At 54.9% G+C, this 57,671-nt stretch carries 58 protein-coding genes, 1 tRNA gene and 1 pseudogene (2 of these 60 cut by a window edge); 32 read left to right on the top strand and 28 right to left on the bottom strand.

All coding sequences use genetic code 11. The features are described from left to right. The 4 genes from DBR37_RS13560 to DBR37_RS13575 form a co-directional block, all read right to left on the bottom strand. Positions 1-308: the 5' portion of a UbiX family flavin prenyltransferase gene (locus DBR37_RS13560; protein WP_199739122.1), read on the bottom strand. Its footprint begins 280 nt before the window's first position; the window shows 308 of its 588 coding nt (coding positions 1-308); the start codon lies at positions 306-308; the stop codon falls past the left edge of the window. Then, positions 305-1,330 carry an XdhC family protein gene (locus tag DBR37_RS13565; protein ID WP_124575026.1) on the bottom strand — a complete coding sequence of 342 codons (1,026 nt, stop codon included), beginning with the start codon at positions 1,328-1,330 and terminating at the stop codon, positions 305-307. The genes DBR37_RS13560 and DBR37_RS13565 overlap by 4 nt, the downstream gene beginning before the upstream one ends. Before the next feature lie 68 nt (positions 1,331-1,398). Then, positions 1,399-2,778: a nucleobase:cation symporter-2 family protein gene (locus DBR37_RS13570; protein WP_124575027.1), complete on the bottom strand. Its 1,380-nt coding sequence runs from the start codon at positions 2,776-2,778 to the stop codon at positions 1,399-1,401. Between the two features lie 499 nt (positions 2,779-3,277). After that, positions 3,278-3,354: transfer RNA gene (locus tag DBR37_RS13575), tRNA-Arg, on the bottom strand. 299 nt (positions 3,355-3,653) lie between these two features. Here DBR37_RS13575 and DBR37_RS13580 point away from each other — a divergent pair. The 11 genes and pseudogenes from DBR37_RS13580 (at position 3,654) to DBR37_RS13630 (ending at position 15,451) form a co-directional block, all read left to right on the top strand. Continuing rightward, positions 3,654-5,189, top strand: a complete 1,536-nt coding sequence (locus DBR37_RS13580) for a histidine kinase (RefSeq protein ID WP_233588385.1) — start codon at positions 3,654-3,656, stop codon at positions 5,187-5,189. Between the two features lie 106 nt (positions 5,190-5,295). Next, positions 5,296-5,943 (top strand): annotated as a pseudogene (locus tag DBR37_RS13585) (response regulator). A 249-nt stretch (positions 5,944-6,192) separates the two neighbouring features. Beyond that, positions 6,193-7,779 carry a GGDEF domain-containing protein gene (locus DBR37_RS13590; protein ID WP_124575028.1) on the top strand — a complete coding sequence of 529 codons (1,587 nt, stop codon included), beginning with the start codon at positions 6,193-6,195 and terminating at the stop codon, positions 7,777-7,779. Positions 7,780-8,239: 460 nt separating this feature from the next. Then, positions 8,240-9,763, top strand: a complete 1,524-nt coding sequence (locus DBR37_RS13595) for a flagellin (protein ID WP_124575029.1) — start codon at positions 8,240-8,242, stop codon at positions 9,761-9,763. Between the two features lie 83 nt (positions 9,764-9,846). Beyond that, entirely contained in the window at positions 9,847-10,224 is a 378-nt protein-coding gene (locus DBR37_RS13600; RefSeq protein WP_124575030.1) for a flagellar protein FlaG, read from the top strand. Between the two features lie 96 nt (positions 10,225-10,320). Next, complete coding sequence (gene fliD / locus DBR37_RS13605) at positions 10,321-12,342, top strand: flagellar filament capping protein FliD (RefSeq protein WP_124575031.1); 2,022 nt, start codon at positions 10,321-10,323, stop codon at positions 12,340-12,342. A 17-nt stretch (positions 12,343-12,359) separates the two neighbouring features. After that, entirely contained in the window at positions 12,360-12,848 is a 489-nt protein-coding gene (fliS, locus tag DBR37_RS13610) for a flagellar export chaperone FliS (protein ID WP_124575032.1), read from the top strand. A 3-nt stretch (positions 12,849-12,851) separates the two neighbouring features. Continuing rightward, positions 12,852-13,193: a flagellar protein FliT gene (locus DBR37_RS13615; RefSeq protein WP_124575033.1), complete on the top strand. Its 342-nt coding sequence runs from the start codon at positions 12,852-12,854 to the stop codon at positions 13,191-13,193. A 13-nt stretch (positions 13,194-13,206) separates the two neighbouring features. Next, entirely contained in the window at positions 13,207-14,346 is a 1,140-nt protein-coding gene (locus tag DBR37_RS13620) for a flagellar hook-length control protein FliK (protein ID WP_124575034.1), read from the top strand. Positions 14,347-14,351: 5 nt separating this feature from the next. Then, positions 14,352-14,639, top strand: a complete 288-nt coding sequence (locus DBR37_RS13625; RefSeq protein WP_124575035.1) for an EscU/YscU/HrcU family type III secretion system export apparatus switch protein — start codon at positions 14,352-14,354, stop codon at positions 14,637-14,639. A gap of 53 nt (positions 14,640-14,692) precedes the next feature. Next, positions 14,693-15,451: a flagellar brake protein gene (locus DBR37_RS13630; RefSeq protein ID WP_124575036.1), complete on the top strand. Its 759-nt coding sequence runs from the start codon at positions 14,693-14,695 to the stop codon at positions 15,449-15,451. A gap of 125 nt (positions 15,452-15,576) precedes the next feature. Here DBR37_RS13630 and fliE read toward each other — a convergent pair whose 3' ends face one another. Beyond that, on the bottom strand, positions 15,577-15,930 hold the full coding sequence (gene fliE, locus DBR37_RS13635) for a flagellar hook-basal body complex protein FliE (RefSeq protein ID WP_124575408.1): 354 nt from the start codon (positions 15,928-15,930) through the stop codon (positions 15,577-15,579). A 266-nt stretch (positions 15,931-16,196) separates the two neighbouring features. Here fliE and fliF point away from each other — a divergent pair, with 266 nt between their 5' ends. The 13 genes from fliF to fliR all read left to right on the top strand — a co-directional run bounded on the left by fliF (position 16,197) and on the right by fliR (position 27,300). Then, complete coding sequence (gene fliF, locus DBR37_RS13640) at positions 16,197-17,951, top strand: flagellar basal-body MS-ring/collar protein FliF (RefSeq protein ID WP_124575037.1); 1,755 nt, start codon at positions 16,197-16,199, stop codon at positions 17,949-17,951. Next, positions 17,944-18,939 (top strand): flagellar motor switch protein FliG, encoded by a 996-nt coding sequence (gene fliG, locus DBR37_RS13645; protein WP_124575038.1) that lies wholly within the window; start codon positions 17,944-17,946, stop codon positions 18,937-18,939. The genes fliF and fliG overlap by 8 nt, the downstream gene beginning before the upstream one ends. Then, a complete protein-coding gene (gene fliH, locus DBR37_RS13650) occupies positions 18,932-19,630 on the top strand; it encodes a flagellar assembly protein FliH (protein ID WP_124575039.1) in 699 nt (232 codons plus the stop codon). The genes fliG and fliH overlap by 8 nt, the downstream gene beginning before the upstream one ends. Then, positions 19,630-21,033: a flagellar protein export ATPase FliI gene (gene fliI, locus DBR37_RS13655; RefSeq protein ID WP_124575040.1), complete on the top strand. Its 1,404-nt coding sequence runs from the start codon at positions 19,630-19,632 to the stop codon at positions 21,031-21,033. Before fliH ends, fliI begins: the two co-directional genes overlap by 1 nt. A gap of 36 nt (positions 21,034-21,069) precedes the next feature. After that, positions 21,070-21,510 (top strand): flagellar export protein FliJ, encoded by a 441-nt coding sequence (gene fliJ, locus DBR37_RS13660; protein ID WP_124575041.1) that lies wholly within the window; start codon positions 21,070-21,072, stop codon positions 21,508-21,510. A gap of 23 nt (positions 21,511-21,533) precedes the next feature. Further along, positions 21,534-22,718, top strand: a complete 1,185-nt coding sequence (locus tag DBR37_RS13665; protein WP_124575042.1) for a flagellar hook-length control protein FliK — start codon at positions 21,534-21,536, stop codon at positions 22,716-22,718. Positions 22,719-23,082: 364 nt separating this feature from the next. After that, a complete protein-coding gene (gene fliL / locus DBR37_RS13670) occupies positions 23,083-23,592 on the top strand; it encodes a flagellar basal body-associated protein FliL (RefSeq protein WP_124575043.1) in 510 nt (169 codons plus the stop codon). A gap of 3 nt (positions 23,593-23,595) precedes the next feature. After that, on the top strand, positions 23,596-24,594 hold the full coding sequence (fliM, locus tag DBR37_RS13675; RefSeq protein ID WP_124575044.1) for a flagellar motor switch protein FliM: 999 nt from the start codon (positions 23,596-23,598) through the stop codon (positions 24,592-24,594). After that, on the top strand, positions 24,587-25,006 hold the full coding sequence (gene fliN, locus DBR37_RS13680) for a flagellar motor switch protein FliN (RefSeq protein WP_124575045.1): 420 nt from the start codon (positions 24,587-24,589) through the stop codon (positions 25,004-25,006). The genes fliM and fliN overlap by 8 nt, the downstream gene beginning before the upstream one ends. After that, entirely contained in the window at positions 25,003-25,455 is a 453-nt protein-coding gene (gene fliO, locus DBR37_RS13685) for a flagellar biosynthetic protein FliO (RefSeq protein WP_124575046.1), read from the top strand. The genes fliN and fliO overlap by 4 nt, the downstream gene beginning before the upstream one ends. Then, complete coding sequence (fliP, locus tag DBR37_RS13690) at positions 25,445-26,203, top strand: flagellar type III secretion system pore protein FliP (RefSeq protein ID WP_124575047.1); 759 nt, start codon at positions 25,445-25,447, stop codon at positions 26,201-26,203. Before fliO ends, fliP begins: the two co-directional genes overlap by 11 nt. Before the next feature lie 7 nt (positions 26,204-26,210). Beyond that, the gene (gene fliQ, locus DBR37_RS13695) at positions 26,211-26,480 is read left to right on the top strand and encodes a flagellar biosynthesis protein FliQ (protein WP_124575048.1); all 270 of its coding nucleotides are present in this window, start codon (positions 26,211-26,213) and stop codon (positions 26,478-26,480) included. Between the two features lie 28 nt (positions 26,481-26,508). Then, positions 26,509-27,300 carry a flagellar biosynthetic protein FliR gene (gene fliR / locus DBR37_RS13700; protein ID WP_124575049.1) on the top strand — a complete coding sequence of 264 codons (792 nt, stop codon included), beginning with the start codon at positions 26,509-26,511 and terminating at the stop codon, positions 27,298-27,300. 102 nt (positions 27,301-27,402) lie between these two features. Here fliR and flgL read toward each other — a convergent pair whose 3' ends face one another. The 11 genes from flgL to flgB all read right to left on the bottom strand — a co-directional run bounded on the left by flgL (position 27,403) and on the right by flgB (position 37,999). Then, entirely contained in the window at positions 27,403-28,617 is a 1,215-nt protein-coding gene (gene flgL / locus DBR37_RS13705) for a flagellar hook-associated protein FlgL (protein ID WP_124575050.1), read from the bottom strand. Positions 28,618-28,629: 12 nt separating this feature from the next. Further along, complete coding sequence (flgK, locus tag DBR37_RS13710) at positions 28,630-30,576, bottom strand: flagellar hook-associated protein FlgK (protein WP_199739123.1); 1,947 nt, start codon at positions 30,574-30,576, stop codon at positions 28,630-28,632. Between the two features lie 110 nt (positions 30,577-30,686). Next, entirely contained in the window at positions 30,687-31,655 is a 969-nt protein-coding gene (flgJ, locus tag DBR37_RS13715; RefSeq protein WP_124575052.1) for a flagellar assembly peptidoglycan hydrolase FlgJ, read from the bottom strand. Positions 31,656-31,662: 7 nt separating this feature from the next. Continuing rightward, complete coding sequence (locus DBR37_RS13720) at positions 31,663-32,790, bottom strand: flagellar basal body P-ring protein FlgI (protein WP_124575053.1); 1,128 nt, start codon at positions 32,788-32,790, stop codon at positions 31,663-31,665. Positions 32,791-32,813: 23 nt separating this feature from the next. Next, a complete protein-coding gene (locus DBR37_RS13725; RefSeq protein WP_124575409.1) occupies positions 32,814-33,497 on the bottom strand; it encodes a flagellar basal body L-ring protein FlgH in 684 nt (227 codons plus the stop codon). Between the two features lie 42 nt (positions 33,498-33,539). After that, a complete protein-coding gene (flgG, locus tag DBR37_RS13730; RefSeq protein WP_124575054.1) occupies positions 33,540-34,322 on the bottom strand; it encodes a flagellar basal-body rod protein FlgG in 783 nt (260 codons plus the stop codon). A gap of 66 nt (positions 34,323-34,388) precedes the next feature. Continuing rightward, a complete protein-coding gene (gene flgF / locus DBR37_RS13735) occupies positions 34,389-35,129 on the bottom strand; it encodes a flagellar basal-body rod protein FlgF (RefSeq protein ID WP_124575055.1) in 741 nt (246 codons plus the stop codon). A gap of 67 nt (positions 35,130-35,196) precedes the next feature. Continuing rightward, positions 35,197-36,447, bottom strand: a complete 1,251-nt coding sequence (flgE, locus tag DBR37_RS13740) for a flagellar hook protein FlgE (RefSeq protein WP_124575056.1) — start codon at positions 36,445-36,447, stop codon at positions 35,197-35,199. A gap of 30 nt (positions 36,448-36,477) precedes the next feature. Next, entirely contained in the window at positions 36,478-37,155 is a 678-nt protein-coding gene (flgD, locus tag DBR37_RS13745; protein ID WP_124575057.1) for a flagellar hook assembly protein FlgD, read from the bottom strand. Positions 37,156-37,172: 17 nt separating this feature from the next. Continuing rightward, the gene (flgC, locus tag DBR37_RS13750; protein ID WP_124575058.1) at positions 37,173-37,580 is read right to left on the bottom strand and encodes a flagellar basal body rod protein FlgC; all 408 of its coding nucleotides are present in this window, start codon (positions 37,578-37,580) and stop codon (positions 37,173-37,175) included. Between the two features lie 2 nt (positions 37,581-37,582). Then, entirely contained in the window at positions 37,583-37,999 is a 417-nt protein-coding gene (gene flgB, locus DBR37_RS13755; protein ID WP_124575059.1) for a flagellar basal body rod protein FlgB, read from the bottom strand. Between the two features lie 200 nt (positions 38,000-38,199). Between flgB and flgA the strand changes: the two genes are divergently transcribed. Genes flgA through DBR37_RS13770 form a run of 3 tightly spaced genes read left to right on the top strand, consistent with a single transcriptional unit; the run spans position 38,200 to position 39,819 of the window. After that, positions 38,200-38,916 carry a flagellar basal body P-ring formation chaperone FlgA gene (gene flgA / locus DBR37_RS13760; RefSeq protein WP_124575060.1) on the top strand — a complete coding sequence of 239 codons (717 nt, stop codon included), beginning with the start codon at positions 38,200-38,202 and terminating at the stop codon, positions 38,914-38,916. Between the two features lie 57 nt (positions 38,917-38,973). After that, complete coding sequence (flgM, locus tag DBR37_RS13765) at positions 38,974-39,333, top strand: flagellar biosynthesis anti-sigma factor FlgM (RefSeq protein ID WP_370454261.1); 360 nt, start codon at positions 38,974-38,976, stop codon at positions 39,331-39,333. Between the two features lie 6 nt (positions 39,334-39,339). After that, positions 39,340-39,819: a flagella synthesis protein FlgN gene (locus DBR37_RS13770; RefSeq protein WP_124575062.1), complete on the top strand. Its 480-nt coding sequence runs from the start codon at positions 39,340-39,342 to the stop codon at positions 39,817-39,819. An 88-nt stretch (positions 39,820-39,907) separates the two neighbouring features. On the opposite strand, the gene DBR37_RS13775 is transcribed toward DBR37_RS13770, so the two are convergent. Beyond that, entirely contained in the window at positions 39,908-40,123 is a 216-nt protein-coding gene (locus DBR37_RS13775; RefSeq protein WP_233588386.1) for a hypothetical protein, read from the bottom strand. A 293-nt stretch (positions 40,124-40,416) separates the two neighbouring features. On the opposite strand from DBR37_RS13775, the gene ompR reads away from it, so the two are divergent. Continuing rightward, positions 40,417-41,184 (top strand): two-component system response regulator OmpR, encoded by a 768-nt coding sequence (ompR, locus tag DBR37_RS13780; protein WP_041296449.1) that lies wholly within the window; start codon positions 40,417-40,419, stop codon positions 41,182-41,184. A gap of 23 nt (positions 41,185-41,207) precedes the next feature. Continuing rightward, entirely contained in the window at positions 41,208-42,575 is a 1,368-nt protein-coding gene (locus DBR37_RS13785) for a sensor histidine kinase (protein WP_124575063.1), read from the top strand. A gap of 95 nt (positions 42,576-42,670) precedes the next feature. Here DBR37_RS13785 and DBR37_RS13790 read toward each other — a convergent pair whose 3' ends face one another. From DBR37_RS13790 to ispD, 3 genes are all read right to left on the bottom strand, one after another. Further along, positions 42,671-42,979 (bottom strand): hypothetical protein, encoded by a 309-nt coding sequence (locus tag DBR37_RS13790; protein ID WP_124575064.1) that lies wholly within the window; start codon positions 42,977-42,979, stop codon positions 42,671-42,673. Between the two features lie 244 nt (positions 42,980-43,223). After that, on the bottom strand, positions 43,224-43,730 hold the full coding sequence (gene ispF / locus DBR37_RS13795) for a 2-C-methyl-D-erythritol 2,4-cyclodiphosphate synthase (protein ID WP_124575065.1): 507 nt from the start codon (positions 43,728-43,730) through the stop codon (positions 43,224-43,226). Beyond that, the gene (ispD, locus tag DBR37_RS13800) at positions 43,727-44,422 is read right to left on the bottom strand and encodes a 2-C-methyl-D-erythritol 4-phosphate cytidylyltransferase (protein WP_124575066.1); all 696 of its coding nucleotides are present in this window, start codon (positions 44,420-44,422) and stop codon (positions 43,727-43,729) included. The genes ispF and ispD overlap by 4 nt, the downstream gene beginning before the upstream one ends. 192 nt (positions 44,423-44,614) lie before the next feature. On the opposite strand from ispD, the gene mfd reads away from it, so the two are divergent. From mfd to DBR37_RS13815, 3 genes are all read left to right on the top strand, one after another. Further along, the gene (mfd, locus tag DBR37_RS13805; RefSeq protein WP_124575067.1) at positions 44,615-48,058 is read left to right on the top strand and encodes a transcription-repair coupling factor; all 3,444 of its coding nucleotides are present in this window, start codon (positions 44,615-44,617) and stop codon (positions 48,056-48,058) included. Positions 48,059-48,070: 12 nt separating this feature from the next. Beyond that, entirely contained in the window at positions 48,071-48,916 is an 846-nt protein-coding gene (serB, locus tag DBR37_RS13810) for a phosphoserine phosphatase SerB (RefSeq protein WP_124575068.1), read from the top strand. A gap of 98 nt (positions 48,917-49,014) precedes the next feature. Beyond that, positions 49,015-49,374 carry a DUF4870 domain-containing protein gene (locus DBR37_RS13815; protein ID WP_124575069.1) on the top strand — a complete coding sequence of 120 codons (360 nt, stop codon included), beginning with the start codon at positions 49,015-49,017 and terminating at the stop codon, positions 49,372-49,374. Positions 49,375-49,433: 59 nt separating this feature from the next. Here the strand turns inward: DBR37_RS13815 and DBR37_RS13820 are convergent, their stop codons facing one another. From DBR37_RS13820 to rimO, 8 genes are all read right to left on the bottom strand, one after another. Then, positions 49,434-50,432: an ABC transporter ATP-binding protein gene (locus tag DBR37_RS13820; protein WP_124575070.1), complete on the bottom strand. Its 999-nt coding sequence runs from the start codon at positions 50,430-50,432 to the stop codon at positions 49,434-49,436. Continuing rightward, positions 50,429-51,490: an ABC transporter ATP-binding protein gene (locus tag DBR37_RS13825; RefSeq protein WP_124575071.1), complete on the bottom strand. Its 1,062-nt coding sequence runs from the start codon at positions 51,488-51,490 to the stop codon at positions 50,429-50,431. Before DBR37_RS13825 ends, DBR37_RS13820 begins: the two co-directional genes overlap by 4 nt. Further along, the gene (locus DBR37_RS13830) at positions 51,487-52,383 is read right to left on the bottom strand and encodes an ABC transporter permease (protein WP_124575072.1); all 897 of its coding nucleotides are present in this window, start codon (positions 52,381-52,383) and stop codon (positions 51,487-51,489) included. The genes DBR37_RS13825 and DBR37_RS13830 overlap by 4 nt, the downstream gene beginning before the upstream one ends. Positions 52,384-52,385: 2 nt before the next feature. Beyond that, on the bottom strand, positions 52,386-53,336 hold the full coding sequence (locus DBR37_RS13835) for an ABC transporter permease (protein WP_124575073.1): 951 nt from the start codon (positions 53,334-53,336) through the stop codon (positions 52,386-52,388). 63 nt (positions 53,337-53,399) lie between these two features. Further along, a complete protein-coding gene (locus tag DBR37_RS13840) occupies positions 53,400-55,007 on the bottom strand; it encodes an ABC transporter substrate-binding protein (protein ID WP_124575074.1) in 1,608 nt (535 codons plus the stop codon). 327 nt (positions 55,008-55,334) lie between these two features. Then, positions 55,335-56,507, bottom strand: coding sequence for a cystathionine beta-lyase (locus DBR37_RS13845; protein WP_124575075.1), 1,173 nt, complete (start codon positions 56,505-56,507; stop codon positions 55,335-55,337). Positions 56,508-56,526: 19 nt separating this feature from the next. Continuing rightward, a complete protein-coding gene (locus tag DBR37_RS13850; protein ID WP_124575076.1) occupies positions 56,527-57,012 on the bottom strand; it encodes a hypothetical protein in 486 nt (161 codons plus the stop codon). After that, positions 57,009-57,671 carry the final stretch of a 30S ribosomal protein S12 methylthiotransferase RimO gene (rimO, locus tag DBR37_RS13855; RefSeq protein WP_124575077.1) on the bottom strand. It continues 699 nt past the right edge of the window, so only the last 663 of its 1,362 coding nucleotides appear in the window; its start codon lies beyond the right edge, outside the window; it ends in the stop codon at positions 57,009-57,011. Before rimO ends, DBR37_RS13850 begins: the two co-directional genes overlap by 4 nt.

Raw genomic sequence — 57,671 nt, forward strand, 5'->3', positions numbered from 1 at the left:
TTATCGGACAAACCATGCGCCACGGCAGCCAGCGTACGCATCGAACAGGGAGCGATCACCATGCCATCGCACTGGAATGAGCCACTGGCTATCGAGGCACCGATATCGCGTACATTGTGTACGACGTCGGCCAGCCCTTCTATCTCCGCCTTATCCATTGCCATCTCATGCACCGCAGTCATCACGCCGGACGCAGAAATCACCAGGTGACTTTCCCAATCGGTAGCTTGCGCCAGTACCTGCAGCATCCTGACGCCATAGATGGCACCGCTCGCGCCCGTAATCGCGATCACCAGACGCTTCGTCATGATGTACTCTCACAAAAATTCAACGATTGCTGCTGATGCAATGCACACTTCGCGTGCTCGATCCGTGCTTCTTCCAGCAAGGGCACACCGTTTTTGACAGCTGTCATCTCAGCCAGAATGGAAATGGCGATTTCCGCTGGCGTCTTGCTACCGATGTACATCCCTATCGGTCCATGCAATTTGCTCAACTGCGCATCATTGACGTCAAACAGCTTGAGTCGCTCCCGACGTTTTGCATTGTTCAGGCGCGAACCTATCGCGCCGACATAGAAGGCATCCGACTGCAAAGCTTCCATCAAAGCCAGGTCATCCAGTTTCGGATCGTGCGTGAGCGCTATCAATGCAGTGTGACGATCCAGCTTCCTTGCGTTTACAAAGTCATCCGGCATTTCATGTACGACTTCAACACCATCCAGTGACCAGGCTTCGCGATATTCTTCACGCGGGTCACACACCGTCACGTGGTAATCCATACCGGTCGCAATCTGCGCCAGGAAGCTCGACAACTGTCCGGCCCCGATGATCAACAGACGCCAGCGCGGACCGTGTATCGTCGTCATCGCAGCCTCAGAGACTTGCATGCTCATGCCGCTGGCAGCAGGTCCCAAGGTAGCTGTGCCGGCCATCAAATCCAGTCTGCGTGCGACCAGTTCATTCCGTTGCAAACTCTGCAGCAACTCGGCGATACCACTCTCTTTCGACAATGGTTCTATCGCCAGTTGTATCGTGCCGCCGCATGGCAAACCAAAACGATGTGCTTCGTCGGCACTGATGCCATAGGTAATGATTTCCGGACGTGTGCGTGTAATTCCGTGTTCACGTACACGCGCTATCAAATCATCCTCTATGCAACCACCTGATACCGAACCGATTACCGTGCCATCCTCACAGATCGACAGCATCGCCCCTTCCGGGCGCGGACTGGAGCCCCAGGTTTTGATCACAGTCACCAATTCACACCGACGCCCGGCAGCGATCCATGCTGCACAGGCTTTTAAGACCTCGAGATTGATGCTATCCATATTGCCTCGCCATGAAAACTGTCTGCTATGGGAAATTCCATTTATTGCAGTTGCTCATCAACGCAGCTTTATGCCTTGTCTTCCAATGCGAATCCCTCTACTGCTTCAGTCGTGCTGCGATAGTTAAACAGGATATTCAGGGCCACCGCAGTAAAACTGGTAAGCAAGATTCCGTTTTGCATGAACTTGGCGATAAACTCAGGCAATTGCGAAAAGAAGCGCTCACCGACCAATGGAATCATGCCGAGTACCAGGCTCACGGCCACGATGTAGAGGTTTTTGCTGTTATTGGCAAAGTCTGCGCGCACCAATATCTTGATACCTGCGGCAGCCACCATACCAAACATCACGACCGCAGCACCGCCCAGTACATATTGAGGAATCGAAGCGGCGAGGAAAGCCATCTTGGGCAAACATCCGAGCACAACCAGAATCGCACCGGCCGCCACACACACCCAGCGACTGCGTACACCTGTCATCTGCACCAGGCCGATATTTTGCGAATACGAGGTATAGCAAAATGTACCGAACACGCCGCCAACCATATTGCCTACGCCGTCCGCCCGCAGGCCACGCGCCAGGGTATCGCGCGTGATCGGACGTCCGACGATCTCTCCCAGAGCAAGGAAAAGTCCGGTCGATTCAATCATCATCACAATCATGACGACACTGAGCATCATGATAGAAAGTGGATCAAAGGTAGGTAAACCAAAATGGAAGGGACTGATCAGGCTGAACCAGGGTGCAGTCAGCACACCTGCAAAATCAACCTTGCCGAGCGCGATGGCGATGATGAAACCAAATGCAATCGACAGCAGCACGGAGATATTGGTGAGAAAACCCTTCACAAAGGCCGTCAGCAACAATACCGATAACAGCACCGTTCCTGCCAGGGCCAGATGCAAGGGAATGCCATACATCGGATTCGGGATGGGGCCGGTCGGACTTGCTATCGTGGGCTGGCCACCAGCTGCCCAGTTGATACCGACCCGCATGAGTGAAATACCGATCATTAACACGACCGAACCAGTGACGACAGGCGGGAACCAGCGTACCAGGCAACTCATGTAAGGCGCGGCAAAGTAAGTAAATATCCCGGAACCGATGACAGCGCCGAAGACTGCCTGCATGCCGAGATCCGGATTGCTACCGATTGCAATAATCGGCCCGATGCCGGTAAAGGCAATACCCATCATGACGGGTAGACGGATACCAACCTTCTTTCCCATACCCATACATTGAATCATGGTCACCAGTCCGCAACAGAACAAATCGGCACTGATCAGAAAAGCGATGTCCTCCTTCGACATCTTTAATGCGCCACCAATAATGAGAGGGACTGCGATGGCTCCTGCATACATCACCAACACATGCTGTAAACCTAGTACGAAAAGCTTAGGCGGCGGAAGCAACTCATCGGCTGCATCCACGTGGGCAATTTCCTTCATGCCTCGTCTCCTGGTTTTTATATCGCCCGATTTCCTGGCTTGGCATCTCCGGCGTACGCTTGATTGAATCGAGCGCAAACTGAGATTGCCATCGGGTCTGCTATCGGTAAATAGCAATAAAAATATTAATCCATCGTGTTAGGCAATGAATGAGCTGGGGCAGCATAGGCAGTTGGATGCCAGGCCTGAAGGTGACGACGCTTGCATACCTGGAGTAGATAGGCAATCGCCGAGATGATTGCAATAGTGATAATTGGCAACCACTGAATGAGCGCAGCCCTGCTCGCACAATGAAAATCAGGCGGGCTGATTAGCTGATACCTCAAGGTCAATCACATGAAATAGGAAGATGCGCGGATGACAGGAACTTGCATGGTCCTGCCCGTTCTTTAGTTGCGCGAAACTGGGCAAGAAAAAGATCGGTCAGATGTACTGATAGTGATGCAAATCAAATCCGGAAAAGAAAAAAGGGTCCATCTTGCGATGGACCCTTTATATCTGGTGCGGCTGGCAGGAATCGAACCCACGACCCCTTGGTTCGTAGCCAAGTACTCTATCCAGCTGAGCTACAGCCGCGAAAGAAAAAATTATAGCATGACTATATTTCAGATTGGAAGCCCCGTTTGCAGATTTTTATCTAAATAATTCTACAAAGGCATTTTTTCTTATTCCACACACACCACATGTACCATCATCCTGCCCTCTTGCCCATGATATGTGCCATATTAAACAAGCGACAGAATGCAGCCCCTATCAAAGTCCATACCCTCCGGATGCAGGCGACTTACAAGCGTTCGAACGCATAACGTATGCTACAGTCGTCGCAACTATTTTCATCTGCAATCGCAACCAACACTTAGCTCGCAGGAGACGAGATGGCTGGCCACCGCGCTACAGGCAAAAAACATATTGAACAAAAGGGAAACGCCATTAACACGATGCATGCCGAATGGCTGCCAACGATCTTGCAAGGATCGTCCAGCGAAATCTACGTTTTAAACTGCAACACACTACGCTTTGAATACGTTAATCCAGGCGCCTGCAAAAATCTGCAATACAACCACGATGAATTAAGCGCAATGTCGCCGACCTGCATCGCCAGAGATGTCACGCAGGAAGCATACGCTCAGTTCATCCAGGACCTGCAAAACGGCAGTAATACCTCCGTCTCCATTAGTACGCAGCACACGCGCAAGGATGGCAGCAGCTACCCGATCGAATGTCAGTTGTTCTACATCGCATCCGATACGACACCGGCCATCATCGCCATCGGTAACGACGTCAGTTCGCGCGACAAGTCAGATAAAGCACTGCGCGCCAGCGAGTCGCGCCTGAGTGCGATGGTATCCAATACACCGGGCCTGGTTTATCAATTCCGTCTGCGCAAGGATGGACGATTCTCTTTCCCTTATGTCAGCGACGGCTGCGAGGCACTGCTGGGTATCAGCTCGGAAGAACTATGCGACAACTCGGCGCTATTTACCGGCTTGATTTTGCATCAGGACATGTCCTCATTTCGCGACACCATGCGGGTCTCTGCCGAGCAGATGAACAATTGGAACTGGGAAGGCCGGATCTGGGTCGAGGAGTGGAAAGACATTAAGTGGATTAATCTGCGCGCCACGCCACGTGCACTGGATGATGACAGTGTGCAATGGGAAGGCATCATGACAAATATCACGGCCAGCAAACACGAGCAGGAAGAAATTATCCGTTCTCGTGCACAGCTCGCCGAACTATCCGCACACGTCAACACCGTCAAAGAAAAAGAACGCACCCGCATCGCGCGCGAGATCCACGATGACCTCGGCGGCAATCTGACTGCGATCAAAATGGCACTCGCCTTATTAACGCGACGCTTGCCAGCCAAATCCCCTGAACTGTATGAAAAAGCCGCCTACGTCGAATCACTGGTAGATCGCACAATAGAAACCGTACACCGTATCGCCGGTGACCTGCGTCCCGGCATACTCGACTTTGGACTGGTAGCGGCAATCGACTGGCAAAGCAAGGAATTTGAAAAGCAACTAGGCATGCCCTGTGAGTTTGTTTCGAACAAGGCCGAAATCGATCTGGACATGGATCAGGCAACAGCCCTGTTCCGCATCTTCCAGGAAGCCCTCACCAATATTGCCAAACATGCGCAAGCCACCCTGGTGACGGTACAACTGATGCACACGCCACAATACGTGCGCCTGGAGATTATTGATAACGGTCGCGGCATCGAACTGGCCGATCGCGCAAAACCGAAATCGTTTGGCATACGCGGCATGGTCGAGCGTTCGCTGGCTTTGGGCGGCAGCTTGTCCGTCAGTACTGCGCCCAAAGGTGGCACAGTCGTTGCTCTAAACCTACCGTTGCCCACTACTCCGGTATCTGGCAGCATCCAGACGAATAATATTGGGCATTAAGCGACAGAATTTGGCGGTCAGGAACCTTGTTGCGCCAAAATTTGTCACATCTAGACAAATAGTCAACTCAAATCTGGCGCTGTTATCCAGGCCATAAAATATAACAATGACAACGAAGAACGTAATTAAAGTCTTGATTGCCGACGATCACGCGATCGTGCGCGAGGGTTTAAAGCAGATCCTTGCAGATACGAAAGATATCGTGGTGGCAGGTCATGCTGAAAACGGCATAGAGGCTATCAAACTCACCCGTGAAGGTACATGTCAGGTGTTATTGCTGGATATTTCGATGCCTGATCGCAGCGGAATAGAAGTATTAAAACAGGTCAAAAAATAGTCACCGAAGACGGCCGTCCTCATGCTCTCCATGCACCGCGAAGATCAATACGCGATACGTTCACTGAAAGCAGGTGCATCCGGCTACCTGAACAAACAAAGCGCGCCCGCCGAACTGGTAAATGCGATACGCCAGGTTGCCAGCGGCCGCAAATACATTAGCGCTGCACTCGCGCAAGAACTGGCCAACCAGATCAGTGACGACCACGAAACACCACTGCATGAAACCCTGTCTGATCGCGAGTACCAGACCCTGACCATGATCGCATCCGGCAAAACCGTCAGCGACATAGCCAACGAATTGGTCCTTTCCGTCAAAACCATCAGCATGTATCGCTCGCGACTATTGCAAAAAATGAAACTCCGCCACAATGCCGAACTGACGCATTACGCGATCAAAAACCATTTGGTTGATTAATTTCCCTCTTAATTGACCGGCATCGGCTTATTTCAGCTGGTTCCATGCATTCCGTTGAATGTCAAAATAATTACCTTAAAGATAAGGAAAACCGCGTCCAGAGCCGGTTTTTGTTGCATTTTGGATAAAGCGTCAAAGTGGCCAGCATTTGCCTGCTTAATCCACTTATCAGACTTATCAGCATAGTTATATTATTGCGAAACAGGCCAATATCCGGTCCATCCATAATAAAGAAACGCGCGTGCATTCATGCAAGACAAGCGAGACACCCCGCCACAAAACCCTGCTGAAATCGCACGAGAAGCTTTTCGCCAACTGGCTGTCCGCAGAATAGCTCCGACGCCGGACGCTTATCGCGCCATTTACGACGAAATTGCAGGTTATGCGCCGCAGCCCACACCAGAGGAAATCCTGGCCGAATTTGCCGCCTCCCTGTCGACGGCACCGGACGGTGTCGCCATCATAGGCAAAACCCTGGAAGAAGCGGCTACCACCTCGTACTGGCTGGACTTCAGCAAAGGGCTGACGCAACTGGTCAAGCATTACCAGACGCAGCTGGCAATCCAGGCCAATAGCAATGCCGCAGCAGCACCCGTCACTAGCAGCAGCACCAGCTTGTCATTGGTGGATGATCCGCAACCTGCACTCTTGCGCGACTTGCTGACGCGCACCCTGACCCTGGCCGTTGCTTCCCTCTTGCAGGGCGCGCCTGAGCTGGCAGCTGAAGCCGAAGCACTCGGACGCTCCATCAAGGATGCAAACACTGAAGCCAGCCTGAATGAGGTATCCGGCAAGCTCAAGCAGCTCTGCTTCAAGATCGAACTCAAAAGCGGCGATATGGCGCAGCAACATGAAATGCTGCTGCGCCTGTTCCGCCTGCTGCTGGAAAACATCGATGGCCTGCTGGAACAGGACTCATGGATGCACGGACAAATTGAAGCAGTACGCGATTTGATCTCGGCACCTATTAATGATGTTGCGCTGAATGAAGTCATGCGCAGCCTGAAAGAAGTTATCTACAAACAAGGCACGTTGAAGAACAGCATCAACGACGCCAAGGTTTCCGTCAAAAACATGGTCAACACATTTATCGATCGTCTGGCAGACATCGCCAATACCACCGGCAACTACCACCAGCAAATTGACAGGTACTCAAAAGAACTCACGGAAACTGCAGATATCAACAAGCTCAGCAAAATCCTCGACGAAGTCAAACGCGAAACCCGGATCGCTCAAACCGAGGCGCTACGTTCACGCGACATCGTGCTGGCAGCCCGCAAAGATGTCGAAGATGCAGAAGCACGCATCCACAACCTGGAACAGCAACTGGAACAAATGAGCGAACTGGTGCGAGAAGATCAACTGACCGGCAGCCTGAACCGACGCGGCCTGGACGATGTGCTGGAACGCGAAATTGCGCGCGCAGACAGGCGTGCGTTGCCGCTTTGCATCGCCATGCTGGATCTGGACGATTTCAAAAAAATCAACGACAAGTATGGCCACATCGCCGGCGATGAGGCACTGATACATCTGGTACGCGTTATCAAGGAAACACTGCGTTCGATGGATGTCATCGCCCGTTTCGGTGGCGAGGAATTCCTGATCGTCTTGCCGGATACCCCACTGGAAGAGGCAATCCTGACCGTCACACGCCTGCAACGCGAACTGACCAAGCAGATTTTCATGCATAACCACACTCGCCTGCTCATGACTTTCAGTGCCGGCGTCGCACTGCGCAAAGAATTGGAAGACCAGGCGGCAATGATCAAACGCGCAGACATGGCTCTCTACGAAGCGAAAAAAGCCGGGAAAAATCGCGTCATCCCCGCACAATAAGTCCGGTCCGGGGCCAAAAGCACCGCCCTTCAAGAGAAATTAAACAAAAAAAGCCCTGCAGAAATGCGGGGCTTTTCTCTGAACCATCGTCACTCCGTCGTTTTTTCACAATATTTTGCAATTTTTTTCAACGCAGATGATGGCTCTGTTGAGCTGGATAATGTGTTTTTTTGCAATTCCCCACACGACAGGATTTCGAAAAAATTAAGGGTAATTTCGCTTTTTATTTGTTTTAAATCTCACATTTTTTCCTTAAAGATTTTCCAGCTAGCAACCGACAAAGGACATATCTGGCTGCAGTTCGGGCGAGACCGGGAAAAAATTAGTTTCAGTCCATCACTAAACTTTTCCCGGAACCGTCCGATAAAACTTACAACGACGCTGCATATGCAGTAAATCGCAAAGCAGGCGTTGAAGTGCTTCAGTCGGACTTCCATCGGACTACAACAGGAGAATTAACATGGCCGCAGTCATTAACACCAACATCTCGTCGCTGAATTCCCAACGCAACCTGACCGCATCGCAATCTTCCCTCGCTACTTCGCTGCAACGCCTGTCCTCAGGTCTGCGTATTAACAGCGCAAAAGATGATGCTGCAGGCTTGGCAATTTCTGATCGTATGACCAGCCAGATCAACGGCTTGAATCAAGCAGCACGTAATGCCAACGACGGCATCTCGATGACGCAAACAGCTGAGGGTGGTCTGGCAACAGCAACCGACCTGCTGCAACGTATGCGTACCCTGGCAGTTCAATCTGCTAACGGCACCAACTCCGCATCTGACCGTGCTTCGCTGCAAGAAGAAGTCGGCCAACTGCAACAAGAGTTGAACCGTGTTGCTAACACCACTCAGTTCAACGGCCAAAACGTTCTGGACGGCTCGCTGAGCAACGCGCAATTCCAGGTTGGTGCAAACGCTAACCAAACGATCAACTTCTCGATCGGCAACACCCAGGCATCCGCTATCGGTAACAACGCGATCAAAACTACAGCTACTGGCAATACTTCCGGTGCTTCGTCGTTCGCAGGTACTGTTGCCGGCACCATCGGCGTCAACCAAAATGCTGCACAAACCCTGACAGTACAAGGTAACGGTACAACATCGACCTACGCTGCTGCTGGTGGCGCAACTGCATATGCAATTGCTAAAGGCATCAACGCTGCTTCGGGTTCGACCGGTGTAACCGCAACTGCAACCACCACAGCTACCCTGGCAAGCTTCACCGCAGGCACCCAATCGTTCACGATCCAGGGCGCACCTAAAGCTGACGGTTCGGCTAACCCAGTTACTGTTACTGCAACAATGGCGACTGCAACTGACGTTGGCGGCCTGGCTGCTGCGATCAATGCACAATCCGGCGTAACCGGCATCAACGCAATTGCTGATACATCGACAGGCAAAATCTCGCTGACACAATCGCAAGGTTACGACATCGGTATCACCAACAACCTGACCGCTAATAACTCGACCACAGTACAAGGCAGCACCGGTACGGCTAAAGCACTGGTTCGTGGCGCAGCAGATGCTGCAGCAATTGGCGATTCGATGACTGTCGGCGGCACACTGTCGTTCAACTCGTCGGGTTCGTTCACAGTTGGTACTTCGGCTGCAGGCACCATCTTCACCGCAGCTGCTAACTCGAGCGCACTGTCGTCGGTTGCCAGCATCGACATCACCACACTGACCAACGGTATCCCAAGCGGCGCTAACGATGCATTGCAAGTCATTGACTCTGCTCTGGCAAACATCAGCTCCTCCCGCGCTTCGCTGGGTGCGTTGCAAAACCGCTTCACATCAGTTGTTTCTTCGCTCAGCACCACCAGCGAAAACTTGAGCGCAGCTCGCAGCCGTATTCTGGATGCTGACTTCGCTTCGGAAACAGCTAACCTGACACGCGGTCAAATCTTGCAACAAGCTGGTACCGCAATGTTGGCACAAGCGAACTCGCTGCCTAACGGCGTGCTCGCCCTGCTCCGTGGCTAATCCTAGCCCGTCAGCAGCGTAGTAAGAAATGAATCCCCGGCTGCATTTTGGTAGCCGGGGATTCGTTACAACAGGAGTCAATTATGGATATCGGACAAATTGCTAGTAGCGCCAAGGCAGGTACACGAATCGATCCGCAACCGTCGCCAGTCAGCAGCGCGGTAAATCCTGCAGCCAAAGCAGTCTCTTCCCCCGTGCTCACTACCGGAGCTGTCCAGCAACCGGATGCCGCCAACGCGCAAAGCCAGGTCGGCCAGGCATTGCAAAGCATCAACAAAGCATTGCAAGGTTTATCTTCCAACCTGGAATTTACAGTCGACTCAGACAGCAATCGCACCATCGTCAAGGTTGTTGATCAACAGACGAAGGAAGTCATACGCCAGATGCCGTCTCTCGAAGCGCTCGAAATTTCCAAGGCCCTGGATAAGTTGCAAGGGCTGTTGGTGAAGCAAAAAGCATAAATTGCATCAAACAGACGGGTAATTCACCCTCTTACCTTGGGCTTACCCTCGTCTGCCTTCCTATATATTGTGGTTTTTCTCTAGCAGGAGAAGCAAATGGCCGTTTCATCAATCGGCGTTGGCTCCGGTTTACCCCTCGACACCTTATTGACCAACCTCATGACGGCTGAAAGTCAGCCTCTGACGTTGATGGCGCAAAAGGAAGCGAGCTATCAAGCCAAGTTAACCGCTTACGGCACTCTCAGTGGCGCACTCAGCGCATTTCAGACAGCGATGTCATCGCTGGGTAAAAGCTCGACTTTTGAAAACCTGCAAACCACAGTAGCGGACAAAACCATCCTGAGCGGTACTGCCAGCACCAAGGCGGCAACCGGTAACTATCAGATCAATGTCACACAACTGGCGCAGGCGCACAGTCTTTCCACCGCAGGACAAACCAGCAAAACCGCCCTGATCGGCACTGGCGCGACCACCACGCTGACCTTCCAGTTCGGTACCATCAGCGGCGGCACCCTGACCGACGGCGTATATAGCGGCGCGACCTTCACGCAAGACGCCAAGCAGGCGACCGGTACCGTCACCATCAAGAATGGCGACAACTCGCTGCAAGGCATACGCGATGCGGTCAATGCAGCCAATATCGGCGTGACCGCGACTCTGGTTTCCAACGGTAGCGCGGCACCTGATCACCTGGTCTTCACATCGAATAAAACCGGTGCGGTTTCCAGCATGAAAATCGATGTGGATGGTGATCCGGCTTTGCAAAGCCTGCTCGGATACGATCCGGCCGGCACCCAATCGCTGAAACAAAACAGCGCAGGACAAAACACCCAGTTGACGGTGAACGGCTTCTTCGTCGATAGCCCGACCAATGAAGTCAAGGAAGCGATACAGGGCGTTACCCTGAATGTTTCTAAAATCGGCAACACCACCATGAGCATCGCCAAGGATACGGCGGCGGTAGAGACCAGTGTCAAAGCGTTTATCAAGGCGTATAACGATCTCACCGGTACCATCAAAAAACTGACCGCCTACGATGCAACTACCAAGACTGGTGGCCTGCTGGTTGGCGACTCGACGGCTCGCACCATCCAGGAACAACTCAGCAAGACACTGTCGGCTTCACTGGAAGGATTGAGCAATACGAATATGTCCTTGCCGCAGCTCGGCGTGACCGTGCAACGCGATGGCACACTCGCGCTGGACTCCGCCAAGCTTAGCAAGATGATGGAGACCAACTACAACGATATCGCGGGTCTGTTTGCGACGGTCGGTAAAGCAACCGACAGCCTTATCAATTTCAATGCTTCGAGTTCGGCAACCAAGGCTGGCAGCTACGACATCACAGTCACCAAACTGGCCACCCGCGCCGAGATGACAGGCACTGTCAATCTGAATGCCGGCAGCACCACGATTTTGCCAAACACGAAGATGAACATTACGCTCGATGGCGTATCGTCCAAGATCAACCTGACTGAAGGTACCTATACCGCGAAAGAACTCGCAGCGATGGTGCAGTCCGCCATCAATGGTGCGTCCGAAATTTCAAAGGCAGGTTCAAAGGTAACCGCAACCATAGACAGCAACGGTTTCCTGAATTTGCAATCGGACCGTTACGGTTCCGCTTCCAAAATCAGTATTAACTCAGAAACCGGCACACCAGTCTCTGCTTTGCTCGGCTCTGTATCCAGCGGCACCAACGGCGTCGATGTAGAAGGCACCATAGGCGGCATGCTGGCTACCGGTTCCGGCCAGATCCTGAGCGCAGCCAAAGGCTCGGACGCAGCGGGACTGAAGATAGAAGTTATCGGCGGTACCTTGGGTAGCCGCGGCAAAATCGACTTCTCGCAAGGCTATGCCGATCGTCTGAGTAAATTGACCGACAGCTTCATCGGTACTGACGGCCTCATCGCCGGCAACACCACCAGCCTCAACAGCAACATCAAACGCCTGACGGACGATGCAGATGCGTTCAAAATCCGCCTGGCTGCGATTGAGGCACGTTATCGCAAGCAATTCACCGCTTTGGATACCCTGGTTTCCAGCATGCAGTCGACACAAAACTATCTGACACAACAGCTCGCCGCGATTGCTGCAAATAGCAGCTCGAGCAACTAAGGCTACGGGAGACATCAATGTTTGGATCATCGCAAAGCGGAGCAAACGCCTATGCCAAGGTTGGCATGGAAACTGGCGTCATAGCCGCCAATCCGCACAAGCTCATCATCATGCTGTTTGAAGGTGCGCAAATCGCACTCAACAACGGCCTGCAGCAGATGCAGGCCGGGAATATCCCGGAAAAAGGCAAAGCCATTTCCAAGGCCATCATGATTATCGAAAACGGCCTGCGCGCCAGTCTCGACAAATCGGTGGGCGGCGAAATCGCCATCAATCTTGATGCACTGTATGAATACATGGGCGGACGTCTGTTACTCGCTAACCTGAATAACGACCCGGCCATCATTCAGGAAGTACAAACCCTGCTCAACGATATTAAAAGTGCATGGGAAGAAATCGCTCCGCAATCCGCCGCACCGGCACCGGTGAACGGATTGCCAGGACAAATACAAGCATCTTCCTACGATGCACTCGCGCCTAACATGTCCCGTTTAATGAAAGCCTGATCGATGATGAACGAACAAGAAATCATTTGTCTGTACGAAAACGTTGCGACCATAACCGATCAGATGCTGGCGGCAGCACGCAGCGGTGACTGGGAAGAACTGACGGCGCTGGAACAACGCTGTGCGGCGCAGGTAAGCATGCTGAAAAGCGGAGAGACGCCAGTGGCATTGAGCGGGGCAGAACGTGAACGCAAGGTCGAGATCATTAAAAAGATCCTGGCTGATGACCGTGAAATCCGCAACATCACCGAACCGTGGATGGCCAAGCTGTCCATGCTCATCAATAGCACCGGGACTGAGCGCAAACTCAATCACGCCTATGGTGCCGGCGGTCGCTCGAATTAATCCGGATTAACTTATGCTGCCACGGGCCGATATCACAGGTACCCGGCCCGTAATCTTGATCGAGGCAACCACGCCGGCAACGGCGTTGGGACAAGCCAAACAGGAATCACTAGACCGGCTCATCCAGCTTACGCTTGGCAAGGAATACCAGGCGCAAGTGTTGTCACGCCTGGCGGACGGTAACTTCCTCGTCAAGATCAACAATGCACCCGCCAGCATGGCGCTGCCACCCGGCACCAAAGCCGGTGACACGGTCGACCTGACGCTGCTGGCAGTGCAGCCGCGCCCTACTTTCCTGCTTGGCAAACCCGATCCCGGCGCGACCACCTCGCTAAGTAATGCCGGCCGCCTGATCGGCAATATGCTGCAACTGGCACAGGAAGGCAGCATGCCGACTACGCTGGTTGGCAAGACCCCCCTACTGAACACGCCGGGTGCGCCGGCACCGCAAATAGCCGGCGCCTTGCAAAACGCGATTGCCTTCAGCGGACTTTTTTATGAATCACACGTCGCGCAGTGGGCACTCGGTGCACGCCCGGCGACAGACTTATTGCGTGAACCGCCAGCCAAACGCGTCGCTACCTCACTCCTCGGTACGCCGCAACCGGCCCCGGAACCGGAACCGGGGACCGGCGGCGATTTGAATCGCCTGGTCAACAATTTGCGCGGGCTGGTGACTGGTGAGCGCACCCAGCCGGCAGATGCACAAAAGGCGGCGGTGTCGGCACGCAGCGCAGACCTGCAGGAAGCGATTGCACCTATAAGCAGCAAACAACCCGAATTGGCGGGCACCGAAGCCGTCAAACTGATCAGCCTGCAACTCGATACGCTGGAACAGCGACGCATCATGTGGCAAGGCGAACTATTCCCCGGGCAGCCGCTGGAATGGGAAATTTCGGACGAAACGCCACAAAAAGGCAAGGAGCAAGCCGAGCCGGAGCAGGTATGGAACAGCACAGTACGGTTTTCCTTGCCGACGCTGGGTGCGGTATCCGCATCCGTCAGGCTGGTGGGAGATAAAGTACAGATACAGGTGAATACGCCCAGCGCGGAAACCGCCAGCGCCCTGCGCACGCATGGCGAATCACTGGCGGACGCACTGGGTGCAGCAGGATCACCGCTGGAATCATTCCTGGTAAAACAAGGGGGATAAGCAGGATGGACAAGCCCACCCCACCCCAGCAAGCCGTCGCGCTTGCCTACCAGAGTAATGACTCGGCGCCACGCGTAGTAGCGAAGGGGCGCGGTGCAATTGCCGAACAAATCATAGAGCGCGCCAAAGAACATGGCGTCGCCATCCATGAGTCGAAAGAATTGGTGGCACTTTTATTGCAAGTCGAGCTGGATGAGCACATTCCGCCTGCCCTGTACCGGGCGGTGGCGGAGCTTCTGGCATGGTTATATCGCGTTGAGGCTGCCCAACAAGGCGGCGGCAATGTATCATGATTAGTTGCAATTTTTAGTGCCGGTGAATTACCTACGGTTTTAAAGAAATAATAATGACACTTGTAAGCGACCACGAAAATGACGACTTGAACCCGTTCCGGGTTCGCTCGCGCCGGGAAGTTATTGCCCTGCTGCGCAGCATAGGCGAGCGCAATCAGTTGGTCAGGATGGTCATCAATCACGGTGCCGACACGATTGTTACATCCATCCTCCACATCGACGAAACAAACGACACCGTACTGCTGGATTGCGCACCGACCGCCATCATGAACCAGCGTGTGCTGGACAGTAAGCGACTGTCGTTTGAAACCGTGCTCGAGAATATACGGATACTGTTTACCGCACCATCCGCTGAAGCCTGCATTTACGAAAACCTGCCGGCTTTCGTGATTGAATTGCCGACCAGTGTGATCCGTTTGCAACGGCGCGAGTTTTATCGTGTGCCAACGCCGTTGACGGCACCTGTCTCCTGCATCGTGCCTTATACCAGGGAAGGCGTGACTACCGAAATCGCCACCACGCTGCACAACATCAGCGGCGGCGGGATTTCCATCGTCGATGAAAAGAAATTGCTGGGTACGGCCATCGGTCTTACTTATGATAATTGCAAGATTGATTTGCCGGGTAGCGGTGTGATCAGCGTTTCGCTGCAAGTTCGCAATGTGCTGGAACTGACGCTGACCAATGGTAAAAGCATCAATCGTCTGGGTTGCGAATTTATCCGCCCATCCAACGGCACCCTCGCCGTCGTACAAAAGTACATCACCAAGATCGAACGTGAGCAAAATGCTAAGGCGACCGGGCTCGGTTAAACCCGGATCGGCCCTGGTACTGAAGTAAATACGGAACGGGATACTGCAGGAAGGATGCCGCGCAATGCGGCATCTGTAGACAAGGTGTGCTGAAGGAAGATTGCGAAAGGCTTTTCAGCCCCGCCCTAAACCTGCATATTCATCATTTCCTGGTAGGCGGACACCAGCTTGTTGCGTACCTGCACCGTAGCCTGGAATGAAATACTCGCCTTTTGCATAGAAACCATCACATCTGACAGATTGACGGTGTCATCTCCCATCGAAAACTTCTCGCCCATTTGATTGGCAGTGCTCTGCGCACTGGCGACGTTATCGAGCGACGCCTTCAGCGCCTGCGAAAAGTCGGCACGGGTTGCCGTCTTTTCCGGTTGTGCCATACCGCCCAGCGGATTAACGCTAGGCTGGGAGCGCGCCGCAGCTGCTCTGAGCTGTGCGACCATTGCATCTATCGCGCTTGAATCAATTCCACCGACTTTCATCATTCTCTCCATCTTGTTGCTTGCAAGCACTATAATTGCCTAAGCTGATCTTGATCTGTTGCCCACAAGGGTGTTCAAACTACCTCGACAAGTTATCACGCACCCTGATTTGGATCGGGCTGATAAGCCATAGAAATATTGCTCTATTCCAAAGATTGAAATTCCCCGCAAGCCCGACAATTCAAGCTACGGAAAAAAGCTTGAATAGCGAGAACAGCGATGAATACACCAATCCGATTTGACGATAGCCACGCAGGAGCACAATCATGGCAGTAGTCGTAGCAGGCGAAGGCGGTCTGCCACCTGGCGTTCCCGCCGAGGCAAACGCCAGCCCTAATATGCAGAACTCCTTCATGGATCTGGCGAAATCACCGAACGGACGCAAAGTCATGCTGATGTTGGGTAGCGCAGCCGTGATCGCCGTCATGATCGCACTGGTGCTGTGGAGCCAAAAGCCGGAATACAAGGTGCTTTTCTCCAATTTCTCGGATCGCGACGGCGGCGCCATCATGTCGTCACTGCAAGCATCCAACGTTCCTTATAAATTCGCCGAAGGCGGCGGCGCCATCCTGGTCCCGGCCGATAAAGTTCACGAAATCCGTTTGAAACTGGCTGCTGAAGGCTTGCCTAAAGGCGGCGGCGTCGGCTTCGAGTTGATGGAAAACCAAAAGCTGGGTGTTTCCCAATTCCTCGAACAGGTCAACTTCCAGCGTGCACTGGAAGGCGAACTGGCCCGCTCTATCCAGTCCGTAGGTGCAGTACAGGCCGCACGTGTTCATCTGGCGATGCCGAAAGCATCGGTCTTCGTCCGTGACCAGCAAAAACCAACCGCTTCCGTCTTGCTTAACCTGCGTCAGGGTCGCGCCCTCGATCAGCAACAAGTCAGCGCCATCGTCCACCTGGTCGCCAGCAGCGTGCCTGAGTTGTCGCCGAAAAACGTCACCATCGTCGACCAATCCGGCAACCTGCTGTCAGAAACCAACAAACCTGCTGGTTCCAACACGCTGGATCCTTCGCAACTGAAATATGTGCAGGAACTGCAGCAAAGCATCACCAAACGCATCGAATCGATCATTACACCTATCGTCGGTGCGAATAATATCCGTGCGGAAGCCACTGCAGATGTCGATTTCTCTACCAGCGAACAAGCTGCAGAAATCTACAAACCGAATCAGATAGCGAACAGCGCCACCGTACGCAGCTTGCAAACCAGCGAATCCCGCGGCAACGGTAATGGCGCTTCCGGTGTGCCGGGTGCATTGACGAATCAGCCTGCACCCAACGCTACCGCACCATTGACGGCACCACCGCTGGCTGCAGACGGCACGCCATCGACTGCAACCAATCCACCAGCTCCCGGCACACCTGCCGCAGCGGCGGCTGCAGCGGCCGCCACTGCAGCAGCGAATTCGCAGCCGACACAGAAAGACACGACCACCAACTTCGAAGTGGATAAAACCGTCCGCTACGTACAGCAACCTATGGGTGGCCTGAAACGTCTGTCGGTCGCAGTCGTCGTCAACTACAAACGCGTGGTGGCAAAAGACGGCAAAGTCACTATTGCCCCGCTGAGCGAAACAGAGAAGAACCAGATCACCGACCTCGTCAAAGAGGCGATGGGTTACAACAAAGACCGTGGCGATACGCTGAACGTCGTCAACAGCCCGTTCGCCGGCGTGGAAAAAGACGAAATCGTCCAGCCACCACTGTGGGAACGTCCGGAAGTCATCGAGATGGCAATCCAGGCAGCCAAGTATCTGGCGATCGGCATCATTCTCTTCATGCTCTATCGCAAAATGTTGAAGCCTATGCTCAACAAGCTGAATCCGCCGCCACCGGAACCGCTGTCGCTGGAAGATGAAACTGCAGCAGCGGTGGAAAAAATGCATCTGGAAGAAGATGGCAAACCGATGGGCATACAAAATACGTATCAACAGAATCTGGAAGCGGCCAAAGAGCTGGCCAGAAAAGATCCTAAAGTCGTCGCAAACATTGTGAAATCGTGGGTGGGAAATGATTGATAACGGCGTACATAAAGGTGCCATCCTGATGCTCGCACTCGGTGCTGATGAAGCCGCCGAAGTGATGAAGTACCTGGGTCCGCGCGAAGTGCAAAAACTGGGCGCAGCCATGTCCACGATGAAAGCGATCCAGAGCGAAGAACTGGTTTCGGTGCTCAGTGAATTCCGTGCTGAAACCGAGAAAAACACCTCGCTCGGCCTGGATTCCGACGACTACATTCGCGACGTACTGACCAAGGCATTGGGCGATGACAAAGCCGCTTCCCTGCTCAACCGCATCCTCGGTGCACGCGATGCCAGCGGCATCGAAAGCCTGAAGTGGATGGATGGCCAATCGGTCGCCGACCTGGTGCGCAACGAACATCCGCAAATCATTGCAACCATCCTGGTTCACCTTGAGCGTGACCAGGCATGTGAAGTGCTGGAACGCTTTACCGAGCGTCTGCGCAACGACGTCGTCTTGCGTATTGCGACACTGGACGGCGTGCAGCCAGCCGCTTTGCGCGAACTCAATGAAGTGCTGACCAAGCTGCTGACCGGTAATGAAAACCTGAAGAAAAAACCGATGGGCGGCGTACGCGCTGCAGCGGAAATCCTCAACTTCTTCAGCGGCGAAAACGAAATATCCGTCATGGCCAATCTGAAAAGCTATGACAACGACATGGCGCAAAAAATCATGGATGAGATGTTCGTCTTCGACAACATCATGGACATCGAAGATCGTGGCATCCAGTTGCTGTTGCGCGAAGTCCAGTCCGAATCGCTGATCGTTGCCCTCAAAGGCGCGACACCGGAACTGCGCGAGAAATTCTTCAAGAATATGTCGCAACGTGCGGGTGAAATGATGCGCGAAGATCTGGAATCCAAAGGTCCGGTGCGTCTGTCCGAAGTCGAAACCAATCAAAAAGAAATCCTGCAAATCATCCGTCGCCTGGCTGATGAAGGTCAGCTGACGCTGGGCGGCAAAGCGGAAGATGCTTATGTCTAACGTCATCCCGAAAGAGCGCCAGTCGGCTTACCAACGCTGGGAAATGACTTCGTTCAACGAAGTAAAGCCCAGCACCAAGGCAGAACCGTTCAGGGATCATGCCGCCGAGCTGGCAGCCGCCAATGCAGCTGCCGCCGCCCACACTGCGAATATCGCGGCGATGGCCGAGCAAATTGAAAATGCACGTGCACAAGCTCATGCGGAAGGCTATGCCGCCGGGATGGAAGAAGGCCGCAATGCCGGCCTGGCCGAAGGTCGGGCGCAGGCGGCGCAGGAAAAGCAAACCTTGCTGGATATTGCCGACACCTTTGGTACCGAAGTAGCACAGGCCAATGAATTGATCGCCAGCGATATGCTGGATCTGGCACTCGATCTGGCTAAAGCGATGCTGAAAACTGCGCTCAATGTGCGCCCGGAACTCATCATTCCGCTGGTACGTGAAGCCATCCATTACCTGCCGACCTTGCAACAACCTGCGATGCTGCATTTGCATCCGGACGACGCCGCTATCATCGCCAGCCACCTCGGTGATGAACTGAGCAGCGCCGCCTGGCGCGTAGTCGAAGATCCGCATATGGATAGAGGCAGCTGCCGCGTCGAAACCGTCACCAACCAGATCGACGCCACCACCACCACCCGCTGGCAACGCATCGCCGCGGCCCTCGGCAAAGAATCTGACTGGCTGATCTGATGCTGACCGATCATCCCAACAGTGGTCGCTGGCAAGCCTATCTGCGCGATTGCCGCATGCTGCTGGACATCGCCGAACCGATGCAGGTATCCGGCCGCATCACCCGCGTCGCCGGTCTGGTCATGGAAGCCGTCGGCCTCAAACTTGCAGTCGGCAGCGCCTGTACAGTGCCGCTCGCAAACGGCGCGCGCATAGAAGCCGAAGTCGTCGGTTTTGAAAATGACCGTTTGTTCCTGATGCCGCAAAGCGATGTTGAAGGCATCGTTCCCGGTACCCGTGTGTATCCGGTCGAAGTGGTGCAATCGCTGCCGCGTCCTGGCGCCGTTACGCATCCACGCCGCCGCCCGAGTGACCGTGGCCGCCATCTGCCGGTCGGCATCGAACTCCTGGGCCGTGTGCTGGATGGCGCCGGTCGCCCGCTGGACAGCCTCGGGCCGCTGAACGCGCTCCATGCCGCACCACTGAATGTACGTGCCGCCAATCCTCTGTCACGTGCGCCGATTACCGATGTGCTGGACGTCGGCGTGCGCGCCATCAACAGCATGCTGACGGTAGGCCGTGGCCAGCGTATGGGCCTGTTCGCAGGCTCCGGCGTCGGTAAGAGTGTCTTGCTCGGCATGATGGCGCGCTACACCACCGCCGACGTGATCGTGGTCGGCCTGATCGGCGAACGGGGTCGTGAGGTCAAAGAATTCATTGAACAAATCCTGGGGGCGGAAGGCCTGGCGCGTTCGGTCGTAGTCGCGGCCCCGGCTGATACGCCACCGCTGATGCGCCTGCAAGGTGCGGCTTACGCCACCGCCATCGCCGAACACTTCCGTGATGAAGGCAAGGATGTCTTGCTGATTATGGACTCGCTGACCCGTTACGCAATGGCGCAACGTGAAATTGCGCTGGCCATCGGTGAGCCTCCGGCCACCAAGGGTTACCCACCTTCGGTCTTTGCCAAACTGCCGGCGCTGGTCGAACGCGCCGGTAACGGCAAGGAAGGCGGCGGCTCAATCACGGCGTTCTACACCGTACTGACCGAGGGCGACGATCAACAGGATCCGATTGCCGATTCTGCCCGCGCCATCCTGGACGGCCATATCGTGCTGAACCGTTCACTGGCCGAAGCCGGCCACTATCCGGCGATCGACATCGAACAATCGATCAGCCGTGCGATGCATAACATCACCACGCCCGAACATCAGAAACAGACACGCAAGCTAAAACAGCTGACTTCGCGTTATCAACGCAATCGTGACTTGATCAGCGTGGGCGCTTATAGTGCAGGTTCCGACCCTGTGCTGGATGAGGCAATTGCCCTGAACTCGAAAATAGAGTCATTTTTGCAACAGGATATTACCGAACGGTGCGGCATAAACGAGAGCTTGGGGCAACTTGCCTCGCTATTCGACTGATTGCCGCAACCCTGCAAAAAATATAATTAGTCACAAATGGCGACATCTACTGCATTAGACACATTGATCGAACTGGCGACCAAGGAAACTGACGAGGCCGCCAAACGCCTTGGAAAATGCATGAAGACGGCCGAAGAAAGCGAACAAAAACTGGCCTTGCTGGTGCAATACCGCGATGACTACGCGGCGCGTTTCCAGCAAAACCTGAGCACTGGTTTAAGTGCGCTCGGCTACCAGAATTACCAGCTCTTCCTCGGCAAGCTGGAACAGGCAATCAGCAGTCAGCAATTGGTAGTACGCGACGCCCATCTGCGTGTAGGACGCGAACGTTCAGCCTGGCAAGCCAGCGAACGCAAACGCATGTCCTACGGCACGTTGGCCAATCGCGCAGAGAAAGCCCGGCAATTGCAAGAAAACAAACGCGACCAGAAGCAAACTGACGAACACGCGGCAAGAGCCCTGCTCTACAAACGATAAACGATCTAGACGGACGCATAACGATGAACACTACAGCAGTCAACAGCCCACTCACCGTATTGCAGGCACCGGTACCCGGCAGCAAACCGGACAGCGCGCCCAGCGCTGACGCAGGATCATTCAATCAAGTGTTGTCGCGCGAAATGTCCAATCGGGGCAATACCACCAATAACGCCAGCGAAGCGAGCAAGAATCCGGGCAAGGATACATCGGCCAATCAGGGCGACAAGACCAAAACCGATACCGGCCCGACCACTGAAGCTGCCAAGCCTGCGGAAGACGGCAAAGTCGCCGCACCGGAAACCAAAACTGAAGATCTCGATAACGAACCCGTCACCGTATCGGCAGAATTGCTGGCCTTCGTCGCGGCGCTGACGCAAGCCAATACTGCAACGGTCGCAAGCACCGCACCTGCGGCCAGCGCGGATGCCGAACTCGGCGTCTCGGTCAAAAGCGACACTGAAGTCGATAGCGCAGTCGATACCAAACTGAATGGCAACCTGCTGACCGCCGCGGCCGATAGCGAAAAAGAAGCCATCGGCAAGAAATCCGACTTTGTGGCGGCACTGGATAAAGCCAGCAAAGGCGGTGCAGATGCCAAAAACACACCTGCTGCCGCAGCCACCCCGGCCAAAACCGAAATCGACCTCGCTACTGCCATCACCCAGGGTGCGAAGGCACTGGAACCGGCTACTGTCAGCAATCCGCAAAACGTGGCAGCCGTCACCGCTGCCGCCTTGCAGCAGTTAAACGATGCGCAAGGTCCGCAATCCAACAAGATCGCACCGCAAGTCGGCAACCCCGGCTGGGATCAGGCTATCGGCCAGAAAGTCTTGTGGATGGTGCAAGGCGCACAGCAAAGCGCCACCCTGACCCTGAATCCGCCCGACCTCGGCCCTATGCAGGTAACGGTACACGTCAATAATAATCAGGCAACCGCCAACTTCACCGCACATCAGCCTGAGGTACGGCATGCGCTGGAAGCAGCGATGCCGCGCCTGCGCGAGATGCTCAATGATGCAGGTATCCAGCTGGGCCAATCAAATGTCAGCGCCGGCACGCCGAATCAACAGGGTGGCTTTGGCGAACAACGTCAAAGCAGCGGCACGCGCCAGTCGAATCAGATTGATATCGCGGATGCTGCAGTCCACGTCAGCCATGTTCCGACGCCGGCCAGCAGCAACGGCCTGGTCGATACCTTTGCCTGATCCCGGGCCAGCCAGGGGATGCACCACACACATCCCCTGCCCGCTTCCCTGAAACATCTTCCTCAGCAATCAGGGCAGTCGCCGAACTGCAACGTCGGCGCGATCATCTGAAAAATTCATACAGTTTTCGTCTGACAGCGATGTTTGCCGCAATTAATAATGGTTTAATAGCGACTGAAGCTTGGCTTCGGTTGCGCTACAGCGTCGAACCGGAGCCGGCCAGAAGAATCGACCCAGGCCCGGAGAAGGCGAATACGTCGATATGCGTCGTGTTCCCCTCTCTTTTCAATGCATCCTGTGTGTCGTTTTTTTTTAATAATGGCATGTGACTTAAAAAACTCATGTCGTACTTGAGGAAAGACAGATGGCAACAGCAGCAAAAGGCGCTAAAGCAGGCGCAGACGCAGCGGATAAACCGAAGAAGTCCCGCTTATTGATCATCATCCTGGCCGCACTGATCGTGCTCGGCGGTGGTGGCGGCGCGGCTGCCTGGTATTTTCTCGGACAGAAAACGGAAGCGCACGCCCCCAAAGCAGTTGATGCCGTCGATCTGAGCAAACCTCCGGTGTTCTTGCCGATGGAAGCTTTCACGGTCAACCTGCAACCTGAGAATGGTGAACAATTCCTGCAAACCAGCTTCACGCTGCAAGTATCGAATCAGGCGCAACTGGATTTGATCAAGTTATACATGCCGCATGTGCGTAGCCGCCTGCTGCTTTTGTTGTCCGGTAAAAAGGCATCGGAAATCCTGACCGTGGACGGCAAGAACAAACTGTCCGACGAAATCATTGCTGTCTTCAAACAGCCATTCACGCCACAAGGCCCTACCGTGAACGTTACTAACGTTTTATTTACTTCATTCGTCGTGCAATAAACCATGGCTGATAATTTCCTCTCACAAGAAGAAGTTGATGCGCTGCTGAAGGGCGTCAACGGCGATCAGGATGAGACCGGCAAGCCGGAAGACTCAGCGGGCGTACGCCCGTACAATCTGGCTACCCAGGAGCGTATCGTCCGTGGCCGGATGCCTACGCTGGAAATTATCAATGAACGTTTCTCGCGCCTGCTGCGCATAGGCTTGTTCAACTTCCTGCACCGCAGCGCCGAAGTGTCTATCGGTCCGGTCCGCGTTTCCAAGTACAGCGAATTCATCCGCAACCTGGTGGTACCGACCAACCTCAACCTGATCCACATGAAGCCGCTGCGCGGTACCGGCCTGATCGTGCTGGATCCGAACCTGGTATTCCTGCTGGTCGACAACCTGTTCGGCGGCGATGGCCGCTTCCATACCCGGGTTGAAGGGCGCGACTTTACGCAAACCGAACAACGCATCATCCAGCGCATACTCGGCATCATTTTCGAAACCTACGCCAAGTCGTGGGAACCGGTCTATCCGGTCGAGTTTGAATACATCCGTTCCGAGATGAACACCCAGTTCGCCAATATCGCGACGCCGAATGAAGTGGTGGTTGCCACCACCTTCACGATTGAGCTTGGCCCGGTCAGCGGCGATATGCACTTCTGCACACCGTACGCGATGATAGAACCGATTCGCGACCTGCTGACCAGCAGCATGCAGGGTGAGACGCTGGAAATGGACAAACGCTGGATTCGTCTGATGACACAACAGATCCAGACCGCCGAAGTGGAAATCCTGGCGAATATGGGTTCGGCCAAAGTCACACTGGGCGACATCCTCAACATGCAAAAAGGCGACATCATTCCGATCGCCGTGCCGGAAACGATTACCGCCGAAGTCGACAGCGTGCCAGTGATGGAATGCTCGTACGGCAAACTGAATGGACAATACGCATTGCGCGTGGAAAAACTGATCTACAGCGCAAGTGATACAACGCAAGGAGAAGATCATGGCTGATGAAAACGAACCGCAAACCACAGTAGAAGACGATTGGGGTGCAGCAATGGCCGAACAGGAGCAGAGCGAAAGCGCTGCCCTCGACCCCAAGCCTGCATCGGCGACCGTATTCAAGGATTTTGCCGGTGGCGACCTGAAAACAGGTACGCATAACGACATCGACTTCATTCTCGACATCCCGGTACAACTGACGGTAGAACTCGGCCGCACCAAAATCGCGATCAAGAACCTGCTGCAACTAGCACAAGGTTCCGTGGTTGAACTTGACGGCCTGGCTGGTGAGCCGATGGACGTACTGGTCAACGGCTGCCTGATCGCACAAGGTGAGGTTGTCGTCGTCAACGATAAATTTGGTATCCGCCTGACCGATATCATCACACCTGCGGAACGCATCCGAAAACTGAACCGATGATTTGTTCCCGTCCTGCCTTCCTGACGACGGGCTTATCAGCGTCGTCCCTGCTTGCATCATCTTTGTACGCGACCAGTGCCTATGCCGAAACGGCAGCTGGCACTGCCGTTCCGTCCACTGCAGGTAATCTGTTCCAGGTATTGCTCGGTCTGGTGGTGGTGCTGGCGCTGATGGCTGGCGCAGCCTGGCTGCTGCGTCGCTTCAATACGGCCAAAGGCAATACCAACACCAGTATCAAAATTATCGGCGCCGCCAGTGTCGGCACACGTGAACGTGTGGTCGTGGTCGAAATCGCCGATCAATGGATAGTCGTCGGCGTTGCACCAGGCCGCGTCAACGCGCTCGCCACCATGCAGAAGCAGGAAACCACACTGACGCCCGAAGCACCGTCTTCCGGCAATTTCTCGACCTGGCTCGCGCAAACAATTGAAAAACGCAATGGCCAATAATATTTCTCCACTGCTGCGCCGCGCTTTGCCGCTGCTACTGCTCGCTCTGCCAATGGCGGCGATGGCGCAACAGGCCGGCTTGCCGGCCTTCACCAGCTCACCGGCACCTGGCGGTGGCCAAACCTACTCGCTCAGCCTGCAAACGCTGCTGCTGCTGACCGGCCTCTCCTTCCTGCCAGCGGTCTTGCTGATGATGACCAGCTTTACCCGCATCATCATCGTGCTGTCGCTGCTGCGCCAGGCCTTGGGTACGCAAAGTTCGCCGCCGAACCAGGTCATCATCGGTTTGTCCTTGTTCCTGACCTTGTTTGTCATGAGCCCGGTGCTCGACAAAATTTACGTCGATGCTTACCAGCCGTTCTCGCAAAACAAGATACAGATGCAGGAAGCGATGGAAAAAGCCGTCGCGCCGTTGAAAACGTTCATGATCAAACAGACCCGTGAATCCGACCTGGCGCTTTACGTCAAGCTGTCGAAGGGACCTGAGTTGCAAGGACCGGAAGATATTCCATTGCGTGTACTGGTACCGGCATTTATCACCAGTGAACTGAAGACGGCATTCCAGATCAGCTTTGCGATCTTTATCCCCTTCCTGATCATCGACATGGTGGTCGCCAGCGTGCTGATGTCGATGGGTATGATGATGGTGTCACCGGCAATTGTGGCACTGCCGTTCAAACTCATGCTCTTCGTTCTGGTCGATGGCTGGCAATTGCTGATCGGCTCGCTCGCGCAAAGTTTCTACTGAGGACGCTATGACACCTGAAACCGTCATGACCATGGGTCGTCACGCGATTGAAGTTACGCTGATGGTGGCTGCACCGATGTTGCTGGTTGCTCTCGGCATCGGCCTGATCGTCAGTATTTTCCAGGCGGCGACGCAGATCAATGAAACCACCCTCTCCTTCATTCCGAAGCTGATCGGGATTTTTGTGGCGCTCGTCATCGCCGGACCGTGGATGCTGACAGTATTGCTCGATTACATGCGCGAGATGTTTACCAACATCCCGCTCTACGTCAGCTAGTGCCCGACCCTGGCACTGCTGTCCCCGCATGATTTCCATCACCAGCGCTGAACTCAACACCTGGATCGCAGCTTTCCTGTGGCCGCTCACGCGCATCATAGGCATGATTTCGGTGGCGCCGCTGTTCGGCAATGTCAGCGTACCAGCACGCGTCAAAATCGCGCTCGGCATCATGCTGGCGCTGATCATTTCCCCCACCGTACCGGCACTGCCGGCGCTGGACCCGATGTCGCTGCCCGGCTTCCTGATCCTGGTGCAGCAGCTCATCATCGGCCTCTCCATCGGCTTCGCCATGCGCATTACCTTCGCCGGGGTCGAAATGGCAGGTGAAATCATCGGCATGACCATGGGCCTGGGCTTTGCCAGCTTCTTCGATCCGCAGACCCGTGCCCGCTCATCTGCCATCAGCCAGTTCCTGGCCTTGCTGACGCTCATGATTTATCTGGCTACCAATCTGCATCTGGTGGTGTTATCGACGCTGGCGCAAACGTTTGAAATGCTGCCTATCAGCAGCAGCTTCGTCTCGGCTGGCGGCATGCTGGAAGTCGTGAAATGGGGCGGGCGTATCTTCAGTGCCGGTGTTCAGCTCTCGCTGCCTATCGTCGCGGCACTGCTGATTACCAATATCGCGCTCGGTATCCTGACACGCGCTGCACCGCAGCTGAACATCTTCGGTATCGGCTTCCCGATTACCATCGGCGTCGGCTTCATCATGATAGGCATCGTCCTGCCCTACCTGATGAATCCCATCATCAACCTGATACAGGAAGGTATCGATGCGATGGGGCGGATTACGATGGCGATGACGCCGTTAAATTAAACCCAAGCCAAGCGCCGCTGAATCAGGCGTCAGACGTCGCGGCCACAAAACAAAAAAGGCTTGCCATCAGAGGCAAGCCTTTTTTATTTAGTCTGGCTTAAATCAGCTCAGCATATTGAACAGAGACAGGCCAGCTATCTTGATAAAGGTCTTTTGCGCAGCATCCAGCGTGAACTGTTGCTGGGTAAAGCGCGAATACGCTTCAACCGGATCAATCTCCTGCAATTGCTTCAGCGTCGTGGTGTATTGCAGGCTGAGGCTGGAGCCTACGTTGTCGAGGTTTTCAATTTCCTGCAAACGCGTACCGATGGTGGTACGCACCAGGGAAATATTGTTCAAGGCATTATCGATATTCGTATTCGCCGTATTCAAACCGTTGGTCAGGCGAGTCTTGCCGCCATCACCGCTGGTCGAAGTCGACAGCACATTCATCAAATCAGTGATGGTCGTGAAGATGCTCTGGCTCTTGCTCGGCTCAATACTGAAAGTATCGCCATTAGCAGGTACACCTTTGATATCAAAGGTCATGCCGTCGAAGGTGATCGCCTGCCCACTGACATAAGGTTGCGGTGTCGCAGGTGTCGCTGGCGGCGGGGTCTGGGTCACCAGATAAGTCGTTGCGCCGGCCGCATCGATCGAGAACGTAATGTCGTACTTGGCACCAGTCAGCTGCGTCAGGTCCTTGACCGAACCGGTGCTGATAATGCCGTTACCGGTATTGGCAGTGCTGGCAGAAGTGGCAAAACGTCCGTTGCCGGTCATACCACCTTCAAATACTGCCGCACCGGAATCGCTGGACGACAATTGGCGCGCAGCACCTACCTGCAGCATGCGCTGGCCCTGGTCACCGCTATACGCCGCGCCGGTCGCCGTTTCCGTAAATGGCTTGGATGACACCTGATAACCGCCGAAGATATAGTCGCCGGTAGCGCCACGTGTATTGGCCAGGCCTATCAACTCTTCAAAATTATTGCGCAATTGTGTGACAAAAGCCTGACGCTGCGAGTCATCCAGCGACGAATTACCCGCTGCCACGATCGAGGTTTTGATCGATTGCAGCATGGTCGTCACGCTTTGCAGCACGCTTTCTTCTTCCGACAATGCACTCTTGGCATTCGCACGATTGGTCGCGAACTGCGCATTGATCGATATCGCCTGACTTACACCCAAAGCCGAAGCAGCCGCGACCGGATCATCGGCGGGCGACAGGATACGCATATTGGTCGAGATTTGCTGCTGGGTCTTGAACATAGCGGTTTGCAGATCGCTAATCTTGCCCGAACCCATTTCAAATATCGTATTGGTGCTAATGCGCATGATCTTTAATCCTTATACACCAAGAGAAATCAACACCTTGAACATATCGCTGATGGTCTGCATCACTTTGCCGGATGCCTGGTAAGCCTGTTGATAGCGCAACAGATTGGTCGCTTCCTCGTCGAGGTTGACGCCTGAATCGGATTGCTGCGCGGTTTGCATTTGCTTGAGCAAGGTACCTTCGGCCGCGCTATTGGTTTGCAGCTCACGGGTTTTGTTGCCAACCAGACTCACCAGTTGATTGTATGCGCCGTTGTAGCTGGCAGTGCCGCCCATCAGGACATTCTTGGTTTGCAATTCGCCCAGGGCCAGCATATTACGGTTGTCACCATCGCCATTGGTGTTCGCGCTGATGGTAAATTTGTCGCCATTTGCCGGCGCGCCGCTGATCTTGACTTCAGCGCCACCGAACGCAATGACGGAACCGGAGGTATAAGTCACCGGCGTGCCGGCCGGGAATGTGGTCGCGACACCGTTGGTGGTCACTGTCACCGGCATACCTGCCGGGAAACCGCTCAGGGTTCCGGTGGCGGAATCAAACGTCAGTGTGACTGGCGATGCCACTGTGGCGCCGGTAAAGCTGGAATTGATATTGCCCGCGCTGATGGCACCGGTACCAGTATTGGTGCCTGGCGCATCGGTACGGATCGGCGTCGCGGCAGCGATGTTTTTCACATCCTTGATCAGCACGCTCAGGCCGGATGCACCATTAATGGTCGGCTTGATGACAAATTCATCACCAGCCGCCATGGTGCCGCTAGGCATAGAGAAATTCACGCCATCGATGGCCCCCGCCGGGAACGCTGTGTTCGAGTACATCGACACATTGTCGGACATGCGGGTCACGGTGTAATTGGTGCCGTCATAGGTCAGGCGATAATCGCTGGTCGTGAGCGCATCTACGTTGCTGATGCTGGCTGCGACACTCGCGTTACCGGTATTGTTGTCGCTCGGATTGACGACAGGCGATGCCATGTTGAAGAGGTCGCCACCGAGGTTACCGTTCTGGTCTTGCCCAAGACGGTGTTGTGCATTGAAGGTTGCCGCCAGGCCAAGCGCAATGCGTCCGAGGGAATTCTGAATCGGATCCAGCGTCTTGTTGCGGTACTCAAACAAGCCACCCAGATTGCCACCTACCAGCGAGTTTTCCGGCAGGTTGATAATAGCGCCGGTCGCGGTCTTGTAACCGACTCCCATACGCCCCGGATCAGTCGCCGAGGATAATGTCATCAGTTCATAACTGAGATTGCTGACCACCAATGGCTGGCCGTTACCGATAAAGACGTTATAGCCATCGCCCTGCTGCACGACCGATACTTTGGTTTGCTTGGCGAGTTCTGCCACCAGCAAATCGCGCTGATCGAGCAAATCATTCGGTGGTTGGCCGGTGCCGTTTTGCGCTTTCGTGATCGCATCATTCAGTTGTGCGATCTGCTTGGCATAGGCATTGATATTGGTTACCGCGCCGGAAATTTCGTTATTCACGCCATTGCGCATGGTGGTTAGCTGCGCATCCATGCTCTGGAAGCGCGAAGCCAGTGATTCTGCACCCGATAGCATGGCTTGACGCGATGACGCGGAGCCTGGATTGGCGACCAGATCCTGCACGCCCTTGAAGAAGTCCTGGATCGCAGGTGACAGGCCAACCGACGAATCGGCCAGCATATTGTTAACCTTGCTGATCTGGTTGTAATAGGTGTCCAGCTGGCTTTTGCTCGATTGCGCGCTGACTACCTGCGCCGCAAGGAAGTCATTAAAGATACGCTTGACGGTTTCGACATTGGTACCACTGCCGATGTAACCGCCGCCATCCAGGTTTTGCCCACCCAGCGACGACTGAACCACCACCTGACGGCTATAACCGGGGGTTGCCTGGTTAGCGATATTGTGTCCGGTAGTAGCAATACCAGCTTGCGCTGCGGCTAATCCGGATTGAGCAATGCTGAATAGGCTGGACATAATTAGTGTTTTCTAACTCTATGTTGGTGTGTACGGCACGTTGATCAAAAACTTGAGCCGGAAGATCAGGCTACAGTCACAAAATATTGCGTTTTTGCAAACAAATGTAATCAAGCCGACAAGTTGCGATTGATGATATTGGTCAGCTTGGTCGCGTAATTGGGGTCAGTTGCATAACCGGCACGCTGCAAGCCCTGGGCAAAGCCTTTGACGTCACTGGCGTTGGCCAGCACTTTTTCGTAACGCGGATTGTTACGCATCAGTTGCGCATAATCGCGGAAAGAATCGGCATAGCTATCGTAGGCGCGGAATTTTTCGACCCGTTTTTGCGCAACACCGTCCACGTATTCAGTTGTCACCGCGTCTACGGTTTTACCTTTCCAGTTAGAACCGGCCTTGATGCCAAACAGGTTGTGACTGCTGCCACCATCCGCGGTGCGGATGACGCGCTTGCCCCAGCCACTTTCCAGTGCGGCCTGCCCCAGCATGAATTTGGCCGGGATGCCGGTGGTCCGGCTCGCCTCTTCCGCATGGGCGGCGACCTTATCCTGGAACGCCTGCACATGGGCCGGCTTGCTGCTTGCTGCTGCAGTGGTGGCGCTGGTACTGCTCACGCCGCCACGCGCCTGCAAGGCATGGGCCTCGGTAGAACGCTGGTGCGCCAGCGCATTGCGTTCCGCCATACTGCGCAGGATTTCAGCGCGCAGGTCTGAAGTATCAGAGACTGCTTTGGTCGTATCGGTAGCACCATCCGGCGTGACCGCCGTCGCCATCTGGTTACTGGAGAGCTGGCGTATCAACACGTCAGCCAGGCCGATGCCGCGGCTGGCCATGTTCTGGCTCAGTTGCTGATCCAGCATCGAGGTGTACATCTTGGTTTGCTGGTTGTCGAACAGCCCATCCTGCGGCGTTGCTTCTCGCATACTCTTCATGATCATATTCACGAAGAGTGCTTCAAACTGCGTGGCCGCCGCCTTCAGCGAGTCAGGCGAATTCTGCCGCGCAGATTGCTTGAGCGATTCCAGGCCTTTGGAATCTATCGCCAGGGCGGTATTCGAATTGTCTGCAGGCGTAATCATAATCAGCTTAGATAATTTCCAGTTCTGCGCGCAAAGAGCCCGACGCCTTCATCGCTTGCAGGATCGCCAGCAAGTCTTGCGGCGTCGCGCCTATCGAGTTCAGGGCTTTGACGACATCAGCCAATGAAGCGGAGTTCTTCAGCAAGATGACCTTGCCCGGATCTTTGTTGATCTCGATTTGCGACTGTTGCGCGACCACGGTCTGGCCACCGGAGAATGGTGCCGGCTGGCTGATCACAGGCTGGGTATTGATCACCACCGACAAGTTGCCGTGCGATACAGCACAGGTATCCAGCGTCACCGTCTGATTCATCACAACAGAACCGGTACGTGCATTCAGGATCACTTTGGCGCTGACTTGCGCCGGTGTCACATTGATGCTTTCAAGCGCGCCGAGGAAACTCACGCGTTCATCATTGCTCATAGGTGCGCGCACACGGATCACGCGGCCATCCTGCGCAGCCGCGGTTTCCGGCCCAAAACGTTTGTTCACCGCCTCCACGACACGACTGGCGGTAGAGAAATCGCTGTCCTTCAATTCCAGGAAAATCAGGTCGCCCTGCCCCAGGCTGCTGGCTACTGCACGCTCCACCGTAGCACCAGCCGAAATACGGCCTACGCTCAGGTGATTGATCTGCGCCTTGCTGCCGTTCGCGGCGGCGCCCACACCACCGACCACAACGTTACCCTGGGCCATACCGTAAATCTGTCCATCCGCACCTTTCAGCGGCGTCATCAGCAAGGTGCCGCCGCGCAGGCTCTTCGCATTACCCATCGACGAGACCGTGATATCCAGCGTCTGGCCAGGTTGTGCAAACGCAGGCAACGAAGTCGTCACCATCACGGCAGCAACGTTCTTCAATTGCATGTTGACGCCTTGCGGCAGGTTGACGCCCATCTGCTGCATCATGCTGACGATACTTTGGATGGTGAATGGTGTTTGTGTCGTTTGATCGCCGCTACCGTCCAGACCCACAACCAGACCATAGCCGATCAATTGGTTTTGCCGGACGCCTTGCACGCTGGCCAGGTCTTTCAGACGTTCTGCGTGTGCTGCAAACGGCAGCAGCAGGCAGACTGAACATGCGATGACACGCAGTGATTTTTTTAACGATGGTACGGATACAGTATGCATAGAAATTCCTATCTGCCTCAGCATTAAAGAGGCACGACGCTCAGGAAGAAACGCGCCAGCATGGACATCACTTCGGCAGCATCTATACGAGCGTTGGTACGGTATTCAATCCGCGCATCTGCGACGCGGGTCGACGAAACGATATTACCCTTCTCGACGGTAGCAGGATCAACTACGCCAGAGAAACGAATGAACTCCCCGCCTTTGTCGAGCGCGACTTGTTTCTCGCCTGCGACGACCAGGTTACCGTTGGACAGGACATCGATCACAGTGACCGTTAGTGTGCTGACGAAGTTATTACCGGAAGTAACTACGCCCTTGTCTTCAAATTTGGATGCGGTAGATGCACTGGCCGACAGATTCTGTGTCAGGCCGCCAAACACACCGAAAATATTCGGTGCGGCTGCCGCCACGCTGCCGGTCTTGCTGCCGGAACTGCCAGCCTGTTTGCCGGCCGAGCTGCGCTCATTGATAGTAATGGTGATGGTGTCGCCGATCAGGCGTGCACGACGGTCTTCGAACATCGGGCGATACGACGCAGTTTGAAAGATTGCGCCATTCATCGGCGGTGTCACCGCGCTCGCTGCCTGCGGCCTGGCGGTCAACGGCGTTTGCACGACGGTTTCCGGCATGCCGCCGCAACCCGCCAACAGTGTGGCAAACATCACCAGTGCGGATAGCTTGAGCTGTTTCATCGTGAGCTTCATCATCATTCCTTTATTCTTACAACTACGGCGTATCAATGCTGCTTATAACTGCGTCAGACGTTGCAGCATTTGATCCGAAGTTGTAATCGCCTTGCTGTTGATTTCGTAAGCGCGTTGGGTCTGGATCATATTGACCATCTCTTCGACCACGTTCACGTTCGAGGTTTCAACATAGTTTTGTTTGACGTAACCGGCACCGTTGGTGCCCGGATTGTTGGTAGTCGGATTGCCCGATGCAGTGGTTTCCACATACAGGTTTTCACCCTTGCTTTCCAGACCGGCCGGATTGATGAAGGTTGCCAGTTGCAGCGAACCGACTTCGGTTTGCGCGGTAGCACCAGGCACCGTCACGCTGACGATACCATCACGGCTGATCGAGATCGCAGTCGCATTCGCCGGGATAACGATGGCAGGTTGAATCGGAAAACCACTGGAGGTGACCATCTGCCCCTGGTTGTCCGTCTGAAACGAACCGTCGCGGGTGTAAGCAGTGGTGCCGTCCGGCATCATGACCTGGAAGAAGCCATCGCCGAGGATAGCCATATCCTTGCTGTTGCTGGTCAGTTGCAGATTGCCCTGGCTATGGATACGCTCAGTCGCGACCGGGCGTACACCTGTACCGATTTGCAAACCTGACGGCAATTGCGTTTGCTGCGACGAAGCAGCACCCGGCTGGCGTATGTTTTGATACAACAAGTCTTCAAACACTGCACGTGAACGCTTGAAGCCGCTGGTGCTGACGTTGGCCAAGTTATTGGAAATGACGTCCATCTGCGTTTGTTGCGCATCCAGACCTGTTTTAGCAATAAATAGTGAACGTATCATTCTTTTCTCCAATATTTCGGCAAACGCATGGCATCCGTAGCCATCCTTATTTTGCCTGTACCTGCATTAACTCAAAGCGAGGAATTGATCAGCTTTAGCAGCGTTACTATCCGCATCCTTCAGCAACTTCATGTTTAATTCGAACTGACGTGCGAGACTGATCATATTCACCATCGCATCCACCACGTTGACGTTACTGCCTTCAACCGCGCCGCTGATCACGCCGACGTTGGCGTCGGCATCCGCCGGCAAGCGGTCTTTGGTAACGAACATGCCGTCACTGCTGCGCTCCAGATTAGCAATTTCAGGATTCACCAGTTTCAGACGTGCGATTTCGATGGTTGCGCCTGGTACGTTGCCGGAATCTACCGACGAAATCGTGCCATCCTTGGCAAACGAAATTCTGACGTTAGGCGGGATCGTGATCGGACCGCCGTCAGACAGCACATTCAAACCGCCTTCGGTTTGCAATACTCCATTCTCATTGATCTTCAGGCTGCCGCTGCGGGTATAGCCTTCAGTGCCATCGGCGCGCTCAACCGCGAGCCAGCCGGGCCCCTGCACTGCCAGATCCAGTGTGCGTCCGGTTTGCTGTATCGGACCGGCACGGAAATCGGTACCGATGGTCGAATCAACCACGAAGGTGCGTGTCGGCAAACCGTTGCTGACGACAGGTATCGCCCTGAACGTGTCGAGCTGGGCGCGAAAACCCGTGGTCGAGACGTTCGCCAGATTATGCGCAGTCGTGGATTGCTGCTCCATAATCTGCTTGGCACCCGACATTGCGGTGTATATCAGCCTATCCATTTCATTCCTCCTGTGACTACGCCCGGCTGTCGTGCAACAGCCAGGCGGTCATGACTTGCTTCATGCATTAACGCAGGTTCACCAGTGTCTGCATGATCTGATCTTGCGTTTTGATGGTTTGCGCATTCGCCTGGTAATAACGTTGCGCAGTGATCATGTTGACCAGCTCGGCTGTCAGATCGACGTTCGAATCCTCGACACGCGCCGATTGCACTGCACCGAGACCACTGCTGCCCGGCGTACTGGTCAGCGGCACGCCGGATTCAGCGGTTTCCACCCATTGGTTGTCGCCGATGTTTTGCAAACCGTTGGGATTGGCAAAACGCGACAGGATGACCTGACCCAGTACATTCACCTGGCCATTGCTGTAGCGACCGACGATAGAACCGTCGTTGGCAACGTCAAAACCAGTCAGCGTACCGGCCTTGTAACCATCCGGCAGTTGGCGTGCGACGCCGAAGGCTTGCGCAAACTGCTGCGTGCCTGAGTGATCGATAGAGATAGCGAAAGGTGTTACCGCACCTGTCGTGACCGCCATATCTGCGACCAGCGGCGAAGGTGTGGTGCCAGTCAATACACCACCGGTACCGAATTGCATCGTACCCAGAGGTACTGGCGGGTTGGTTGCACTGGTAGGCAGGGAGTAACCGATAGGCACGCCGTCATTGGTAGCGAATACGCTCCATTGGCCACCCGCTGTTTTCACATAGAAGGTACGCAACACGTGCGAGTTACCCAGGCTGTCATACACAGGCACCGAGGTCGAATCGCTGAAGGTTGTCGGATCATCCGGATTAAAGTTATTTGCGACCAACGGATCTTTACGCGAATCCAGTGTCAGCTTGAGCTCGTATTTGGTGGTTGCCTTCGGTGCGAGGTCAGCCTTGTTGATGACGATTTCGGTCGGTGCGCCGATCGCAACCACGCCGTTCGCATCCGCCATGTAACCGGTCAGACGTCCGCCGGAAGCATTCTCGATATAGCCTTCCTTGGTCAATTCAAACTGGCCGTTACGCGCATAGGTAATCGTGCCGCCGCTGCTCATGCGGAAGAAACCGTCACCGTTGATCGCCATATCCAGCGGATTGTTGGAAGCGGTGATATTGCCCTGGCTGAACAGTTGCGCGACGCGTGCGATCTGGGTACCGATACCGATTTGTGCTGCACCGGAACCAGACAAGGTGCTGGCGTAGATATCCGAAAACTGCATTTGCGATTGTTTAAAACCGACTGTATTCGCATTGGCAACGTTGTTACCGATGGTTTCGAGACTTTTGCTTGCGGCATTCAATCCGCTCAAACCTTGTTGGAAACTCATGCTCTTTCTCCTGGTTGATGTGCCGCTGTATTAAAGAATTTGACGGATGTCTGCGAGGGTCAATCCACCCAGGCCTGGTACATTGATCTGTATGCCGCTGGACGAAGTGGAAACCGTGGTCACTATGCCGAATTGCAAAGGATTCGCTGTGACGGACTTGCCAGCCAGGCTGGATGTCACTTCAAACTTGTATGTGCCATCCGCCGCCTTGGTGCCGTCAGCCTTGGTACCATCCCACAACAAAGGTACGGTGCCGGATTTTTGCGGACCAAGCTCGATGGTCTGCACGACGTTGCCGGAAGAATCCTTGACCACGACTTGCGCTGTATCGACGTCCTGCGGGAACTCAACACCCATCAAGCCTTTACTCTCGGACAAGCTGAGCTCGGAACCCGGTGCCAATACACCATGACCTATCATGTTCGCTGCCTGCAATGCCTGGTTTGATTGATAGCTGCCCATCATCGATTCCAGCGTGCCATTCAGCTTGTCGATACCGGTGACCGTCGACAATTGTGCCAACTGGCTGGTAACTTGGGCGTTATCCAGCGGATTCAACGGATCCTGATTCTTCATCTGTGTCACGAGCAGGGTCAGGAAACGATCCTGTGCTTCTTCTGCCGTGCTTTTTTTAGCCGCGCTGGAACCGTTCATCTGGTCCAGCAAAGCTTGTGGCAGGACGGTGGCATTGCTATTGACTGTGGTCATGGTTAATCCTGATTGTTTTACTGACCTATCGTCAGTGTTTTAAGAAGCATGGTCTTGGCCGTGTTCATGGTTTCGACGTTGGTCTGGTAGGAGCGTGAAGCGGAAATCATATTCACCATCTCTTCCACCACATTCACGTTAGGCATGGCAACATGGCCGGTTTCGTCCGCGTTCGGATGCTTCGGATCGAACACCATCTTCAGCGGCGACGTATCTTCCACCACACGATTGACACGCACGCCAGTCGAAGTCGCACCACCCTTCATTTGCTGCGCCTGAAACTCCACCTGCTTGGCGCGATAAGTCTTGCCATCTGCGCTGGTGGTACTTTCCGCATTCGCGATATTGCTGGATACGACGTTGAGGCGCTGAGCCTGTGCGCTCATCGCCGAACCGGAAACATTGAATATATTAAATAGCGACATAATTATTGCCCCTGAATAGCGGTGAACATTCCCTTAATCTTCGACGAGACCAGGGTCAGGCCAACTTCGTAACGCAAGGCGTTATCTGTAAACTGATTACGCTGCACATCCATATCCACGGTATTGCCGTCGATATTTCCTTGCGCGGTATTGGCGTACAACAAAGGTGCACCACCCAGTGTCGGCAAGACCTTGGACGACAAATGTCCATTGGAAGTCTTGGCCATTTCGCTCGGTGCTGCAGCGCTGGTCTTGCTGCGCGCCAGCGCACCTTGCAAGGCCTTGTTAAAATCAACGTCACGCGCCTTGAAGTTGGGCGTATCCGCATTCGCTATATTGGACGCCAGTATTTGCTGTCGCTGACCGCGCAAACTCAGCGCGGTCTCCTGAAAGCGCAGCATGTCATCAAGTTTTCCCATATTCCGTTCTCCGAAGTGTGCGTTCAAGGAATGGCTACCCTGCACTAATCATGGATTTCTATAGCGTCGATCATACGGAGCGACCACACGCTTCGATCAAACGATAAGAAGACAAAAATCCATGCTATTCCCCGCTTTAGCCAAACGCCGAGTCGGTACTATGATCGTGCAATTAGCCCACCACTACTTCCTGGTCTGCCATGAAACACTCTGTCCACATCGCTATCGCCGCTTTCTCTGCCGCACTCTCGCTGACAACACAGCTGGCGTGGGCGCAAGCCGCTGCCGAGCCGCGTCAGGATCTGGCGCAACTGAAAAAAACTGCTGAACAATTCCTGGTAGCACAGGCAAACGGCTTGCCAGGTGAAGTCAAGGTGACGGTCGGCGCAATAGATCCGCGCCTGAAATTACCGGCATGCCCGGTGCCGGAAGCCTTCCTGCCGCCATCCAGCAAGGCCTGGGGCAAAACGACGGTCGGTGTGCGCTGCACGGTGCCGACCACCTGGACTATCTATATATCTGCACAAGTGCGCGTACATGGCGAATACATCGCCGCTGCCGCGCCACTGGTGCAAGGACAAAATATCGGCCCGGGTGATATCGCCACGGTCAAGGGCGACCTGACGAATCTGCCGTCCGGTGTAATTACAGACGCTTCTCAAGCTATCGGCCGCACTGCTGCCAGCACGATTGCGCTTGGCGCACCGCTCAGACAGGATGCCTTGCGTAACCAGCAGGCGATACAGCAGGGGCAGGCAGTACGGGTGATTTTGAATGGCGACGGTTTCAGCGTTTCCAGCGAAGCACGCGCCTTGAATAATGCTAACGAGGGTCAACTGACCCAGGTCAGAACCGCTGCAGGCCAGGTAATCAGCGGGATAGCCAAGCTGGGTGGCATCGTTGAGTTGTCATACTGACAATATAAATTAATACACAATATTTTACGTTCGACCCATTTAGGATTAAAGTTTGCCGTGATAACGCCGATAGACCAAGCAGAGATAGGCGTTTTGCCGCAAACCAAACGGGGTGAAGTCGTGAAAATTAATGACGCAAGCAAGAAAATCGCGGGAGTCGGCGTAGCAGCCACGCAGACTCGCGCAGGCAAGGCACCGGAAAAAGCCGATACCGGCTCGGTGTCTTCGAACGTGACGTTGTCGTCGCAAGTGCAGGCGCTGAGCAGCCAGGTTGCCAGTGCCAGCGTATTTGATGCTAAAAAAGTAGATGAGATCAAGGCAGCTATTGCCGGTGGTCAATTCCAGGTTAACGCAGAACGCGTGGCCGACGGATTGATGGATACGGTAAAAGACCTGATCTCCACACGTAAAGGTTAATAATCCATGAAATCGTTCGGTACCAGCCCTGCAGATAGTTTGATCGAAGAACACAAAGCCATTCGTGCTCTGACCGAATTATTGAAGCTGGAACAGGAACATCTGATTTCTGCGAACGTTGAAGGCATCGCTGCCCTCACCGAAGAAAAAGCAAAAGCTGCTGCCCAGATGGCAGAGCTGGCTAACTGGCGTCACAATGCATTGGCGGCTGCCGGTTTTGAGCCAGCTGAAGCAAGCATGCAAGCCTGGCTGGAAAGCTCACCACAGGCGCAATCAGCAAAGAAAAGCTGGCAAGAACTGATCGAACTGGCGCAAGTCGCCAATGAACTCAATCGCGTCAACGGCACCCTGATCAACAAGCAGATGGTGCGGAATCAAAACGTGCTCAACATACTGCAACACGGCAACGTACAAGACAGCAATGTCTACGGCCCGAATGGCCAGACCGCAAGCAAAAGCGTAGGGCGTCACTTCGTTGCAGGCTAAGGCCGCTATCTATCTCGGATAAGCAATCCCCAAAGAAAAAGCCACCAGATACTGGTGGCTTTTTTTATTGCACGCTAGCAAGGCAGGCTTAGCGGCGTGGTGCGTAGATATCACGTCCCGCCTCGTCGATCTGACGGCGTAATGCGCGACGCTCATCCGGCGACAGGCGTGCATCACGGCGCGATTGCTCCTGCTGCTGCCTTTCCATATTGCGATTATTGTCGTAAGCACGATCATTCGACTGACGCCTGGAATCATAGTTACCCTGATCCTGGTTACCGCGATAGCGATTATCGCTTTGCACATAAGAACCGAATGAATTATTCTGAAATCGCGACTGCGCGAACGCCATCGTCGTACTTGCAAAGGTACTGATTAGCAGTAACACCAATCCCATTCTTTTCAATGTTATATTCATCATCATCTTCCGCAGCGCTTTGAACAGTTCGTACGTCCTTCGCACTTCTTATTTACCATGTTCAAAGTTTATGCTGCTTTGCTCTCAGTCCTAAGTCCAATTCCGTAAAGGTTGTAACACTTTGTAATGCCACACCTCCTCGCTATGTCGAGAAGACCTTCTGAAGTTACCATAGCCATATGAATACGACAAATGCATCCATGAAGGACACGGCCCACTCGACCAATTCCCATCAGACCAAAGTGCTGGTGGTAGATGACGATCTGCGCTTGCGCGATCTGCTGCGCCGTTACCTGTCCGAACAAGGTTTCAATGTAGTCACCGCGGAAAATGCACAGGCGATGAACAAGCTGTGGCTGCGCGAACGCTACGATCTGCTGGTACTCGATCTGATGTTGCCGGGTGAAGACGGCTTGTCCATCTGCCGCCGCCTGCGTGGTGCCGGAGACAAAACCCCGATTATCATGCTCACCGCCAAAGGCGAAGACGTCGATCGCATCGTCGGCCTCGAAATGGGCGCCGACGATTATCTCGCAAAACCTTTCAATCCGCGCGAATTGGTAGCGCGCATCAGCGCCGTCCTGCGTCGCGTCGGCCCCGAAGAAATTCCGGGCGCGCCGTCTGAAACACCACAATCGTTCACCTTCGGCGAATTCGTACTCGATCTGGGTACGCGCACACTGAAGAAGAATGATGAAACCGTGCCGCTGACCACCGGCGAATTTTCAGTCCTGAAAGTGTTCGCACGTCACGCACGGCAACCACTGTCCCGCGAAAAATTAATGGAACTGGCACGCGGTCGCGAGTATGAAGTATTTGATCGCAGCCTCGACGTCCAGATTTCACGTCTGCGCAAACTGATAGAGCCGGATCCTTCGACCCCACTGTATATCCAGACGGTCTGGGGCCTGGGTTATGTCTTCATCCCTGAAGGCAAGCCGCGCTAAGCACAGTCCGCCAGACCACAAGGATGCCCACCACTACAAATCGCCTGAACTGGATCAAAAGCGGCCTGTTCTGGCGCACTTTTTTCCTGCTCGCCTTCCTGATCGCGGCCAGTATGGCCGCGTGGGTGGCCAGCTATCGCATCATTGAGCAAACCCCGCGTGCCAACCAGATCGCGGCACAGGTGATTTCAGTTGTCACCATCACGCGCGCTGCGCTGACACACTCTGCCCCCGACCTGCGACGTGAACTGCTGTTCGACCTTGCCAGCAACGAAGGCATACGCGTCTATCCGCTGGAGGAAAACGACCACATCGAGCCGCCCATCCAGAACAGCATGATGCAAACCATACAGGAGCACGTGCGTTCCGGCCTGGGACAGGAAACCCGCTTTGCACGCGCCGTGAATGATGTCGCAGGCTTCTGGGTCAGCTTCACCATCTCCGACGATGAATACTGGCTGATGCTGGACCGTGACCGCATTGAAGGCAGCTCCGGTGTGCAATGGCTGGGCTGGGGCGCGATGACGCTGCTGCTGTCGTTACTGGGTGCGTTAATGATCTCGGGCCTCATCAATCAGCCGCTGGCGCGCCTGACTGCCGCAACCCGCGCCATCGCCAACGGCCAGCGCCCTGCTCCGCTGCCGGAACGCGGCCCGACTGAAATCCGCGAAGCCAATCATAGCTTCAATCAAATGGTGGACGACCTGAATCGCGTGGAATCAGATCGCGCAGTAGTGCTGGCTGGTATTTCGCATGACTTGCGTACACCGCTCGCGCGCATGCAACTGGAAGTCGAACTGGCGGGGCTGCCACCGGATGCACGCGTCGGCATGCAGTCCGACCTCGAACAAATGGATGCCATCATCGGGCAATTCCTTGACTACGCCAAACCGAGCGACAGCAGTCACTTCCAGCCGATAGACATGACGGCCTTGATGCATAGCGCAGCGCAGGAAGCCTTGCGCATGCAGGATGTCCGCATCAACAGTAAAGTCGATGACAAGCTGGTCGTACTGGGAAATGCGATTGATATCAAACGCGTCGTCAACAACCTCATCGAGAATGCACGCCGTTACGGCAAACTGCCGGGCAACGATTATGTAGAAATCGATCTGCGTTGCCAGGCTGAAGGCGACAAAGTGATCGTCGAAGTCAGCGACCACGGCGCAGGTGTGCCGGAAGCAGAGATAGATCGTCTGTTACGACCGTTCACACGGATGGACAGCGCACGTGGACAAGCGAATGGTGCCGGCCTCGGACTTGCCATCGTGGACCGCATCGTCAAACGCCATAGCGGCAAACTGCAATTATTGAATCGCGAAGGTGGCGGCCTGACCATACACATCGCTTTAAACCAGGCGAAAAAACGTCACGGCACTTACGCTGGCTAAGACCAAAAGTGAGTGCACAAAACAAAACGCACATGCCGATGAGCATGTGCGTTTTTTATTTGGCACCGCATAGTCAGCAAGACTATGCAGAAAATTTAAGTGCGTTCGTCTTTTACTTCAGTGATACCACCTTCGATGATGATATCGCTGCGGCCTTGCGATTGCTGATAGGCGTAACGTTCTGCGGCAAAGCGCGCTTTCGCTGCCTTGCGTTTCTTGAACAACAGCACAGGAATCAGCAACCAGCTCAACAACAGCACGGTCACGACGACGAGCAATCCTACGGCAAGCACCAGCCCCAACACCAGCCACGCGATCAGACGCGAGAAAAATCCACCGGATTGATGACGGCGGAAGACTTGTTGCCAATTTTGAGCCTGCTGGCTGAAGAAGAAAGATGCCATAGTTGTAATCACTCCTGTCTCTGTAGTATACGCCAATTCAGCGCTAACGATATCTTTTGAACCTGGGCGTTGCGAGTTTGGCCCACCCACGGCGCTATGCGTATGGGATGATAGATAGCGCTTTTGCGTAAAAATTCAATATCGGCGCGGATAAATTCTTAGAAATCACTGCGAAAACCGCAAAAAACATGGTCATCCAGCCCCCAAATTATCCTTTTCACACCGGTTTGCGCTTTAATCCTGCTCAGGCGCTACGGTAAATCAGCGCCACCGCTTCCGCCGCTATGCCCTCTTCACGCCCCAGGTAACCCAGCTTTTCATTGGTTTTTGCCTTGATATTCACCTGATCGATGGCAACACCCAGGTCGGCGGCGATATGCGCGACCATAGACGGAATATGTGGCGCCATCTTCGGTTTCTGCGCAATGATGGTCGCGTCCACATTCCCTATGCTGTAACCGGCTGCCGCCACACGCTTGACGGCTTCACGCAGCAGCACGCGCGAGTCAGCGCCTGCAAACTCCACTGCGGTATCCGGGAAATGACGGCCGATATCTCCCAATGCCGCCGCCCCGAACAAGGCATCCGTAATCGCGTGCAACAGCACATCTGCATCGGAATGACCGAGCAAGCCGGTACTGTGCGGTATCGTCACGCCACCTATGATCAGCTTGCGACCCGCTACCAGTGCGTGACAATCGTAGCCCTGGCCGATACGGAAAGGCAGACCTGCGCTCTGGGAAACACTCATACAAATCCTTTTAAATAAAGTTCTGCCAATGCCACGTCATGCGGCAAAGTCACCTTGAAATTCCTGGCGTCGCCTTCGACCAGCCTGGGCTGCAAGCCCAGCGCTTCGATGGCGCTCGCTTCATCCGTTACTGCCGTTGCCTGCTCAAGCGCATGCAACAGCAAGCCGTAACGGAACATTTGCGGCGTCTGCGCCGCCCACAGGCGATCACGCGTGACGGTTTGTTCCACCCGCCCTTCCGCACCGGCACGCTTCAGGGTATCCACCACCGGTACCGCCAGCAAGCCGCCGACCTCATCATCCTGCAGGATATTAATCAGTTTATCGATCAAGCCTATGCTCAGGCCCGGACGCGCGGCATCGTGCACCAGCACCCAGTCATCGTCATTGATCTCCCCACGCATGGCGCGCAAACCATTCAGCACCGACTGATGCCGCGTCGCACCGCCAACACCCAGTACCGTGGTGTAGGAGTCGTCATGCAGGCTGGCCATGGTCGCGTCGATATAACCATCCTCGGCGCTGACGACGACAAAGGTATGCGCTATCGCATCGGCCCGGGAAAAAGTGTCCAGCACATGGCGCAGCATCGGCTTCCCGGCTATCTGCACATATTGTTTGGGTATCTTTTCACCCATGCGCGCGCCGACGCCGGCGGCAGGAATCAGGGCAAAATAACGGGATGAGCTCATGTTCTGGTCTTGGGAAGATGCGTGGGTGCGCTCATTATTATGGGGCTATCCCTTATGGATTGCGCACGCGCCCGACGGGAGGAAGGGCTTGGTTTATAATCTCATCATAATTTTTCACTGTCAAATGAAGTGCCCGCAGGCAAGTCAGCGGCTACTTTTTGACCACCCTGACATTTTTAATGTCGCTATTTGATGTCATTCGACCTAAAAAAATCACTTCCCAAGCCCGCTACGCGTTTTGTTCTGCCCCCGGTACACGGTTCGGCGGATGCCTATGTATTGGCGCAAGCCGCAGCTGAACTTAAATCGCAGAAACGCATGTTAACGGTCGTCGTGGCGAATGCCAGCGACGCGCAACGCCTGTTGGCAGAAATCCCCTGGTTCGGCAAAGAACCGAACGATCTGCGCTGCCATTTGTTGCCGGACTGGGAAACCCTGCCCTACGACGCATTTTCACCGCATCAGGATCTGGTTTCCGAGCGTCTGGCGACGCTGTATGAAGTCCTGAACGGCCACTGCGACGTCCTGATCGTACCGGCGACTACAGCGCTGGTGCGCATGGCGCCGCCCGCCTTCCTCGCGTCCTACACCTTCTTCTTCAAGCAAGGTGAGACGCTGGACGAAGCCAAGCTGAAGGCGCAGCTGCAACTGGCTGGTTACAGCCCGGTCAAGCAAGTGATGTCGCCCGGTGAATATTCGGTGCGCGGCGGCCTGATCGATATCTATCCTATGGGTTCGGTACTGCCGTATCGTATCGACCTGTTCGGCGACACCATAGACAGCATCCGCACCTTTGATGCCGATACGCAGCGCTCGCTGTATCCGGTCAAGGAAGTGCGCCTGTTACCGGCACGCGAATTCCCGATGGACGAAGAAGCGCGCACCGCTTTCCGCGGTCGCTGGCGCGAAGTGTTCGAAGGCGATCCTAGCCGCTCGGTGATATACAAAGACATAGGCAGCGGCATTGCGTCTGCCGGTATTGAATACTATCTGCCGCTCTTCTTTGAACAAACGAATACGCTGTTCGACTACCTGCCGGGCGATGCCACCTTCGCGCTGGTAGGCGATATAGAAGCGGCGATCAAACGCTTTTGGGACGATACCCAATCGCGCTACCGCTTCCTCAAGTCAGACCGTGAACGCCCTATCCTCGCGCCGGAACAAATCTTCCTCAGCGATGAAAACTTCTTCACGCTGGCCAAACCGTTTGGCCGCTGGGTGATACAGAACGAAGATGTCGCGTCCGAGTTGTCTGCTCCGTTACCGAATATCGCCGTAAATCGTCGTGCCGACGATCCGCTGGTCAATCTGCGTGCTTACCTGCTGCAAACCGACAAGCGCGTGATGATCTGCGCGGAAAGCAATGGTCGTCGCGAAACCTTGCAGCAGTATTTCAATGAATATGATTTAGCACTGGCGCCGACCGAAGGTTTTGCCGACTTCAGCACCGCATCCGCCAAACTCATGCTGGGCGTCGCGCCCATGCATGCCGGTTTCGAGCTGGGTAATGCGCTTGGCGGCCTCGCTTTCATTACCGAAACCGAGTTGTACGCAGGCTCCGGTCGTCGTGTCGGCAGCAAGAAGCAGGAAGGCGCAACCCAGGTCGAATCGATGGTGCGCGACCTGTCCGAACTCAAAATCGGCGATCCTGTGGTGCACGTCAATCACGGTATAGGCCGCTATATGGGCCTGACCAGTATGGATCTGGGCGAAGGTGAAACTGAATTCCTGCACCTGGAATACGCGAAAGACACCAAGCTGTATGTACCGGTATCGCAGCTGCATGTGATCTCGCGCTACTCCGGTGCCTCGCCGGAAGATGCACCGCTGCACGCGCTTGGCTCGGGCCAGTGGGAAAAAGCCAAACGTCGCGCTGCTGAAAAAATCCGCGATACCGCAGCCGAACTCCTGAACCTGTACGCCCGCCGCGCACTGCGCGAAGGCCATAGCTTTGAGTATTCGGCGCATGACTACCAGGCCTTTGCCGAAAGCTTCGGCTTTGAAGAAACCGCCGACCAGGCTGCCGCCATCAACTCGGTCATCAAAGACATGACCAGCGGCAAACCGATGGATCGCCTGATTTGCGGTGATGTCGGCTTCGGCAAGACAGAAGTCGCATTGCGCGCCGCCTTCGTCGCCGTACTCGGCGGCAAACAGGTCGCGATCCTGGCACCGACCACGCTGCTGGCGGAACAACATGCGCAAACTTTCGCGGATCGCTTTGCCGACTGGCCGGTGCGTATCGCCGAACTGTCGCGCTTCCGTACCGCGAAAGAAGTCACACAAGCCATCAAGGGTATGGCTGACGGCACGATAGATATCGTGATCGGCACGCACAAGCTGCTGTCCGGCGATATTAAATTCTCGCGCCTCGGCCTCGTCATCATCGACGAAGAGCACAGGTTCGGCGTGCGTCAGAAAGAAGCGTTGAAAGCCTTGCGCGCCGAAGTCGATGTACTGACACTGACCGCCACCCCTATCCCGCGTACGCTGGGTATGGCACTGGAAGGTTTGCGTGATTTTTCCATCATCGCCACCGCACCGCAAAAGCGCCTGGCGATCAAAACCTTCGTCCGCAGTGAAAACGATTCCGTCATACGTGAAGCCTGTCTGCGCGAACTGAAGCGTGGCGGCCAGGTGTACTTCCTGCACAATGAAGTAGAGACCATCCAGAACCGCAAGGCCATGCTGGAAGAGCTGATGCCGGAAGCGCGCATAGGCGTTGCGCACGGCCAGCTGCACGAGCGTGATCTGGAACGCATCATGCGTGACTTCGTGGCACAGCGTTTCAACATCCTGCTGTGTACGACGATTATTGAAACCGGTATCGACGTCCCGACTGCCAACACCATCATCATGCACCGCGCCGATAAATTCGGTCTGGCCCAGCTGCATCAACTGCGTGGTCGCGTCGGTCGTTCGCATCATCAGGCTTATGCTTATTTGCTGGTGCACGATGTGCAAGGCCTGAGCAAGCTGGCGCAACGTCGTCTCGACGCGATCCAGCAAATGGAAGAGCTGGGCAGTGGCTTCTATCTGGCCATGCACGATCTGGAAATTCGCGGCGCCGGTGAAGTACTGGGCGACAATCAATCCGGCGAAATGAGCGAGATCGGCTTCCAGCTCTATTCAGACATGCTGAATGAAGCCGTACGTTCGCTGAAAAACGGCAAGGAACCGGATCTGGCCGCCCCTCTGGCCAGCACCACCGAAATTAATCTGCACGTACCTGCTCTCTTGCCGAACACCTATTGCGGTGACGTCCATGAACGCCTGTCCATCTATAAGCGCCTGGCTAACTGCAAAACCGCAGATGCCATCAACGATTTGCAGGAAGAACTGATCGATCGTTTTGGTAAACTGCCGGACGCAGCACAGGCATTGGTGGAAACGCATCGTTTGCGGGTTGCCGCCATTCCGGTTGGCATCATCAAGATAGATGCGCATGCGGAATCGGCGACATTGCAGTTCGAACCTAACCCGCCTATCGATGCGATGCGTATCATAGAGTTGATCCAAAAGAATCGTCATATAAAATTGAACGGCCAGGATAAATTGCGTATCACTGCAAATATGCCGGATCTGGCTGCACGCGTAGGGCAGATCAAAAACACCATCCGTGCCCTGCTTAACTAAACTGACTGACTTATGAATCTGATCCTGCAAGGCCTCAGCACCCAACGCCACATCGTCGAACAAATCGCCGAACTGGCACGTCCGCGCTCTATCGTTGCGATCGGCGAGCACGCTTACCGCTGCCTGGACTGCAGCTACAACGATGAAGTGAAGTCACAAATCGATATCGCTGCCTGGGCTGCCAAACTGGATTACGCCTTCATCGAACGCAGCCGTTCGCTATCCGATTTCAAGCTGGTCGCGATGGATATGGATTCCACGCTGATCACCATCGAGTGCATCGATGAAATCGCCGATATGCAGGGTCTGAAACCGCAAGTTGCAGAAATCACCGAAGCCGCGATGCGCGGCGAGCTGGAATTCAAGGAAAGCCTGACCCGCCGCGTCGCCTTGCTCAAAGGCCTGGATGCCAGCGCCCTGCAACGCGTCTACGACGAACGTTTGCAGCTGTCGCCAGGTGCAGAAAAGATGCTGCAGGGCTTGCAGGCACTCGGCATGAAGAGCCTGCTGGTGTCCGGTGGCTTTACCTACTTCACAAATCGCATGAAGCAACGCCTGCAACTCGATTACACGCATTCGAATCAGCTGGAAATCATCGACGGCAAACTGACCGGTAAAGTCATAGGCGGCATCGTCGATGGCGAGGAAAAGAAACGGACGGTAGCGCGCGTCTGCCAGGAACTGGACATCTCGCCCGAGCAAAGCATCGTCATGGGTGATGGTGCGAACGACCTGAAAATGATGAGCATTGCTGGCTTGTCGGTTGCTTTCCGCGCCAAACCAATCGTCCGCGCGCAAGCCGACATTGCGTTGAATTTCGTTGGCCTGGACGGCATCCTCAACCTGTTTCACAAGTAAGTACGCAAGTAAATGCGTATCACATCGCAAAAGTTGATCCAGGGAACTTTGTAGTCATTCAGCCATCTTAATGCTGTGCATATAGCTAAGGACACGCCATGAACCAAGACCTCGTTTTAGACAGTTCATTGCAATCCGCAAAGAACCTGGCCTGGTGGTTATACCTGGGCCATGCTGCCAGCCTGGTATTTTCGCTGGGTGCATTTTCCTTTATCCCGCTGATCATCAATTACGTCAAACGGGAAGACGCGGCCAACACCTTTGTCTACAGCCATCACAGCTGGCAAATCCGCTCTTTCTGGTGGTATCTGGTCTGGATGGCCGTAGGCGGCCTCTTGTTCATGACCATCATCGGCATCCCGGCTGCCTTCCTCTTGTGGACTGTGGCGTGGATCTGGAAGCTATATCGCCTGATCAAAGGCATCGTCGACCTGAACGATAACAAGCCCATGCCTTAAGACGGCACTGGTCATAAAAAAAGCGTCCATACGGACGCTTTTTTATTTCCTGCCCCTGCCTAGGCAGTAGCAAGCTCAGTCTCCTCCTTCAACAAAGGTAATACCGGATTCCAGCAAGCCAGGCGTTCCCCATTGACTGAAATCACTTGCGGCTTCTCGCGCGTGCATTGCTGTTGCGCATTGCTGCAACGTGGCGCAAAGCTGCAGCCCGGCGGCAAAGCCGACAAGTCGGGAGGTGAACCCGGCACCGCCAGCAAAGGCTTACCGCGATTCTCGGTACCCACTGTCGACGCCAGCAAACCCGCTGTGTACGGATGACGCGGGCTATGCACGATGCCAGCCACCGAGTTTTCTTCGACGATGCGGCCACCGTACATCACGGCTATCTTATCCGCGACCTCGACCGCTGCGCCGATATCGTGGGTGACAAAAATCACCGACATACCGGTTTCCTTTTGCAGTTCACGCAGCAGCAACAGGATCTGGATTTGCACTGTCGCATCCAGTGCCGTCGTCGGTTCATCGGCCAGCAAGAGCTTGGGCTTGCACGCCAGTGCCAGCGCAATCATTGCGCGCTGGCGCATACCGCCGGATAACTCATGCGGATATGCATCGTAGCGACGACGTGCCTGCGGTATCTGCACCCGTTCCAGCATCTGCAAGGCACGCTGCATCGCCGTACGGTGATCAACGGCTTCATGCGCACGTATCGCTTCGGTGATCTGCTGTCCTATCGTGTACACCGGATCGAAAGCCAAACCCGGTTCCTGAAACACCATCGAAGTCGTACCACCTCGATACGCGTCCAGCTCACGGCCTTGCAGTGCCAGCACATCCATGCCATCCACTTCCATGCTGCCGCTGATGCGCGAGGTACGCAACGGATGCAGGCGCAGCAAAGTACGCAGGGTCACACTCTTGCCGGAACCGGATTCACCCAGCAAACCCAACACCTCCCCCGCCTGCAAATCAAAACTGATTTTATCCAGCGCGTGTGCACGTCGATTACCGACAAACTCCACTGTCAGGTCACGTACCGATACCAAAGGTTTACTCATGCTGCCACCTCCATCAAGGTTTGCGTGTGACCGGACTGCGGATCATTCATGTGACAGGCGACGGTATGTGCCGTATTACCATCAGCCGCCATCAATGCCGGCACCTGCGCTGCACACACCGCTTCCGCATGCGGACAACGTTCTCGGAAACGACATCCGCTGGGCGGATTGATAGGATTCGGCGGATCACCGCTGAGCGGCGTATGTTGCGTACGGTTGGCCGGGTCCATAGAAGGGACCGCAGACAGCAAGGCACGCGTATAAGGATGGCGCGAGTTGCCGTAGATATCTTCTACCGGCCCCATCTCCACTACCTGCCCCATATACATCACCATCACTTCATCGCTGATGTAATGCACCACATGCAAATCATGTGAAATGAAAAGATAAGTCAGGTCATGTTCCGCCTTCAGCTCCTGCAACAGATTCAATACCTGTGCCTGCACCGATTTATCCAGTGCCGCAACGGCCTCATCCAGGATCACCAGACGCGGTTCGAAAGCCAGTGCGCGGGCGATATTGACGCGCTGACGCTGACCACCTGACAACTCATGCGGATAACGTGACGCAAACAGCTCTGGCCTGAGCCCGACGCGTGCCAGCAAGGCGTGCGCGCGCTCGGTTGCTTGCGCCTTGGAGACACCATGCGCCTGCGGACCATAAGCGACGGTCTCGCTAATGGTCAGGCGCGGGTTGAGCGAGGCAAAGGAATCCTGAAACACCATTTGCAGGTTGCGCCGGAATTCCTTGAATTCGAGGCCACCAAATTCAGCCACGCCTTCGCCGTCAAAAATCATGCTGCCGCTATCCGGATTAACCAGGCGTGCGATCAGCCGTGCCGTGGTCGATTTGCCGCAACCGGATTCACCGACGATGCCCAGCGTCTTGCCCTTGGCGACCGAGAAGCTGACGCCATCGACAGCGTGCACGAATTTGCGTTCACGCTGGAACATGTCACCGCGCACCGGGAAGTATTTTTTTAAATCCCTGATCATCAACAGTGGTTGCGCAGGGCCGCCTCTATCTGTTGAACTCAGGTTTACAGTTTCTTGTTTCATCGGCGTATATCCATAGCAGAACGCACACCATCAGCCAGCAGGTTGAAGCCGATGGACGTGATAAAAATCAACAAGCCCGGCAAAGCCGCGACCCACGGATTACGGAAGATGGCCGAACGCAATGTATTCAGCATCAGGCCCCATTCAGGCTCTGGTGGTTTGACACCGAGGCCGAGGAAGGACAAACCTGCTGCCAAAATCATGCTGACGCTGAGCAAACCGGTCGCATACACAAATACCGGTCCCAGCACATTGCCCAGCACGTGCACACGAATAATCGAAAACGCGCTGGCGCCACTCATGCGTGCCGCTTCGATGTAATCCAGCTTGCGCACCTGGGTCGTTACGCTTTCTGCCACACGCACCACCTGCGGCACGAAGACCAGTGTCAGCGCGAGTATGCTATTCGTCATGCCGGGCCCCAGCGCGCCGGAGATGGCCACTGCCAGCAGCACCGACGGGAAGGCATAGAACACGTCCAGCACGCGCATGATGACCATATTCACGCGTCCGCCTACATAGCCCGCCAGCAAGCCGATAGAAGTACCGATGCCAAAGGCTGCCAGCACTGGCGTTACCCCCATCAGCAGGGACAGGCGGCCGCCGTGCATCAGGCGACTCAACATATCGCGCCCCAATTCATCGGTGCCGAGCAAATAACCTTCACTGCCTATCGGCAGCAGGCGCTTGATCATGCTGCCCTTGTACGGGTCCATCGGTGCCAGCCATGGTGCGAACACGGCCGCGCATACAATCAGGAACACCACCAGCGCCGCCGTCATCGCGACCGGATCGCGCATCAGCTGGCGCAGGACCTTGCTCCAGTAACCACGCGCCGGCGTCGGCATAACGGGGACCGCGACTTGCGGTGCAAAATTCAAAGAGAAAGCCATAGTCAACGTCCCATACGTGGATCAAGCAGCGGTTGCAGGATATCGACGATCAGATTCAAGCCGACAAAGAACATGCACAGCACCAGGATCGTGCCTTGTAGTAGCGGCATGTCGCGCTGGAAGATGGCGGTATTCAGCAGGAAGCCGGTACCCGGCCACGCGAACACGGTTTCCACCAGGATGGAGCCGCCCATCAGATAACCGATCTGCAAACCCGCCACTGCCAGCACGGTCGGTGCCGTGTTCTTGGCGATGTGACGGAAGATGGCACGATTGCTCAGGCCGCGGGCGCGCAAGGCGATCACGAATTCCTGTTCCAGCATGTCGGCCACCAGCGCCCGCACGGTGCGCGTAATGATGCCCATCGGGATCACTGCCAGCGTGATCGCAGGTAGTATCAAATGGCGTATATGTTCGTAGTCCCACAGCCACTCGGATGAGCCGCCTGGCCCTGCCCCCATCGCCGGGAACCAACCCAGCCAGATGGAAAAAATAATCGTTAATACCAGACCCAGCCAATAGTGCGGCACGCTCACGCCTATGACGGACAGGAAGGTGGCAATGCGGTCTATCCAGCCGCCGTGCCAGTAACCGGCCAGCGCACCCAGTACACAGCCGAACAGCACACCGATGAAACCAGCCACACCAGCCAGCAGCAGCGTATTGCTGACAGCACTCATGACTTCGGTCACCACCTGGCGACCGGATGCAATGGAGGTACCCAGATCACCCTGCACTGCACGCAGCAACCACATGCCGTATTGCACCGGCACCGGTTTATCGAGACCGTAAGCGCTCTTCAGTGCGGCAATCACATCGGCCGGTGCATCCGCCGGAGCAATCGCATTCAAAGGATCGCCAGGCGCCAGATATACCAGCATGAAAGACAATACCGTCACGCTCAGCGCAATCGGAATGGCATACAGCAAACGCTTCAAAATATAGGAAAACATGGACAACTTTCAGTGATACAGAAAGGTTGGACGAGGCGCCAGCGCCCCGCCCTTCACGCTTTGTTACATACGGATCGTGGTCAGATCCTGGAACCAGTGTTGAGCCTGGATAAAGCCCTTCACTTTTGGCGAAATCACGTGCGGATTGACGTCATGTACAACCCACAGCATCAACGCATCGTCGACCATCGCCTGATGCACTTGCGCCAGCAGTTTGTCCTGCGTCTTGACGTCGAAGGTGGTGCGGATCTGATCCAGCTCTGCATCTACTTTCGGATTCGACCAGCCGCCCCAGTTCACGCCGTTCGGTGCGACATAACGGCTGTCAGCAAAACGGGTGAGTGCATAGAACGGATCAGCCGTCACATAACCAAGGTTGATCGCGGTGATGCCTTTACCCGCGTTGATATCGCCCTTGGCGCCACTACGCCAGTGCAGGTACAGGGTTTCCAGTTCCACTACTTCAAACTGCACCTGGATGCCGATTTCCGCGAGGCTTTGCTGGATGTACTCATTCATAGGCAAGGACAACATCTGGCCGGTACCACCTTGTGCGATCACAATCTTCGCTTTCAGTGGCTTGCTTGGGCTGTAACCGGCTTGCGCCATCAGGGCACGTGCAGCAGCGAGGTCATACTTGATTTTGAACGTCGGCTTGCCGAACCAGGGGCTGGTCGGATCGAGCTGACCATAAGCAGGCACTGCCAGGCCATTCATCAAGGCCACGATACCGCTGCGATCCACTGCCAGATTGGCCGCTTTACGCACACGGATGTCGGTCCATGGCGAACCAGGCTGGGTGCTGAAGTGGTAAGGCCAGACATGCGGCGTCACATTGGTCACCAGTTTGAAGCCCGAGCTTTTCAGTTGCGGCAACACATCTGGTGGTGGCGTTTCGATGATATCGACCTGACCATTCAACAAGGCATTGGCACGGGTCAGCGCATCAGGAATCGGCAACAGGATCACGCGATCGGTTTGTGCCAGACGTGATTTATCCCAGTAACCGGCATTTTTAACCAGTTCAGCACGTTCGCGCGGCACCAGTTTGTCCAGTTTGAATGGACCGGTACCCGATGCTTGCGACGCAAATTTATTCCAGTCGCGGCCGACTTTTTCCCATTGTGCCGGGCTGGAAATCAGGAACCATGGCAATTGGTAAGGAAACAGCGCATCGACTTCCTTGGTCGTGATTTCTACCGTGTTGTCATTGACCTTGCGATACGAGACGATGGATGGAATGCGCGGACGTACTTGCGCACTTTGCTTGGCATCGAACTGCGGTGATTTGTCATTCAGAACCTTATCCAGATTCCACACCACAGCGTCTGCCTTGAAGTCAGAACCGTCATGGAACTTCACGCCCTTGCGCAGCGTGAACAACCATTTCTTTTGATCCTTGGGATCAACCTTCCACTCTGTTGCAAGACCAGGAATCAACTTGCCCGGACGTGTACCGATGTTCGCTTCCCATGCGATCAGCGGATCGTAAATTGTGTGACCTGTAAATTGATAAGCACCAGCACCGCGATCCGGCTGGCCTGTAGTCAGCGGAATATCCGCCATCGAGATCCCGTAACGGGCCACTGTTTCGGCATGTACTCCCGAATGCAGTGCCAGCGCGACCGGAACCACCATCAACCATCGTGCAACCCATTTATCCAACGCCATAAAAATCTCCCAGTAAATAGCCACCAAAACAATGTGACATGACAGAGATAAGCACGTGGCATGCCAACCCTTGTCTGCGCGGAAGATTGCACTCTGATAAGTGCGCTAAGCCCTTCATTACACTGAGCAATTTTCGTACGCGGTATGGATAGAGCATCTGGCCGCCTGCACGCAATCCAGATGCGCTGGTTTGTGCAGGAGAAAACAAAATTGCGCTATCTTGGGGGCATGCTTTGGTGCAAGGATGCACAGGGGATTTAATAGGTGCGCACAATAAAAAAGCACCCGTTTGGGTGCTTGTTGTACTGCGGTAGTGCGTAGACCGGACTATGCCTGCATCGCCTTGAACGCCTGCTCGATATCGGCGATCAGGTCCTGCGGATCTTCCAGTCCGATATTCAGGCGGACCAACTGCCCCTGATGCGGCCAGTTCTGCCGCATATGCTGCATGCGATACGGTACCGCCAGGCTGTGTACCCCGCCCCAGCTGAAACCGATTTTGAAAAGTTGCAGGCTGTCGACAAAGCGATCCGTCTGCGCTTCACTGTAACGCGGATCGAAGATGACGGAGAACAAACCACCGGCGCCGCTGAAGTCACGCTGCCAGAGCGCATGCCCAGGGCACTCAGGCAAAGCCGGATGCAGAACCGCAGCGATCTCCGGTCGTGCCTGCAACCATGTAGCCACGGTACGCGCAGCTGCATCATGTGCTTCAAAGCGCAGCTTCATGGTCGGCAAGCTGCGCAAGACCAGATACACATCATCCGCCGCCACACCGAAACCGAGACGCATATGCGCGGTTTCCAGTTTCTGGTTCAAGGCCTTGTCCTGCGTAATCACCGCGCCCATCAAGATATCCGAGCCGCCGGACTGATATTTGGTCAGGGCTTGCATGATGATGTCCACGCCCAGCTCGAAACCGCGCAAGGCCAGACCGGCGGACCAGGTATTGTCCAGCGCAACCAGCACACCCCTGGCATGCGCCACACGGCAGATCGCAGGCAAGTCCGGCACTTCCATCGACACCGAACCCGGCGCTTCGGTCCAGATCAGACGTGTATTCGGCTGAATCAGTTCAGCGATGCCGCTGCCTATCAGCGGATCGTAATAGCGTGCGGTGATACCGAAATCCTGCTGCAACCAGTTGGCCAGCTCGCGGTTCGGGTTATAGACGTTATCGGGGATGAGTACATCGTCACCGCTTTTGAGAAAAGCGAAATCGACGAGGGCAATTGCGGCCAGCCCGCTCGGCGCGAGTACGCAGTGCTTGCCGTCCTCTATCGCGGCGAGTCGTGCTTCCAGCGTGAAGGTCGTCGGCGTGCCGTGCAGGCCGTAGGTGTAGGCGTTCTTATCCTGCCAGTTGCGCGAGCGCATACTGGCGACATCCTTGAACAGAACCGTGGATGCGTGATGAATAGCTTGCGGCAGTGCCGAGAATCCGTCCGGAGCGCGATAGTCATTGTGAATCAATGCCGTCTGTAACGTAGGTCGGTCAGTCACGCGCGCTCCCGGAGGTGAATTATGGTTTGGCGGTATTGCTTGCAGCTTTCTTGGCAGCGTGCGCTGGTGCGGCGGCAGGCTTTTGCACCACGGCTTTCAAGGTAAATGGTTTGGTGATCGTGCCATCGGCAGACATCCAGCTACCCACCAGGCTGTCGCCTTCCAGCTTGCCATCCCATTGTCCGGAGATGTTAGTACCGTTTTCCGACTCTTCCATGAAGAGCTGGTCGCCTTCGATTTCACCTGCCAGCAGGATTTTGTGCGAGTTACCGAAGATGAAGTACTCACCTTCTATGCCTTCATCAATATCTGCTTTAGGGCGGATATTAACTTGCACATTGATGTCGCCGACCACGCCACGGAAAAATACCGGTTTGTGGAACAGCGCCGGTACGTTGCTGCCTGCTGCTGCAGTTTGTGCAGCAGGTGCTGCTACTTGTGCAGATGCGCCAGTGCTGACAGCAGCCAGCGCGATCAGGGTACTCAGTAATACTTTTTTCATCATGCTTCAGCCCACAGGTCATGTGCATCAGCGCCGGTGATTTTGACGTCGATGAATTCACCGACTTTCAATTTCAGATGCGGCTCATATGGCGGCTTGACGTAGACCACGCCATCGATTTCCGGTGCATCAGCAGCTGAACGTGCAACACCACCATTGCGATTGACTTCATCCACCAGTACACGCATGGTCTTGCCGACTTTGGCTTGCAGGCGCTTCTTCGAAATTTCTTCCTGCAGCAACATGACACGGCCACGACGCTCTTCGCGCACCTCTTCCGGCACTGCATTCGGCAAGTCGTTGGCGGTCGCGCCTTCTACCGGCGAATAGGCAAAGCAGCCAAGGCGGTCAATTTCGGCTTCTTTAAGGAAGTCGAGCAGGTATTCGAATTCGGCATCGGTCTCGCCCGGGAAACCGGCGATAAAGGTGGAACGTATCGTCAGGTCCGGGCACATTGCGCGCCATGCCTGGATGCGTTCGATGTTCTTTTCGCCACTGGCCGGACGCTTCATGCGTTTCAGTACATCCGGATGCGCGTGCTGCAGCGGCACATCGAGGTAAGGCAGGATTTTGCCTTCGGCCATCATAGGGATGATGGCGTCCACGTGCGGATATGGATAAACATAGTGCAGACGAACCCACGCGCCGTATTGCTTGGCCAG

The sequence above is a fragment of the Herminiimonas sp. KBW02 genome, from assembly GCF_003852535.1.
In the GTDB taxonomy this organism is placed as follows: Bacteria; Pseudomonadota; Gammaproteobacteria; order Burkholderiales; family Burkholderiaceae_D; genus Oxalicibacterium.

Bases quoted from the DNA above. Each gene is read 5' to 3' on its own strand.
- fliJ (WP_124575041.1), top strand. From the start codon at position 21,070: ATGGCGACATCTACTGCATTAGACACATTGATCGAACTGGCGACCAAG.
- fliS (WP_124575032.1), top strand. From the start codon at position 12,360: ATGTTTGGATCATCGCAAAGCGGAGCAAACGCCTATGCCAAGGTTGGC.
- fliG (WP_124575038.1), top strand. From the start codon at position 17,944: ATGATTGATAACGGCGTACATAAAGGTGCCATCCTGATGCTCGCACTC.
- flgL (WP_124575050.1), bottom strand. From the start codon at position 28,617: ATGCGCATTAGCACCAATACGATATTTGAAATGGGTTCGGGCAAGATT.
- DBR37_RS13590 (WP_124575028.1), top strand. From the start codon at position 6,193: ATGCAAGACAAGCGAGACACCCCGCCACAAAACCCTGCTGAAATCGCA.
- DBR37_RS13615 (WP_124575033.1), top strand. From the start codon at position 12,852: ATGATGAACGAACAAGAAATCATTTGTCTGTACGAAAACGTTGCGACC.
- DBR37_RS13790 (WP_124575064.1), bottom strand. From the start codon at position 42,979: ATGGCATCTTTCTTCTTCAGCCAGCAGGCTCAAAATTGGCAACAAGTC.
- DBR37_RS13595 (WP_124575029.1), top strand. From the start codon at position 8,240: ATGGCCGCAGTCATTAACACCAACATCTCGTCGCTGAATTCCCAACGC.
- mfd (WP_124575067.1), top strand. From the start codon at position 44,615: ATGTCATTCGACCTAAAAAAATCACTTCCCAAGCCCGCTACGCGTTTT.
- fliN (WP_124575045.1), top strand. From the start codon at position 24,587: ATGGCTGATGAAAACGAACCGCAAACCACAGTAGAAGACGATTGGGGT.
- DBR37_RS13785 (WP_124575063.1), top strand. From the start codon at position 41,208: ATGCCCACCACTACAAATCGCCTGAACTGGATCAAAAGCGGCCTGTTC.
- DBR37_RS13815 (WP_124575069.1), top strand. From the start codon at position 49,015: ATGAACCAAGACCTCGTTTTAGACAGTTCATTGCAATCCGCAAAGAAC.
- ompR (WP_041296449.1), top strand. From the start codon at position 40,417: ATGAATACGACAAATGCATCCATGAAGGACACGGCCCACTCGACCAAT.
- flgE (WP_124575056.1), bottom strand. From the start codon at position 36,447: ATGAGTTTCCAACAAGGTTTGAGCGGATTGAATGCCGCAAGCAAAAGT.
- fliD (WP_124575031.1), top strand. From the start codon at position 10,321: ATGGCCGTTTCATCAATCGGCGTTGGCTCCGGTTTACCCCTCGACACC.
- ispD (WP_124575066.1), bottom strand. From the start codon at position 44,422: ATGAGCTCATCCCGTTATTTTGCCCTGATTCCTGCCGCCGGCGTCGGC.
- flgA (WP_124575060.1), top strand. From the start codon at position 38,200: ATGAAACACTCTGTCCACATCGCTATCGCCGCTTTCTCTGCCGCACTC.
- DBR37_RS13850 (WP_124575076.1), bottom strand. From the start codon at position 57,012: ATGATGAAAAAAGTATTACTGAGTACCCTGATCGCGCTGGCTGCTGTC.
- flgG (WP_124575054.1), bottom strand. From the start codon at position 34,322: ATGATACGTTCACTATTTATTGCTAAAACAGGTCTGGATGCGCAACAA.
- serB (WP_124575068.1), top strand. From the start codon at position 48,071: ATGAATCTGATCCTGCAAGGCCTCAGCACCCAACGCCACATCGTCGAA.
- fliO (WP_124575046.1), top strand. From the start codon at position 25,003: ATGATTTGTTCCCGTCCTGCCTTCCTGACGACGGGCTTATCAGCGTCG.
- fliH (WP_124575039.1), top strand. From the start codon at position 18,932: ATGTCTAACGTCATCCCGAAAGAGCGCCAGTCGGCTTACCAACGCTGG.
- flgD (WP_124575057.1), bottom strand. From the start codon at position 37,155: ATGACCACAGTCAATAGCAATGCCACCGTCCTGCCACAAGCTTTGCTG.
- DBR37_RS13565 (WP_124575026.1), bottom strand. From the start codon at position 1,330: ATGGATAGCATCAATCTCGAGGTCTTAAAAGCCTGTGCAGCATGGATC.
- flgC (WP_124575058.1), bottom strand. From the start codon at position 37,580: ATGTCGCTATTTAATATATTCAATGTTTCCGGTTCGGCGATGAGCGCA.
- fliM (WP_124575044.1), top strand. From the start codon at position 23,596: ATGGCTGATAATTTCCTCTCACAAGAAGAAGTTGATGCGCTGCTGAAG.
- ispF (WP_124575065.1), bottom strand. From the start codon at position 43,730: ATGAGTGTTTCCCAGAGCGCAGGTCTGCCTTTCCGTATCGGCCAGGGC.
- DBR37_RS13835 (WP_124575073.1), bottom strand. From the start codon at position 53,336: ATGTTTTCCTATATTTTGAAGCGTTTGCTGTATGCCATTCCGATTGCG.
- flgF (WP_124575055.1), bottom strand. From the start codon at position 35,129: ATGGATAGGCTGATATACACCGCAATGTCGGGTGCCAAGCAGATTATG.
- DBR37_RS13825 (WP_124575071.1), bottom strand. From the start codon at position 51,490: ATGAAACAAGAAACTGTAAACCTGAGTTCAACAGATAGAGGCGGCCCT.
- DBR37_RS13600 (WP_124575030.1), top strand. From the start codon at position 9,847: ATGGATATCGGACAAATTGCTAGTAGCGCCAAGGCAGGTACACGAATC.
- DBR37_RS13580 (WP_233588385.1), top strand. From the start codon at position 3,654: ATGGCTGGCCACCGCGCTACAGGCAAAAAACATATTGAACAAAAGGGA.
- fliE (WP_124575408.1), bottom strand. From the start codon at position 15,930: ATGAAAGTCGGTGGAATTGATTCAAGCGCGATAGATGCAATGGTCGCA.
- fliP (WP_124575047.1), top strand. From the start codon at position 25,445: ATGGCCAATAATATTTCTCCACTGCTGCGCCGCGCTTTGCCGCTGCTA.
- fliI (WP_124575040.1), top strand. From the start codon at position 19,630: ATGCTGACCGATCATCCCAACAGTGGTCGCTGGCAAGCCTATCTGCGC.
- DBR37_RS13720 (WP_124575053.1), bottom strand. From the start codon at position 32,790: ATGCATACTGTATCCGTACCATCGTTAAAAAAATCACTGCGTGTCATC.
- DBR37_RS13820 (WP_124575070.1), bottom strand. From the start codon at position 50,432: ATGAGTAAACCTTTGGTATCGGTACGTGACCTGACAGTGGAGTTTGTC.
- DBR37_RS13630 (WP_124575036.1), top strand. From the start codon at position 14,693: ATGACACTTGTAAGCGACCACGAAAATGACGACTTGAACCCGTTCCGG.
- DBR37_RS13725 (WP_124575409.1), bottom strand. From the start codon at position 33,497: ATGAAGCTCACGATGAAACAGCTCAAGCTATCCGCACTGGTGATGTTT.
- DBR37_RS13770 (WP_124575062.1), top strand. From the start codon at position 39,340: ATGAAATCGTTCGGTACCAGCCCTGCAGATAGTTTGATCGAAGAACAC.
- flgK (WP_199739123.1), bottom strand. From the start codon at position 30,576: ATGTCCAGCCTATTCAGCATTGCTCAATCCGGATTAGCCGCAGCGCAA.
- DBR37_RS13840 (WP_124575074.1), bottom strand. From the start codon at position 55,007: ATGGCGTTGGATAAATGGGTTGCACGATGGTTGATGGTGGTTCCGGTC.
- fliR (WP_124575049.1), top strand. From the start codon at position 26,509: ATGATTTCCATCACCAGCGCTGAACTCAACACCTGGATCGCAGCTTTC.
- DBR37_RS13570 (WP_124575027.1), bottom strand. From the start codon at position 2,778: ATGAAGGAAATTGCCCACGTGGATGCAGCCGATGAGTTGCTTCCGCCG.
- flgB (WP_124575059.1), bottom strand. From the start codon at position 37,999: ATGGGAAAACTTGATGACATGCTGCGCTTTCAGGAGACCGCGCTGAGT.
- DBR37_RS13620 (WP_124575034.1), top strand. From the start codon at position 13,207: ATGCTGCCACGGGCCGATATCACAGGTACCCGGCCCGTAATCTTGATC.
- fliF (WP_124575037.1), top strand. From the start codon at position 16,197: ATGGCAGTAGTCGTAGCAGGCGAAGGCGGTCTGCCACCTGGCGTTCCC.
- DBR37_RS13665 (WP_124575042.1), top strand. From the start codon at position 21,534: ATGAACACTACAGCAGTCAACAGCCCACTCACCGTATTGCAGGCACCG.
- flgJ (WP_124575052.1), bottom strand. From the start codon at position 31,655: ATGATTACGCCTGCAGACAATTCGAATACCGCCCTGGCGATAGATTCC.
- DBR37_RS13625 (WP_124575035.1), top strand. From the start codon at position 14,352: ATGGACAAGCCCACCCCACCCCAGCAAGCCGTCGCGCTTGCCTACCAG.
- fliQ (WP_124575048.1), top strand. From the start codon at position 26,211: ATGACACCTGAAACCGTCATGACCATGGGTCGTCACGCGATTGAAGTT.
- DBR37_RS13830 (WP_124575072.1), bottom strand. From the start codon at position 52,383: ATGGCTTTCTCTTTGAATTTTGCACCGCAAGTCGCGGTCCCCGTTATG.
- fliL (WP_124575043.1), top strand. From the start codon at position 23,083: ATGGCAACAGCAGCAAAAGGCGCTAAAGCAGGCGCAGACGCAGCGGAT.